The sequence below is a fragment of the Bacillus sp. 95MFCvi2.1 genome (assembly GCF_000374965.1).
In the GTDB taxonomy this organism is placed as follows: domain Bacteria; phylum Bacillota; class Bacilli; order Bacillales; family Bacillaceae_G; genus Bacillus_A; species Bacillus_A pseudomycoides.
In genome coordinates, this window is the sequence record NZ_KB895722.1 from 1 (window position 1) to 41,651 (window position 41,651).

General features: G+C 34.2%; 29 protein-coding genes and 14 pseudogenes. 13 read left to right on the top strand and 30 right to left on the bottom strand.

What is annotated here, in order from left to right; translation table 11 throughout:
• Positions 1-6: 6 nt before the first annotated feature.
• Entirely contained in the window at positions 7-216 is a 210-nt protein-coding gene (locus C568_RS36575) for an IS3 family transposase (RefSeq protein WP_081623636.1), read from the top strand.
• A 982-nt stretch (positions 217-1,198) separates the two neighbouring features.
• Positions 1,199-1,357 (top strand): annotated as a pseudogene (locus C568_RS34425) (IS6 family transposase); the annotation flags it as partial.
• Here the strand turns inward: C568_RS34425 and C568_RS32145 are convergent.
• A pseudogene (locus C568_RS32145) lies at positions 1,355-1,675 on the bottom strand (IS6 family transposase); the annotation flags it as partial. The pseudogenes C568_RS34425 and C568_RS32145 overlap by 3 nt on opposite strands.
• A 572-nt stretch (positions 1,676-2,247) precedes the next feature.
• On the opposite strand from C568_RS32145, the pseudogene C568_RS32150 reads away from it, so the two are divergent.
• Both C568_RS32150 and C568_RS31290 read left to right on the top strand, forming a co-directional pair.
• A pseudogene (locus C568_RS32150) lies at positions 2,248-2,821 on the top strand (IS6 family transposase); the annotation flags it as partial.
• 63 nt (positions 2,822-2,884) lie between these two features.
• Positions 2,885-3,124, top strand: a pseudogene (locus tag C568_RS31290) (DDE-type integrase/transposase/recombinase); the annotation flags it as partial.
• A 74-nt stretch (positions 3,125-3,198) separates the two neighbouring features.
• On the opposite strand, the gene C568_RS0126265 reads toward C568_RS31290, so the two are convergent.
• From C568_RS0126265 to C568_RS33735, 4 genes and pseudogenes are all read right to left on the bottom strand, one after another.
• The gene (locus C568_RS0126265; protein ID WP_018783181.1) at positions 3,199-3,984 is read right to left on the bottom strand and encodes an enoyl-CoA hydratase/isomerase family protein; all 786 of its coding nucleotides are present in this window, start codon (positions 3,982-3,984) and stop codon (positions 3,199-3,201) included.
• Between the two features lie 1,289 nt (positions 3,985-5,273).
• Positions 5,274-5,441 (bottom strand): hypothetical protein, encoded by a 168-nt coding sequence (locus tag C568_RS34915; RefSeq protein WP_018783182.1) that lies wholly within the window; start codon positions 5,439-5,441, stop codon positions 5,274-5,276.
• A 71-nt stretch (positions 5,442-5,512) separates the two neighbouring features.
• Positions 5,513-5,737, bottom strand: coding sequence for a hypothetical protein (locus tag C568_RS0126275; protein ID WP_018783183.1), 225 nt, complete (start codon positions 5,735-5,737; stop codon positions 5,513-5,515).
• A 324-nt stretch (positions 5,738-6,061) separates the two neighbouring features.
• A pseudogene (locus C568_RS33735) lies at positions 6,062-6,235 on the bottom strand (IS6 family transposase); the annotation flags it as partial.
• Between the two features lie 70 nt (positions 6,236-6,305).
• Here C568_RS33735 and C568_RS0126280 point away from each other — a divergent pair.
• A complete protein-coding gene (locus C568_RS0126280; RefSeq protein WP_018783184.1) occupies positions 6,306-7,013 on the top strand; it encodes an IS6 family transposase in 708 nt (235 codons plus the stop codon).
• A gap of 127 nt (positions 7,014-7,140) precedes the next feature.
• On the opposite strand, the gene C568_RS0126285 is transcribed toward C568_RS0126280, so the two are convergent.
• From C568_RS0126285 to C568_RS36585, 8 genes and pseudogenes are all read right to left on the bottom strand, one after another.
• A complete protein-coding gene (locus C568_RS0126285) occupies positions 7,141-8,085 on the bottom strand; it encodes a response regulator (RefSeq protein ID WP_018783185.1) in 945 nt (314 codons plus the stop codon).
• Between the two features lie 4 nt (positions 8,086-8,089).
• A complete protein-coding gene (locus tag C568_RS0126290) occupies positions 8,090-9,406 on the bottom strand; it encodes a sensor histidine kinase (RefSeq protein ID WP_018783186.1) in 1,317 nt (438 codons plus the stop codon).
• A 238-nt stretch (positions 9,407-9,644) separates the two neighbouring features.
• Positions 9,645-10,632, bottom strand: a pseudogene (locus tag C568_RS0126295) (glutaminase).
• A 535-nt stretch (positions 10,633-11,167) separates the two neighbouring features.
• Positions 11,168-12,598, bottom strand: coding sequence for an alanine/glycine:cation symporter family protein (locus tag C568_RS0126300; RefSeq protein WP_018783188.1), 1,431 nt, complete (start codon positions 12,596-12,598; stop codon positions 11,168-11,170).
• A gap of 626 nt (positions 12,599-13,224) precedes the next feature.
• Positions 13,225-13,407 carry a YolD-like family protein gene (locus C568_RS0126305; RefSeq protein WP_018783189.1) on the bottom strand — a complete coding sequence of 61 codons (183 nt, stop codon included), beginning with the start codon at positions 13,405-13,407 and terminating at the stop codon, positions 13,225-13,227.
• 294 nt (positions 13,408-13,701) lie between these two features.
• Positions 13,702-14,387, bottom strand: a protein-coding gene (locus tag C568_RS34430) for an IS6 family transposase (protein ID WP_231399031.1) whose coding sequence is annotated in 2 segments (ribosomal slippage) — positions 13,702-13,802 and positions 13,802-14,387 — 687 coding nt in all. Because the reading frame shifts where the segments join, the coding sequence is not laid out codon by codon here.
• Positions 14,388-14,555: 168 nt separating this feature from the next.
• Positions 14,556-14,936 (bottom strand): annotated as a pseudogene (locus tag C568_RS36580) (IS4 family transposase); the annotation flags it as partial.
• A gap of 15 nt (positions 14,937-14,951) precedes the next feature.
• Positions 14,952-15,296 carry an IS4 family transposase gene (locus C568_RS36585; protein ID WP_018783190.1) on the bottom strand — a complete coding sequence of 115 codons (345 nt, stop codon included), beginning with the start codon at positions 15,294-15,296 and terminating at the stop codon, positions 14,952-14,954.
• A 221-nt stretch (positions 15,297-15,517) separates the two neighbouring features.
• Between C568_RS36585 and C568_RS0126320 the strand changes: the two genes are divergently transcribed.
• The gene (locus C568_RS0126320; protein WP_018783191.1) at positions 15,518-16,747 is read left to right on the top strand and encodes a serine hydrolase domain-containing protein; all 1,230 of its coding nucleotides are present in this window, start codon (positions 15,518-15,520) and stop codon (positions 16,745-16,747) included.
• Between the two features lie 407 nt (positions 16,748-17,154).
• On the opposite strand, the gene C568_RS0126325 is transcribed toward C568_RS0126320, so the two are convergent.
• Positions 17,155-17,460 (bottom strand): monooxygenase, encoded by a 306-nt coding sequence (locus C568_RS0126325; protein ID WP_018783192.1) that lies wholly within the window; start codon positions 17,458-17,460, stop codon positions 17,155-17,157.
• 171 nt (positions 17,461-17,631) lie between these two features.
• On the opposite strand from C568_RS0126325, the pseudogene C568_RS33740 reads away from it, so the two are divergent.
• The 4 genes and pseudogenes from C568_RS33740 (at position 17,632) to sdaAB (ending at position 22,084) form a co-directional block, all read left to right on the top strand.
• Positions 17,632-18,318, top strand: a pseudogene (locus C568_RS33740) (IS6 family transposase).
• A 594-nt stretch (positions 18,319-18,912) separates the two neighbouring features.
• On the top strand, positions 18,913-20,145 hold the full coding sequence (hemA, locus tag C568_RS0126335; protein WP_018783195.1) for a 5-aminolevulinate synthase: 1,233 nt from the start codon (positions 18,913-18,915) through the stop codon (positions 20,143-20,145).
• Positions 20,142-21,053: a DMT family transporter gene (locus C568_RS0126340; protein ID WP_018783196.1), complete on the top strand. Its 912-nt coding sequence runs from the start codon at positions 20,142-20,144 to the stop codon at positions 21,051-21,053. Before hemA ends, C568_RS0126340 begins: the two co-directional genes overlap by 4 nt.
• Before the next feature lie 371 nt (positions 21,054-21,424).
• A complete protein-coding gene (gene sdaAB / locus C568_RS0126345; protein WP_018783197.1) occupies positions 21,425-22,084 on the top strand; it encodes an L-serine ammonia-lyase, iron-sulfur-dependent subunit beta in 660 nt (219 codons plus the stop codon).
• Positions 22,085-22,566: 482 nt separating this feature from the next.
• On the opposite strand, the pseudogene C568_RS35790 reads toward sdaAB, so the two are convergent.
• The 9 genes and pseudogenes from C568_RS35790 to C568_RS0126380 form a co-directional block, all read right to left on the bottom strand.
• Positions 22,567-22,785 (bottom strand): annotated as a pseudogene (locus tag C568_RS35790) (Fic family protein); the annotation flags it as partial.
• A gap of 64 nt (positions 22,786-22,849) precedes the next feature.
• On the bottom strand, positions 22,850-24,007 hold the full coding sequence (locus C568_RS0126350) for an acyltransferase family protein (protein WP_080739956.1): 1,158 nt from the start codon (positions 24,005-24,007) through the stop codon (positions 22,850-22,852).
• Positions 24,008-24,097: 90 nt separating this feature from the next.
• Positions 24,098-24,346: pseudogene (locus C568_RS33745) on the bottom strand (ATP-binding protein); the annotation flags it as partial.
• Between the two features lie 121 nt (positions 24,347-24,467).
• A pseudogene (locus C568_RS32170) lies at positions 24,468-24,989 on the bottom strand (IS6 family transposase); the annotation flags it as partial.
• Between the two features lie 77 nt (positions 24,990-25,066).
• Positions 25,067-26,005: a class A beta-lactamase gene (bla, locus tag C568_RS0126365; protein ID WP_029427806.1), complete on the bottom strand. Its 939-nt coding sequence runs from the start codon at positions 26,003-26,005 to the stop codon at positions 25,067-25,069.
• Positions 26,006-26,209: 204 nt separating this feature from the next.
• Positions 26,210-26,500, bottom strand: a pseudogene (locus C568_RS33750) (DDE-type integrase/transposase/recombinase); the annotation flags it as partial.
• Positions 26,501-26,717: 217 nt separating this feature from the next.
• Positions 26,718-27,764 carry a zinc-dependent alcohol dehydrogenase gene (locus C568_RS0126370; protein ID WP_018783202.1) on the bottom strand — a complete coding sequence of 349 codons (1,047 nt, stop codon included), beginning with the start codon at positions 27,762-27,764 and terminating at the stop codon, positions 26,718-26,720.
• Positions 27,742-28,689, bottom strand: coding sequence for an inositol monophosphatase family protein (locus C568_RS0126375; RefSeq protein WP_018783203.1), 948 nt, complete (start codon positions 28,687-28,689; stop codon positions 27,742-27,744). The genes C568_RS0126370 and C568_RS0126375 overlap by 23 nt, the downstream gene beginning before the upstream one ends.
• Positions 28,686-29,960: an aspartate aminotransferase family protein gene (locus C568_RS0126380; protein WP_018783204.1), complete on the bottom strand. Its 1,275-nt coding sequence runs from the start codon at positions 29,958-29,960 to the stop codon at positions 28,686-28,688. Before C568_RS0126380 ends, C568_RS0126375 begins: the two co-directional genes overlap by 4 nt.
• A gap of 381 nt (positions 29,961-30,341) precedes the next feature.
• Between C568_RS0126380 and C568_RS0126385 the strand changes: the two genes are divergently transcribed.
• Positions 30,342-31,550 carry an MFS transporter gene (locus C568_RS0126385; RefSeq protein WP_018783205.1) on the top strand — a complete coding sequence of 403 codons (1,209 nt, stop codon included), beginning with the start codon at positions 30,342-30,344 and terminating at the stop codon, positions 31,548-31,550.
• Between the two features lie 69 nt (positions 31,551-31,619).
• Here C568_RS0126385 and C568_RS35795 read toward each other — a convergent pair.
• Positions 31,620-31,703, bottom strand: a pseudogene (locus C568_RS35795) (IS6 family transposase); the annotation flags it as partial.
• Between the two features lie 697 nt (positions 31,704-32,400).
• Between C568_RS35795 and C568_RS0126390 the strand changes: the two are divergent.
• Positions 32,401-33,786, top strand: a complete 1,386-nt coding sequence (locus tag C568_RS0126390; RefSeq protein ID WP_018783206.1) for a glycosyl hydrolase family 8 — start codon at positions 32,401-32,403, stop codon at positions 33,784-33,786.
• Positions 33,787-33,984: 198 nt separating this feature from the next.
• Here C568_RS0126390 and C568_RS0126400 read toward each other — a convergent pair whose 3' ends face one another.
• Complete coding sequence (locus tag C568_RS0126400; protein WP_018783208.1) at positions 33,985-34,968, bottom strand: ribbon-helix-helix protein, CopG family; 984 nt, start codon at positions 34,966-34,968, stop codon at positions 33,985-33,987.
• 353 nt (positions 34,969-35,321) lie between these two features.
• Here C568_RS0126400 and C568_RS0126405 point away from each other — a divergent pair, with 353 nt between their 5' ends.
• On the top strand, positions 35,322-36,482 hold the full coding sequence (locus tag C568_RS0126405) for a tyrosine-type recombinase/integrase (RefSeq protein ID WP_029427808.1): 1,161 nt from the start codon (positions 35,322-35,324) through the stop codon (positions 36,480-36,482).
• Between the two features lie 446 nt (positions 36,483-36,928).
• On the opposite strand, the gene C568_RS0126415 is transcribed toward C568_RS0126405, so the two are convergent.
• From C568_RS0126415 to C568_RS0126440, 5 genes and pseudogenes are all read right to left on the bottom strand, one after another.
• Entirely contained in the window at positions 36,929-37,807 is an 879-nt protein-coding gene (locus C568_RS0126415; protein WP_018783211.1) for an Rpn family recombination-promoting nuclease/putative transposase, read from the bottom strand.
• Positions 37,808-37,936: 129 nt separating this feature from the next.
• Positions 37,937-38,601: pseudogene (locus C568_RS32175) on the bottom strand (IS6 family transposase).
• 79 nt (positions 38,602-38,680) lie between these two features.
• A complete protein-coding gene (locus C568_RS0126425; protein ID WP_018783213.1) occupies positions 38,681-39,907 on the bottom strand; it encodes an MFS transporter in 1,227 nt (408 codons plus the stop codon).
• Positions 39,908-39,910: 3 nt separating this feature from the next.
• Positions 39,911-41,032 carry a SagB/ThcOx family dehydrogenase gene (locus tag C568_RS0126430; RefSeq protein WP_018783214.1) on the bottom strand — a complete coding sequence of 374 codons (1,122 nt, stop codon included), beginning with the start codon at positions 41,030-41,032 and terminating at the stop codon, positions 39,911-39,913.
• Between the two features lie 355 nt (positions 41,033-41,387).
• Positions 41,388-41,651 (bottom strand): DDE-type integrase/transposase/recombinase (locus C568_RS0126440; protein ID WP_018783215.1); only part of this gene is annotated, 264 nt, incomplete at its 5' end.

Sequence of the window (41,651 nt, forward strand, 5' to 3'; positions counted from 1 at the left end):
GCTAGTATGTCTCGGAAGGGAAACTGTTGGGACAATGCTTGTATAGAAAACTTCTTCAGCCACTTTAAGTCAGAGTGTTTTCATTTATACTCTTTCCGTAAAGCTGATGAGGTTAAATTTGCCGTGCGCAAATATATACACTTTTATAATCACCAAAGATTTCAAAAGAAATTAAATAACCTGAGTCCATATAAATATAGAACTCAGGTTACTTAGTTGTGCTTTTTGAATACAGTCTACTTGACAGGGGTCACTTAAAGGTGCCTTTTCTTTGTTTTTTCTCGCGTATTGAGATGACTATTCAAACCTTGTATTAGGGGACATGGTTCAAACAGATATATATTACACTTATAGTTTAACATTGACAGAATATACAGTAAATTGATAATGTTTATACGAAATATTCCCAAAGTTTAGTATAGATATTTTTCACTATTATTATATTAAAAATAGAATTAATGCACAATTGCATAACAATAGAGTATGCGATTAGCAGTATAATTTAAATGTGTACAATAAAGCTGAAGAGGCAGAGACCATCTACGGAAATAGATGGTCTTTTGCTAGTAAAGAATAAATGCATTATTTTGATGGTATTCATCCAACTGAAAGGCTTACACTTTTCCCTGCACATTGTGTGGGGGTCTTTCATAAAGAAAAAACACTCTTATGAGTGTCTTTTCTGATTGTTTTTTTAGCAGAAGCAAGCAGGTCCTTTAGAAAATAAAGAAAAGACACCCTAAGGTGGCTTCCTCCGACTTGAACCATTTTCATTTAATACGAATCTATCCGTATTACCCCTTTGTTATAGATGTAAACACAGCCTATAAAACAGAGTCGTCTATATACACCAGATTGTTAGTTCACAAAATACAAGAGATTTGAGATCAGTATCGGAGTAACGCCACATCCCCTATAATGATTGATATGTTACGCCTTTCAAAAGAATCTGATTTATAGAACGTGTCCACAATTTATATTTTACTATATTTAATATTCATTTAGTGTATTTTTCGTTAATATGTATAATTACATAAAGTTTAAGGGGAAAGAGAGTATACTTTGGTATTGTGTAATAAAGATAAAGCCCACCTACGGAATGAACGGTTCTGGTGCAAAAACTCTAAAACTTTTACAAGTAATCTCCTAAACTTGGACATACTGATAGTATTACTCTAGAAAAAGGTGTGTGATCGATATGGAAAAAGAAAATTTGTTCAAATGGAAGCATTATCAGCCGGAACTCATCTTATTAACAGTAAGGTGGTACCTACGGTACAATTTGAGCTTCCGTAACCTAGTGGAAATGATGGAGGAACGAGGCTTATCCATAGTTTACATAACGATTATGCGATTTTTTACGAAGTTGAATATCCAATGTGTGTCCATCTTTATCAATTGCACGATAGAGGTAACGTCACTCTCCCTTAACTTTGATATAAGTCTCATCCAAATGCCAAGATAATCGTGCAGATTTATTTTTCATTTTCCAAATTTGATAGATGAGATTGCCATATTCATGAACCCATCGCATGATGGTTGTTGGGTGAACTGAAATACCACGTTCTTTCAGGATATCAGAGACATCGCGATAACTTAAAGAAAAACGGAAGTAGTAGCCGACAGCTACTAAAATAATATCTTTCTTGAATTTTTTTCCTTTAAAATATCTCATGCCTGATTCTCCTAGATCCTGTTTTCTAGAGTGTAGCTTCATGTAGAAAACTTTGCAACAGAACCAGTTTTCTCTTTCCTGACTTTTATAAAACTCATCAATTATTTATTTGTATATGGATATACTTCGGATTAATGTTCTGAATATTCGGTACAAAAAGTATCGATTTACTTTATATAACAATTATGTAAAACTATAACCAAGCTGAATTCTTCTTTAAAACTTTCCCCTAATAAAGATTTAAAGACAATTCTGTTTTTATTCGAACTTAAGAAAGAAGCCAATTTCTATACAAATTGGCTTCTTTCTTATGAATTCACGCTACAACGTGAATTCATACTCTTTTTCATCTATAATCTTACCACATCATCAACATTTTTACGATATTTTTTCTGAAATTTCAGAAAAAATATCTCATTTTGATGAAAGGTATTTTTGTAAAAGTCTATCCTCTGTAATTTTTTAAATGCGTAAATTAAAGAAGGAGGGTTCTGGTGCAAAAAATACTGTCGTTGTGTACACTGAAAATATTCATAAATAAAGGGCGTGTATGATGATGATAAAAGCAGTGGATTTTAAATGGAAACATTATGAGCCAGGTTCATCGATATGGATCGGAACTAGATAAACGTATTCGTCGTCATTTGAAGAAAATAAATGATTCCTGGCGTGTCGATGAAACCTATATCAAAGTGAAAGGAAAATGGATGTATTTGTATCGTGCTGTGGATTCCGAAGGAAACACTGTTGATTTTTATTTAAGTAAAAATAGAAAAGCAAAATCAGCTAAACACTTTTTCAAAAAGGCCTTAGCTTCTTGTCATACTTCAAAACCTCGTGTGCTCACAGTTGATAAAAATCCTGCCTATCCAAAAGCCGTGAAACAATCACAAAAAGCAGGGGACCTACCATTAGGACTCCAATTACGGCAAATAAAATATCTAAACAATATGGGCGAACAAGACCATCGATTTATCAAAAAAAGAGTTCGGTATATGCTTGGATTTCAGTCTTTTCAAACAGCCGGCAAAACACTTGCTGGCATCGAAGTCATGCATATGATTAGAAAAGGACAAACTCTCCAAGGACAAGTCTGTCCAAAATCAGATACAACTTATCAATAATCTCTTCGGCCTCATCGTATAACAGGGGATTCCTAACGGGATCTGCCGTTCTCTTTTTAAATTTGATTATCTTTGCACCAGAACCCCATTAGGCATCCAACTAAGGCAAGTGAAATATCTCAATAACATAGTGGAACAAGATCATCGGTTTATTAAAAAGCCAGTTCGTTCGATGTTAGGATTGAAATCCTTTCGCACAGCTACATCCATTATTTCTGGAATAGAAGCTATGCATATGATTAAAAAAGAACAGATTGATTTACGGGATCAGTCTGTCCAAAACCAGAAAGAATTCATCCATCGATTGTTTGGGCTTACAGCATAAAATAGAATTCCGATAGAAATATATGAGCTATATTCTCTTTTATTTTATCTTTGCACCAGAACCGGTTCGCTTAGCTATCTTTCTTTAAATAATGGTTGGATCTTTTCTAAAAATGATTTAGTTCCTTCTCTGAAGTCCTCTGTGGACGCTATCAAACCGAAATAATCTGCTCCAAGAAGTGCGGACTCTTCTAAAGTTAAATTACCTCCCCGATGAATTGCCTCCCAAGTCATTTTTACTGCGATAGGAGCCTGAGACAAAATTTCTAGGATAAGCGCTTCTGCCTCTAATACTAATTTATCAGGCTCAACAATCCTATTAACCAGTCCTATTCTATAAGCTTCGTCTGCGCTTATCGCACTTCCGGTGAGCAACAGTTCTGTAGCACGCCCCTTACCTATAAGTCTGGGCAATCTTGTAGTTCCTCCAAATCCGGCAACAGCTCCAAGACGGACTTCAGGATGTCCTAATCTAGCATGATTAGCGCAAATACGGAGCGTACAGGATTCGGCTAACTCAAGTCCACCTCCTAGTGCAAACCCGTTGATGGCGGCAACAACCACTTTTCCTAATGACTCGATTTTATGAGTAACCGTAACAGCCAACTGAGCTAAATCCCGTACTTCTAGTGGAGTGGCTTTATTGAGAAACTGAATGTCAGCACCTGCGGAAAACGCCTTTTCTCCGGCACCGATAATTATTAATGCTTTTACACTTGAATTAGTTTTAATCCTATCCAAGACGGACGAAAGTTGCTCAAGAACATCTCGGTTTAACGCATTTAGTACTTCCGGTCTATTTAGTGTAATTCTTGCGATACCATTTTCCTCAGTGTAAAGGACGACACTTTTGTTTAACATTTTAAATTCCTCCAATAGTTTAGTGTACCGACACAAAAGGCTACCCATTTCTATCGCTTCGTTTTATAATATTACGAGAAGATTTCTACAGGGATGTCATCACCGACTGATTGCTCGCTCATAAGCGAGATTATATTTAGAATATACTGCACAACTCAAAAAAATGTTTTTTATTCATCGGTTTAATCTCGTAGAATGCCCTTGTGGCGAAACATCTTGCATTTTTAACCACCTCTAATATTCAGGCACAGAACCTATCCCGCAGCCTTCCTTATCCGCTTTTCAATATAAAATGTTCTTCTTAGGACATAAAAATCCTCTTTAGGAAAAAATACTTATGGGGGTAAAACTTCGCAAATTTCTTTTAAATTCACACCATACGGGTTCCTTTATATATATAGCAAATATAGCTCTATTCCAAAAATGGGAAATTATTATTAGTTTGATAAAGAAGAGGAGGCACATAAATTAGTATTTTTCTCTAATATCTCAAAAACTAAGAATACTAGTTATTTTGAGATGCGACAAAGTTTAGCTCAAAATAAAAACTAACACTTAAGGAGAACTTAATCTTGTAATATTAAGCTTTATTTAGATGTTCATCCAGCAGGCATACCAGAGAAGTCTATATTACAATGATGTTATTTATAAACACGACTTGAAAAGAAACAGTTTCCTCTTTTTTGTATCAATATCATAAGATAACTACTCATTTTGAGATACGAAATTTCACTCACTTTATAACTACCGATAAGATTTCTTATGTAAACTAAATAAAAGGAGTTTAATAGGTCTAATAGTTTTAATGCCCCCTATTTGTCCAGCGACACAAAAGTACCCACTGCTTTATTTTTCTATTAAGTTGTATTAGTGAATATTTTTTATATCGCTAACTTGCTTGAAGAATTTCAATCGTTACACAACCTCCAAGTTATAACATTACTGCTACTATAAGACCTACTAGTTTCTTTGCTTTCATGAGAAAATTCCCCTATCCCGTTTATTAGTTTAATGCGCCTCCATTCTTTATTTTAAAGTTGCATTACTGCATTATCCCCTAAAGTAAATCCTTTACCGTGAATTAGATATACTCTATTTGGGGAACCATAACTTTTACCCATTAGTTTACATTTATTTCGTTGATTTTATTGAATTTATAGCATTTTAGCTGTTTTAATAAAAAACACTAACAAAAGTATACATTCAAAATATTTATTTTAATAGGATTTATAAGTCGCCTTTTATTTTGTTACTATCTCTATTTTTGTTCGCTGTGTTTGTTTGTTTTGTTAAATCTTATCATCTATTATCGCTCTCAACTGCTCCATTTCATTTAAGACTGACTTATCTATATCGTCTAACTCATGGACTTCTTTAGCTTCAATGAGACTTTTCATAATCAATACAGTGAGCATCATACCAACGCTATACCCAATAAAGAAGCTCAACCAAGTCATCCCATCACTTCCTTAACAACAAATAAGACGCTAAACCGATCACAGTAGCGCCTAACGAAGTAACTATAGAATTAATCATTAATAAGTATATCTGGACCCTTCCTCAACATATATGCAAAACTAGAAATAAACACTATGCAAAATATAATAACAGAAGGCCACATATTAAAATAAAATCCTTTACCTGCAATTAATCCGTATATATTTTGGAACAAGAAATTAGCACCTAAGATGATTCCCCCTAATATCGAACTGACCACAATACTGATTAAATAAAATTTAAATTTCTGAAACATTTTCCCTCTACCCCTTTTCTAAAATCAACTTTATTTAGTCCGTTTTAGAAAATTATACCATTCTCATTTTTTATATCCTTAAATCCAGATACATTTAAGGATATTTTAAGAAAAGAAAGCGGAAGTACTATCTCTTCAAATGTCCATTTTGTTCAATTAAAAAGAGCATCCACGTTAATAGATGCTCACCTGTGTGATAAAGGGTTTCCATTGAGTACTGAATAGGACCTAAGAGAGCTTGCCCTATACTTCAATATATGCTTGCCCTGGTTCTGTTGCAAAGTTTCTTAACAAGAAAAGAGTTATGTTGCGTACAATTGAATGTTATGCAATTGTGAGTAATTGCTGTAATTCATTGTATGTCGAAAAAACGCAGTTTGGTTGCAAACTGCGTTTTCGCTTATATAAAGCATGTATTGTTTCGATTCCTTTCAATGTACGCGAAGCATGGCGAAGACTTTGAAATCCTGCGGATTTAGAAAAACGTCGCTTGATATGGTTCTGGTGCAAAAAATCTATAAAACTTGGACATACTGATACTATTACTCTAAAAAGGTGTGTGATCGATATGGAAAAGGAAAATTTGTTCAAATGGAAGCACTATCAGCCTGATATTATCTTATTAACGGTAAGATGGTACCTACGGTACAATCTAAGTTTTCGTGATTTAGTGGAAATAATGGAGGAACGGGGTTTATCCATTTCTCATACAACGATTATGCGTTGGGTTCATCAATATGGTCCTGAATTGGATAAACGGATCCAACGTTACCTCAAACAAACAAATGACTCTTGGAGAGTCGATGAAACATATATCAAAATAAAAGGTCAATGGATGTACCTGTATCGTGCTGTTGATTCGAAAGGAAGCACAATCGATTTTTGCTTAAGCAAAACAAGAGATCAGAAAGCTGCAAAGCGCTTTTTCAAGAAAGCTTTGCGGTCTTTTCATGTTTCAAAGCCTCGTGTTATAACAGTCGACAAGAATCCAGCTTATCCTATAGCAATTAAACGGTTGAAAAAAGAAAAAAGCATACCTAACGGTATGCGACTTAAACAACAAAAGTACTTGAATAACATAGTAGAACAAGATCATCGCTTTATAAAGAAACGAATCCGTTCTATGCTAGGGTTCAAATGCTTTGACACAGCTACATCTATTCTTTCTGGAGTAGAAGCTATACATATGATTAAAAAAGAACAGATTGATTTACGGGATCAGTCTCTCCAAAATCAGAAAGAGTTTATCCATCAATTGTTTGAACTTGTGGCATAAAATACAATTCTGTTAGGAATATATGCGTTTTACTGGTTTTCATTTTATCTTTGCACCAGAACCAATTGAATTGTATGGAACACAATTACAAATTCATCATTTGAGATTAAGAATTAGCAAGAGTTCGTCATTGCAATTCCAAGTGTATCCGTTTTGCTTCAAAATACAGAACCTGAATAAACTTTTTCGTATCGATACGAGTAGGTAATGTTGGCTCATTATTCAACTCTGTCATCTTTCTCCTTACAGTTGTAAAGTCAAAAAACCTAGAAGCGTAATTTTCGAACCTCGGGTTTAAAAAATCAGCAAGTCCCAGGGATGCTAAATGGTTTAATGATTGGTAAATTGCCCTCCGAATCCGTTGTTTGGAGGCTTCAATCGATCTTTTTAATTCTGCCTCTTCAGCAGATTCTCCAAGTCTATTTTGAGCTAATTTCATAAAAATCTCTTTTAGAGAGGGAAACCCTTGTTCTAACGTTTTATCTTGTTCATATTTATATAAATAATCCAGCATGTCCATTAAATCTTTACTTCCGCTTTCACTAGCTATCCCTAATTCGGATAGAAGAAAATGAATGGAATTTCGAAAATGATTGGAAGTACTTATATGCTTTCCATTACGGTATTTTTCCTGCGTACTTTGATCACTATCCAATGTAAGTACCATATTGAGCGATTCTTGAATGTTTTTTATCGATTTTTCCAATCGGATACGTTCGATGACTTTCTGAACGACTGTTAATACTTCAATCCGGTTAATCGGCTTAATAATATAGTATTCAACACCGAGCGAATACGCTTCAGCAATCAATTCTTTTGATTCTACTTGAGAAACCATGATGATTTTCCCTTTAAACGACGGTTTTATTTGACGGATTGTTTTTATTCCATCTTGAATCGGCATTAACAAATCGATAAATAAAATGTCTATATTTTTCAAAATTAGCATTCGTTGATCTAACAATGAGCCATCCTCAGCTTCTCCTACAACCTCCCCAAGATCCGCATCCTCGATAATTTGAGCCAACATTGAGCGAACCGCTTTCTCATCATCTACTATATAAAAATACATAGAATCACCCTTTCGCAATGATATGATCAATCCCTAATCTAATTATAAAAATCGATCCTTTTCCTTCGGTTCTGTCCTCAAACGTAACATCACCTTCAAGTTGTTCGACCATTTCTTTTACATACGATAGTCCGATACCTGTTGATGGGTTACCTGCATCATCATATTTAGAAGTAAACCCAGGTTCAAAAATTGACTCTTTATACTTTGAAGAAATACCGGGACCGTTATCTCCTATTCGAAATTCAACGAAATGTTGGTCTTTATTAATGTCAATTGTGATGGTTCCCATATCTTGGATAGCTTCTACAGCGTTTGCAACGACATTGTTTATAATTGATAAAATTGTGTAAATATGATAATGAGGATGCACGCCATCAATCTTATACACAAATTGGATGTCTTTCTCTAGTAACCGGGCGTATTTCTCATTTGCTCGAATAATGATGTTTACTAGTTCATGTATGGACATATAATCTGTAAAACTTTCATCAGAAATCAGCTTCGAAAGTCCGGCAAAAATACGTTGGTTATCCTTTTTAACGTCATGGACTTCACCAGCAATTTTTAATGCCTGCTGCCGTAAATCCTCAACCCGAAAGCCCATCCGTTTATTCTCTAAAGAGTCTAAATTTTTATATAGATCATAAGATTTTTTTGTTATATTTTCAGCATCTTGCAACGTTTTTTTTAAATGAACAGCGTCTTCATATAAATTGGAGATGAGCATAAGCATGTGTTCATTTTGTTTTTTTATTTGTCTCTCCCTTGACTGTGCTTCATACAATTTCATCATATTGAAAAAGCTTAGAACTATAAAACTATGGGGAAATGCGGTAATGATTATTTCATTTAATGCCTCTGGCGTGATAGTTGTTTTTAATACGAAATATTGAATCATTAATTCCACACAGTCTGATAATATTTCAATGACGCAGCCAATAAACCCAATCATCAATGGTTGATGATGAAAGCGTTCGACTTTCGCTAAGTAAAAGAGACAAGAATAAGTAAAATAAAAGAAAAAACTAGGATATTGGATATGGAAAGAAGCTATCCAATCCATATTCTCCTTTGTGATGACGTCTAATAAGATACGAAATGCTACAACCACTATTGCTGTTAAAAAACCCGGAAAAAATGCTGGCATTCGCCGAAATAATAACAAAAAAAAGAAAAATGTAGGTGCACCAAAGCTCATTCGAAATGTCTCATTTAAGGGAAAAGACTTTATTTCACCTACTAAGGGTACTGTAAATACCATCAAAACCAGAATATAGATGTCTTTTTTTACTAAATTACTAAGATTCAAAATAATCACTTCTCACTTTCGCCTAACAGTCAGTATACAAATCTATTAACGTTAATACAACACTTACTCTATTATTTACAAAAAACTATAAATACGACATAAGCGAAAATATTGAACATTGTGAGTATTCTTATCATTCTTCTACTTTAAAACAGGAAGATGCTTTGTAACACAAAAATGTTCAGACACATTATATGGTCTGAACATTTTTGTATTCGCTCTGACACCAAAACATCCATGATACTTTTTAGAATATACTTAAATCCCATTCTTGTGCAATATGTTCCAATAACATAACCCCTGGTAAACTATTCCCATATTCATCAATGGCTGGTCCATAAATACCTATACCACATCCATCTTGAAACGGTAGTTCTCTCCTGGACCTTGAGGGGACAAGTGCCATAATCCCTCCGGACACCCCACTTTTAGCTGGCAACCCGATGAAAGCAGCAAATTTTCCAGAAGCATTGTACATACCACAAGTGAGCATTAAGGCTTTGGTTAATCTAGCAACCTCCTTAGGGAGGACTTGTTCTTTACGTATAGGATGATATCCATCATGTGCAAGTATGAGTCCTATTAAGGCTATGTCCTCTGTATTTATTTCTATAGAACATTGTTTCAAGTAAACCTCTAGTGCTTCCTCCACATCCGATTCTAAAAAACCATTCTCCTTTAAATAGTATGCTAAAGCTCTATTTCGATGGGCTGTTTGCCATTCAGATTGAAACACGTTTTCATTAATGGTGGGACGCTTCCCGATCATTTTTTCAATTAATGCGTAAAGAGATTCTAATTTTTCTTGTGCCGATGTTCCTGGTAGAAGCGAAGCTACCGTAATTGCTCCAGCATTAATCATAGGATTAAAAGGCTTTCCCGGTTTATGCAACTCTAAACGAATGATTGAATTGAAGGCATCTCCAGTCGGTTCAACATCAACCCGATCTAATACATAAGATATACCTCGGTTTAAACAAGCGGCTATAAAGCCGATTACTTTTGATATACTTTGCAGAGTGAAAGGTACCTCCCAATCCCCTGACTTTATCATTGTTCCATTTGGCTCTACTATACAAATGCCTAATTGCGATAAATTTATCTTTTCCAAAGCGGGAATATAACTGGCACTTTGTCCTTTAGCAGCATAGGATCGATAATGCGTTACCCATTGATCTAGATCTAAGTAAGCTTTTTTTTTGACTTTCAATCTGAACGTTATACCCCTTTATCATTTAACTATGTTCCTCCGTCCTATTAATTTGGTACAGTATGAATTTTTCTTAATAGAGAATAGACAATATAGTGCGAAAAAACACTGTCAAGGTTATTCCCTTTTCTAACTGAATGATAGGTAATGTTCTAAAGATATTGCATATTCAAGATTTATGATTTTTATCCCGTAAACTTACTATTTATAAACTATATGAATCTCAAGAATAATTGAACATGGTCAACTCAAAAAAAGTCATCTTTTTCTTACTCTACCCATCTATGTGGCAAAACATATATTCACTTGTTAAACCTATGATGTTTGGGAAATCGTTTTAAAGAGAAATACTATTACTTTTGCTGTTGTTCAGGCCCCTCTTTTCAGCATCTTAATATATTTGTAATATATTAACTCCTTTTACTATCCTGCATCCGTTAGTTATGAATGACTTTATTTCAAAACTCTTAATTTACGACAATTGTTTTATTGTAATCAATTTTATTTGCCTAGAACCAAGAAAGATATTCAGACATATTACAGTCCGAATATCTTTTTTGTTACATACTTTTCTTTTTTGAAGTTGAAGTATCCTGATAATGCTCCCAACATTCAATATTTTCAAGCCCTTTGATACTTCCTTTATAAAAAGTAGGATCTTTACCAGCCTTTTTCTGTTTCATGTAATCCTGTAACGCAGCAAAGGCTATTTTTGATAGTAAGGTAATAGCAATTAAATTTATAATAACCATAAAGCCCATGAATAAATCCGCTAAATCCCATACAAGCTGGATTTTTGCAACTGAACCGAATACAATCATAGCTAACACACTTATTCGGTATACCATCAACCATAATTTACTTGTGTGTAAGAATCGAATATTTGTTTCTCCGTAATAATAGTTCCCAATTAACGCACCGAATCCAAATAGGAAAACAAAGATAGCAAGACAGCCCGATGCCCAAGGGCCAATATGTTCACTTAATGCTGCTTGTGTAAGTGCAATTCCATTTAGCTCTGGTTGTTTGTATGCATCAGAAAGTAAAATAATAAATGCTGTGCTTGTACAAATAATTAGTGTATCCGTTAATACACCAAATGCTTGAATAAGTCCTTGTTTCACCGGATGGCTTGTTGTTGCCGTTGCAGCAACGTTTGGCGCACTTCCCATACCAGCTTCATTTGAGAATAAACCACGTTTAACTCCATGCATGAGTGCTGCACCGATTGAACCGCCTGCTATTTGTTTAAAGCCAAATGCGTTTTGAACAATAAGAGAAAGAACTTCCGGCATTTTTGTTATGTTGGTAACTACAACAAATAATGCAACTCCAATGTATAAGACTGCTAGAAACATCACCTTGTATTCAGCCATTTTTGCAATACGCTGTACACCACCAAAGATAATCGCAGCGAAAGCAAGTGCCATGATAATCCCTACAGTTAAACGATCTGTACCAAATGAGTTCTCAAAAGCAATTGTAACGGTATTTGATTGTACAGAATTGAATACAAGACCGAAAGTAATCGTAATTAAAATAGAGAATATTACTCCCATCCAACGTTTGTTTAGCCCTTTTTCCATATAATAGGATGGACCGCCGCGGAAACCATCTTTATCTTTTACTTTATATATTTGCGCTAATGTACTTTCAACAAAGCTGGATGCTGAGCTAATAATCGAGATAATCCACATCCAAAATACCGCTCCAGGACCGCCTAGTGCAATCGCAATCGCAATTCCTGTGATATTTCCTGTTCCAACGCGAGCGGCCATACCAATACAAAACGCTTGAAAAGGAGAAATTTGGTCTTTAGAACTATCCTTCCCTTCCATTAACACACGGACCATTTCTTTTAGCATCCGAAACTGTACAAATTTCGATTTAAATGTGAAATAAAATCCGCAAACAACAAGCATAATAATTAACAATTTAGACCATAAAAAATCATTCGTTGACCCGACTAGATCCACCAAAAATTGTTCCATACCATCACCTCATATCAAAATTTTATATCCCCTAATCTATATAAAATCACCTTTATTTTCTGACATAACTAACCTCATTTCATATACACATGCAACAAAGACAAAAATTTTCTATGAAAATGGTATTTCCTTGTTTATACGAATATCCATAACATGTAACTGTACAGCTGACATCTTGAAGGACCTGACTCTTCTACATATAGATGCTCTAGCTCCTCCCGCAAAATATAGTTTTTATCCAGAAATGTGGCTGCACCATCATGCTTGTTTCGTATGCCGGAGTTTTAAATTGGAATTATATTAATCCTTTTTGTCTCTTTTTATTAGTTGCACAGGGATATAAATTGAATTATCAAAAAATAAAAATGATTATATAAACTCTCACATTTGTTCTAGAATATAGTTTCTTTAGTTTATAATTAACGCTCCTTAGAAAAGCACTGGACTGCTCTCGTATTCCCTTCTAAATCAACACATAATATCAGTAGATCTCTTTCTCTTCACTTGTCAACAAATTTTTACTATAGAACCTTCATTTAAATACTTTGTTTACATAAAATATTTTGCAAACTTTACTACATCTCAGGAATCTTTAATTCTATTTTCCTCTATAAATAAAAAAATCATTAATAGATTTTCTTAATATTAGATAAACATATAGAGAAGATCTTTTGCTGTTCATTTATTAAAAGAAGTGTTTGTTGGTGTAAATCAAGGTTGCAAACTCGCCCCTTACATGTTTGTAAATATCCAGTTTTATAGTACTCAATAGTGATTAAGTGATTTTTTGCTAATTTTCTTAAGAACATGGATATATCCCCTTTCTCACTACTAATCTATATAAATAGCCTGTAAGTAAAAGAATATAGGCTAGATAAAAAATTCAAAAATCATCATTTGAAGCGCTTTCAAACCTAAACTAATAGAAACGTATCTTTAATTTATAATCAAAAGTACAGAATCTGACCAAAAAGTACAGGTTTTTATAAAATAATTTTTAAAATATTTTAAAATTAATTTTGGTGCAAAAACCTCAAGGTAATCGCGGTTCTGTTGCAAAGTTTGAAAAAAGCATAAACAGGTTGGTAAATGAGGAACAATGTTTAGGAAGTAGCTAGTAATTGTTGAAGTTCATTGTACGTTGAAAAGGCGGAGTCTCTTTGAAGACTTCGCCTTTGTTTATATAGGGTATGAATGGTCTGGTACCTTTTATCGTACGTGAAGCATGACGAAGATTTTGAAATCCTGCGGATTTGGCAAAACGTCTCTTTACATGCCTATGATCCTGTTCAATAAGAGTGTTTAAATGTTTGATTGTACAATGGATTGTAGTTTGATAAAATCCTTGTTTTCTTAATTTGTTAAATGCACAAAGTAATGCCGGCGCTTTGTCTGTAGTGAGAACCGTTGGTTCTCCAAAATGTTTTACTAATCTTTTCATGAAAGCATCGGCAGCCTGATGATCCCGTTTTTTACGAAGTTGAATATCCAATGTGTGTCCATCTTTATCAATTGCACGATAGAGGTAACGCCACTCTCCCTTAACTTTGATATAAGTCTTATCCAAATGCCAAGATAATCGTGCAGATTTATTTTTCACTTTCCAAATTTGATAGATGAGATTGCCATATTTATGAACCCATCGCATGATGGTTGTTGGGTGAACTGAAATACCACGTTCTTTCAGGATTTCAGAGACATCGCGATAACTTAAAGAAAAACGGCAGTAGTAGCCGACAGCTACTAAAATAATATCTTTCTTGAATTGTTTTCCTTTAAAATATCTCATGCCTGATTCTCCTAGATCCTGTTTTCTAGAGTGTATCTTCATGTAGAAAACTTTGCAACAGAACCCTCGTGAGGGTAATTTTTGTTGTCCAACATAGGCATTCCGAATTTCATAAGTATCTCCTGGTTTTATCTGATGCATGATATCTTCAAGGTCAAGTAAAACATATAAAGATTGCTTTTTAACTGTCCCATCCCGAAAGAATTCTGGCGATTCATTTTTTACATATACTCTATTATTTAATTTCAACCGTGAAACGTAGAATGCCCCTCGTTGATCCATCTGGTCTAAATCTTTTAGAGAAAAGTATCCTAAATCTCGAATACATAAATCTCCTGGGCATAAGGTATCTAAACACTCTGTACCAAAGGTTATATCATTATTTTTACCTGGTTCCATTTGAAAATTGAGGAATTTCCCACTATGTAAATCATACTCTAGTTGAATCTTAATACTGGCTGTTTGTGCACATCCTCCTGAACCAGGATAAATAGGAGCAAAATGATTGGGTACTTGAAAAATAGTAGCATCTAAAATACGTATACGTTGAAAATAGGAAGTGTATTAGTTTGGAATTTGAGATGAATCGTTTAGTTGGCTTTTAACTAAACGAGAAAATACACACTGTAGGAATAAAACAGCGCATCGGTTAAAGCGTTGATTAAGTCCTTCTGGACTCATGAGTGTAGTTGTATTCGCATAAAGTTGACTACATAACCGAGTGAGAGAATCGCTTGCTACATGTTGACTGATCCAAATACATAAAGCAGCCAAATCTCGTGTCCCATATTTACTTTTACGTTTTACAAAACCTATTTCCTGTGCAAGTTGTTGAAGGGTATCGGGAGATAAATGTCGCTGTAGTTCTTCAGCAAACAAATGAAATTCATCCTGAATCGAAAGATTCATAAAAAAACGCCATCCTTTCTGTATATTTCTACAAAAAGAATAACGTTTTCTGTGAATTATGGATATAAATTTATCTTAGGTTGATAGTGATGTATGGTGACCCCATATACATAAATACATTTTGTCGAAATTATTAAAAAGGGGAATTTTTCTATTTGAAGAACTAATAATTGTTAGCCAATATGTATTAGAAATCTCAATCTAAACTAAAGGAGAACAAAATGAGACAAAACAATAAAGGCTTTTCTGAAACAGGGTTGCGCAAAATGCGCAATGTACTGGCGCAGCATGTCGATTCTGGAAAGATTCCTGGGCTCGTCGCCTTAGTCAGCCGAAACGGCGAGACGCACGTCGAAGCGCTTGGAACAATGAGGCATGATGGTGGCGCACCAATGCGTCGGGACACGATCTTTCGATTGGCGTCCACTAGCAAGCCGATCGCAGTTTCACCGGTAATGGTTCTGCTCGACGAGTGCAAACTGCATTTGGACGACCCAGTAGACAAATGGCTGCCCGAACTCGCCGACCGGCAGGTGTTGAAACGGCCCGATGGTCCGCTGGAAGAGACCGTCCCAGCACGGCGTCCTATCACTGTACGAGACCTGTTGACCTCCACATTCGGGCTCGGAGTGGATCTCACTTTGATGGGTTCTCCGATCATGAACGCGTTCTTCGAGAGTGGGATATTCGACACGCCAGGGCAGGATATGCCCGATCCAGATGAGTTTATGTGTCGCCTAGGTGCACTTCCGCTAAGCTACCAGCCCGGAGAGCGGTGGCAGTATCATATCAGTATTGAAGTGCTCGGCGTGCTTGTTGCCAGGGTCACGGGTCAGACATTCGAGTCGTTCCTGCGCGAACGCATCTTCGATCCACTGGGAATGAAGGACACTGGCTTCTACGTGCCTGAGCGCAAGATTGACCGGCTTCCACCTGCCTTCAACCCTGATCCGCAGACAGGTGAGTTCATCGTGTGGGATGAGGGTGCAGGCGGACGTTACAGCAAACCTCCAACATTCCAAGCAGGCGGTGGTGGGCTGCTCGCAACCGTCGACGATTATCACGCGTATTTGCAGATGCTGTTGAACAAAGGGATGCACGGAACCAAACGGATCCTGTCCCGACCTGCAGTCCAGCTGATGACCACCAACCGTCTTACTCCTGAACAACAAGTATACCGAGACGATTTGGCCAAAAACAACGTCCATTTGTCGTTTGGACAAGGGATACAAGGCGGATGGGGCTTTGGGATGGCGGTGCGTACCTATCTTGGAGACTACGCGTCTATCGGTCAGTTCGGCTGGGATGGCGGAACCGGCACTGCAGCTTACGTTGATCCAGACAAACAGTTTACTGGAATCCTGTTCACCCAGGTTGGGATGTCCACTCCGGACTCATCGCATCTTATCCAAGACTTCTGGACCACGGTCTACCAAGCAATCGAAGACTGAAACCGAACTTAGGTATTGTTTAAAGGAAAACGCCAAGACGGATGCATAATCATAGGATTGGCGTATATTTTTTAATGTTATATTATAATATTATTATTTGAATATATATCCATCTATTTTGAGGATGATGCCCTCAACTATCCGAGAAAAACTGCTTTTATTAATAGATATTAGGGGTCCTGCCACATGCCCATCAAGCTAAGAATTTAGGACTACCCCCAAACGATAATTCTGTACAAATTGCTCAATTGGGGGTAGTTTATTTGTGTTAAGTTGATGGCGATGTATGGTGACCCCAATTATCCGGTCTTTAAATGAAAACCGGATTCCATTAGAAAAGAAACGGTCTCATCATCCCTTATTGCAGGTAGTGACAGCTTTGCTAATCCTACATTCAAGACTCAAAATTATTTAATAAATCCACGATTCAATTCTGTTAATGGTTCATTGATATCGAAAAATTTAACTCGAATTCCAGTTACGCCAAACGACTCAAGTCGTTTTTTATGCATTTTAGCGTACTTTTCAGCATCTTTTTTTGTTTCAAATATATAGATGCCTCCGGCTTCTTTTGTCTCTTTATTTTCAGTCCAAATCTTCCAGTGGAAGCCTTCCTCTTTATTAATGCTTTGTGCTACTTCTAGAAATCCTTTTGACATTTCATCTCCAAATGCACCATCAAAAGGAAAATCAACTTGTAATAAACATGTCATCTGAAACTCCCTCCAATCTTATTAATCATTTTTCACTCAATATACCATATGGGGTATGTTGTTTTTGATTCTAACATGGAATAAGACTGATAGTCTAATCATATGCTGTTTCTGTTGCAAAGTTTTCTAAATGAGACTACACTCTAGAAAAAAGAGTAAGGAGAAACACAAATGCGATATTTTAAAGGAAAACAGTTCAAGAAAGATATTATTTTGGTAGCCATCGGCTATTATTGCCGTTTTTCCTTAAGTTATCGTAATGTATCTGAAATACTGGAAGAACGTGGAGTTTCCGTTCATCTAACAACAATCATGCGTTGTGTTCATGAATATGGAAATTTGATTTATCAAATTTGGAAGAAGAAAAATAAATCAGCACATTTCGTATGGCATTTAGATGAAACCTACATCAAAGTCAAAGGAAAGTGATGTTACCTCTATCGTGCGATTGATCAAGAAGGGTACACCTTGGATATCCAACTTCGTAAAACAAGGGATCATCAAGCCGCCTATATGTTTATGAAAAGGTTAGTGAAAGCTTTTGGAGAACCAACGGTTCTCACAACAGACAAGGCTCCTGCCCTACTTTGTGCGTTCAAAAAACTGAAAAATAACGGTTTTTATGTGCAAACGAAACATTGCACCGTTAAGCATTTCAATAATCTCATCGAACAGGATCATAGACATATCAAACGACGTTTTTCCAAATCCGCAGGATTTCAAAATCTTCGTCATGCTTCATGTACCTTGAAAGGAATCGAAACCATTCATGCTATATATAAACGAAACTGCAGTTTACAGCCAAACTGCGGTTTTTCAACGTACAAGGAATTACACAAATTATTAGTCACTGCTTAAATGGTTCCTCTCATTTATCAACACCTGTTTATGCTTTTTGAAACTTTGCAACAGAACCCCTGTTTTTCAGTGTGCAATGAATTAAGAGATTTATTTATAGTTGCATAATAAGTACTCCCCAATCGCTTATCTAGTTTGATGTTAATTAACTTTGCAACAGAATTCTAAAAAGTTATATTGATAAAAAATAAGAAAATTATATTTATATTTTGTTCTAAAGGTATTGTTTTATATGGATTTTGCAAATTATTACAATGATTCTTTTAGAGGAAACTAGTCTTTGCTTATAATATTTAGCTTAATATGACCATTTTTTAATGATAATTATCTGTTTTTTATTGATAAAATTCTAAAATATAGTTTTATTTTCAAAAAATTGTTATTATTTATTTGAAATAAATTAAATCGACTTAAAGAAATTTGAAGTTTTAAAAAACAAAATTATGAAAATATGTATAATTTTGTTTTTTGTTTGGTTTCATTATACTTTCCTGATATAACAAAAAACAATTATTTAACAGTTTTCCTTAATTTTCATGAAAAAATATCAAACTGGATGAACTGTAAACTATAACTATACTTGGAGGAAAAGTCATGTATGCAAAAATTATTGAAAATAAGCTCGAATCTTTGAAAGAAAGCGGACAATATCGAGAATTTGTTACAATTAATCGGATGCGTGGCCAATATCCTTTAGCACAATTGAATGGCCAGAAAGATGGGCAACCAGTTGTCGTTTGGTGCAGCAATGACTATCTAGGAATGTCTCAGCACCCAGTAGTTACCGAAGCAATGCATGATGCAATTCGAGCATTTGGTGCTGGTTCAGGCGGATCTCGAAATATAGGTGGTACACATTATCATTACGCTGCACTTGAATCTTCACTTGCGGAATGGCATGGTAAAGAAGCCGCATTAGTTTTTCCTACAGGATATGGCTCGAATGATGCAACATTACAATGTTTACTTCGTCTATTTCCAAATTGCATAGTATTTTCTGACGAACGAAATCACGCTTCAATTATTAATGGTATACGTAGCACTCAAGTCGAACGAGCGATATTTAGACATAATGATGTTGACCATTTGGAAGAGTTACTTGCAGCTCAACCACATGATCGAGCAAAAATTATTGTGTTTGAATCAGTATACTCAATGGATGGCGATATCTCACCGATTCAGAAAATTGCGGATCTTGCAGATAAATATAACGCTTTAACATTTCTTGATGAAGTACATGCAATCGGTATGTACGGTCCTCGCGGAGCAGGAATAGCTGCTGAACTAGGTCTTGTGGATCGATTGGACTTTATTCAAGGAACAATGGCAAAAGGTATTGGAGTAATCGGGGGATACATTGCAGCTTCATCATTACTAATTGACGCTGTTCGTTCTTTTGCATCTGGTTTTATTTTTACAACATCCTTACCACCAGCTGTTGTCGCGGCCTGTCATGCTAGTGTGGAACACTTAAAATCTTCAGATAACGAGCGGAACGCTCTACACCAAAAAACTAGCATGTTAAGAGAAGCACTTGCTCAAGCAAATATTCCGATAATGGACTCAAGTGAAACGCATATTCTCCCTGTACTGATTGGTGATGCAAAAAAATGTAAAGCTGCTGCCCAACGTCTACTTGAACAACATCACGTCTATCTGCAACCTATAAATTCACCAACGGTTCCTGTCGGCACAGAACGCTTCCGAGTTAATGTTACACCAAATCACACTGAGGAACAGATAGCACAACTGGCCGTTGCATTAACAGAAGTTTTTAATTATTTCGATATTCCTTTTGCACAGCAGAACGAAGTGTTACACGTATGACAATTTTTATGTACATCTTCTGCTTAATAGTTTGGGGATTGAACTTTATTGCAGTAAAAATACAAGGTACTCCTGTAAGCCTTGAATTGTCATTAACCTATCGCTTGGTAGGGGCTGCACTAATGTTTATTGTCCTCATGTGCGTGGTGCGTCCAAATGGTAGGCCTTCTCGTAAAGATGTTTTTCCCCTTGTTACTTTTGGGTTGTGTAACTTAGCTCTAAGTTACTTGTGTTTATACTACGCGACAATTTGGATTTCTGCTGCACTAGTAACGCTGCTGTTTTCACTGAAGACAGTTCTTACACCAATTGCACTTCGTATATTTCTAGGCGAGCGTCTTCATCCTCGAATTCTAATCGGGGGAATAGTTGGTATTACAGGTGTTTCTATATTAGTTTATCCATTACTAACACAGGGCTCTAGTACAAGTGATCTAAAAGGAATAGGCCTCGCATTGTTTGGAACTATACTTACAGCTATTGGTGACGCAGCTTCCGCTCGAAATGCACGACGTGGTATTAATGCTGTTTATTCGAATAGTGTTGGCTTTGTTGTGGCTTCGATACTTTTACTTGCTGTTTGTACCTTTCAGGAACAGAACTTTACACTACCAATGTCCGTTTCTTATCTTGGAGCTTTGGCATTTTTAACTGTATTTGCTTCCTTTGGGGCATGGATGTTCTACCTCAAGCTAGTAGAACGAATCGGTGCATCAGTTAGTAGTTATATGGTGGCACTCTTTCCGGCAATAGGTGGAGTTGCCTCTGTTGCGATTGGAGATTCTACACCTACTCTCTATTTACTGTTCGGATGTTTATTTAGTTGCATTGGAGCAGCAATTGCACTAGGATTCCGCTTACCATACAGGAGTCGGAATGTTATGAGAAATGAAAGCCCAGGGAATTAAAAAATTCCCATGGGCTTTATTTATAAAATATAATACTGTTTCCTTATAGTATGAACAGATCTACAGGGTTTCTAGTGTAATTGTAAATAAGGCATAACTACCTAACAAATTGCATTCTCTATTTACTGATTTTTTAAATAAACATGATTGCTCACCTTCAATAATGATAAATAAATCAATACATTTTTTTATTAAAAATTATTGTTAAAAATATCAAAAAACTCTTTATATTGAATAGATATCTTAATAAAAGGATGGATCGCTTATTATAATCCGTATTTTCATTACCTTTCAGTTATGAAATATTTTCTTAATACAAAAACATTTTATTAATGCATCCCTACTACTAATATTAAGGAGAAAGGATAATCATGAAATATAAATCAGTATTTGATATTATTGGTCCTATTACTATTGGAACACCTAGTGCTAATGGAGTAGAAGCAACAAAGATAGGACATATTGTTCGTCAACTATTTTTAAAGACTCCAGAAAAAATCGAAATTTCTTTATATGGGGCATTCAAAAAAACTGATTGCACTTTTGGGTCAGACGTAGCACTTGTTGGTGGTATTTTGGGCCTTGAAATGGATGACTCACTATTCTCTAAAGCACTTACAATTGCAACAGAAAGAGGAATTACAGTTAATTGTATAGAAGAGATTGCAAAACCGTCTTATCCCAATACAGTAAAGATTACTTTATACAAAGGTGAAGATAAAATTGAGATGATTGCTTGTTCGGTTGGTTGGGGAAAAATCAAAGTTATTGAGATTAATGGTTTTGATTTGAATTTAAATGAAACAAGATCAGCTCTTCTTATTATGAACAATGATCATTTTGGTACCATTTCGTCTGTAACTTCTATATTAGCAACACGTAAAATTAATATTAATATGATACGTGTATCGCAAAAGGAAAAAGGAAAAATATCTCTATTGGTAATTGAAACTGAGGAACTATTAAATCATGAAGTAATTGAGGAAATTAAAGGATTACCAAAGATTTATCAAACACTAGTCTTAAGTTAGACAGTTCTATCAGCATGTCCAGGTTTTAGAGATTAATTTGAAATCGACAATATTCCTAATTTTACAGTGGATATTTATGATGGAATTAGAATGAATAATTAAATGCATCAAGTAAAATAGCCCTTTGTTATGTTATCTGGAGTAGTTATAAAAAAGGTCCCCTTGGAAGGAGACCTTTTTTGTTGCGTAAACATCTCTTCAATAAAAGTGAATTGTTAACAAAATCCCCCTTTTACTAACGGCAAAATAACGATTTGAAAAATGCGATTTATCAGTAAAAGTTACACGATTGTTTAATCCTGGTTCTTATTTGTCACGAAAGCGAACGTCTATGTGACAAGCGAAAATGAAAACTTAGATAAATGAAGGAGTTTTATAAAAAACAAAAAATCCAATTCAATATAGAATTAGGAATAAAAGTAAGTCTGTGGCCTATTTTTACAGGTATCTCGGCTGAACCCCTAATAATTATTAATACAGAATTAAACCTGTATCCATTGAGCATTTCTTCCTCTTGAAACTAACTTTATATGACCAAGCGACTGCAAGGAAGCTAACGTCTTACTAATTGTACTTTCGGCTATGTCTGGATAAGCGTTACGAAGGTCCTCTTTAGTAAAAGGATTTTTGGGGTTAAGTATAAAATTTTAAATTTGCTCAATTTTAGTATGTTTACATACAGAATCCAGAATTGACCGATTCCTAATGTACTCAGGAACCGGTAATATTCGTATATTTACTAAAGAAATAAGATTCCTCCAAGTATTACACTTTTTTTTGAAACTTTGTTGTTCTTTGTTTCGCCCAATTGATACACTTCTTTTCAATTAAATGATACGATAATACAGAACAAAGTATTGTCATTGTAATACATAAGATAAGAAGGAACAGGATAGGTATCTTTGTATACAAAAGTTTAAATAGTACCATCATGATTGGAAAATGACATAAATAGATACTATATGAAATTTCTCCTAAGTATACAAATACACTCTTATTTAAAATAGCTTTTACTTTTAGGTTACTCATAGCCATTATAATCAGTATACTAACACCAATTACGACACCCCAATCTTTTAATAAGAAAGTAGTATCATTACGAGAAAACCCAAAAATCAAAATGGAATATAAATATAGAATAAGCCCTAAAGTAGTAAGAAGTTTTCTTTTTAAGTTTTTCATATTCCTATATAAGTAGATAAGTCTTTCCAGATGCTTAAAAAGTAACATTCCAACCATAAACATAGATGTGAAATGTAGTGTATCGGCATAACCATTATAAAATCCCTCAGCTTTCCCAATATGCAACATATTAAGGAAAATACTAATTAAAGAAAAGCTCATAGCAAATAGTATCGTTTTCTTCCAACTCTGTTTATAAAAAAGAAGGAATAACAAAGGAAACGCAATAGATATACGCATTTCTTGAGCCAATGACCAGATAACCGGATTGTAATTTTCTGTAAAAAAGTTATTAAGAAGCACAAAGTGATTGATAATATCTAATTTTGTTATAGACCCTTGCCACCTATCATAGAACCAATCCCGTAGTCCTGTCACTTCATACGGCGAAAACAAAATAAATAAAGCAAAGGTGATGAATATCCAGAAATAATAAGGGATATAGATTCGTACAAATCGCTTAATTAAATATCCCCAATAATTTGTTTTCGAATGATAAAGTGCCATAGATAACACAAAACCACTGAGTACATAAAAAATGATTACAGCTTCCCCGCCAGCCCATAAAAACCTAAGCGGGGAGAATTTAATAGAATTAGGCAACGATGGTAGCATTAAACAAAAATGTCCAATTACCACTGTAATAGCCGCTAATCCTCGTATTGAATCTAATTCTTTTATTCTCTTACTCATAAAATGTTCTCCTTGTATATTGCAGATTTTGCTGTTAATAAAGGCCACTGTACTAGTGTAGTGGGAGAATTGTACATATATACGTATAGGATAGAAGGAACTATTAAAATAAAAAGTGGGGTAAACTTTAAATTTTTATTAAATTTTTGAACTCTCTTCTTTTGGTAATCTTACTTCAAATATTGTTCTTATCACATTACTTTCAGCAGAAATCGTCCCATTATGCTGCTCGACAATATTTTTAGTAATAAATAATCCAAGACCTGTACTGGCTTGTTTCGCTGTTCTTGCTTTATCACCTGTATAAAACATATCAAAAAGATAGGATAAATCTTCTTCTGGAATGCTATCTCCGTAATGAATAGTTTGTACGACAACCTCACGGTTCTATTGCAAAGTTTTAAAAAAATTAAATGACTCCAACAATAAGTTATACATATTATGCGATTGTAAATGACTTGTGTAATTCATCATACGTCGAAAAATCGAAATCTGGGTTCAGATTTCAGTTTCGTTTATATAAAGCGTGAACGGTTTCAATTCCTTTCAAGGTACGTGAAGTATGACGAGGATTTTGAAATCCTGCGGATTTGGCAAAGCGTCGCTTCACGTGTCGATGGTCCTGTTCTATGAGATTATTTAAATGTTTGATTGTACAATGATTTGTATGTTTATAAAAGCCGTTTTCTCTTAATTTTTTAAACGAGCAAAATAACGCTGGTGCCTTGTCTGTTGTTAGAACCGCTGGTTCTCCAAAAGTTTTCAACAATCTTTTCATAAAGGCATATGCAGTCTGATGATTTCGTTGTTTACGAAGTTGAATATCCAGTGTGTGTCCATCTTTATCAATTGCACGGTAGAGATAACCATATTCATGAACCCATCGCACGATAGTTGTGGGATGAACCGACACACCACGTTCCTTAAGGATCTCAGATACATCTCGATAACTTAAAGAAAAACGACAGTAATAGTCAACGGCTACCAAAATAATGTCTTGTTTGAATTGTTTTCCTTTAAAGTGGCCCATGTATCATTCTCCCCTATCATATTTTTTCTAAAGTTTATCGGAGTGTCAAAATCTTTGCAAGAGAACAATCAATGCCCTCACTTGAGAGCATTGATTGTAACCTTGGCAGCCTGCGCGATTAGTTCATTATCATAAGTAGCATCTTCCTTATCTCGGCTGGACAGAATTGCGATGATAATGGGTGCTCTATTCGGTGGCCAAACGATGGCAATGTCATTTCGTGTTCCGTAGCTTCCGGCTCCAGATTTATCATCGACTTCCCAATCTTTTGGTACGCCAGAGCGGATGAGTTTGTCTCCTGTAGCGTTTCCACGCATCCAATCCGTAAGGATTTTACGTTTGTCAGTTGGGAGCGCATTTCCGACCGTGAAAGCCTTAAGATCGGTAGCAAGTGTTTTTGCTGTACTTGTATCACGAATGTCTCCCGGAATAGCTTCGTTTAAATCTGTCTCAAAGCGATCAGCCATGGTAACCTTATCACCAATCTGTCTAAGCGCTTTTTCAAATCCTTTAGGTCCGTCTAGTTTCTTGAATAAAAGGTTCCCCGCAGTGTTATCACTGTAACGAATAGCAGCCTCCGCAATTTCCCCAAGAGTCATACCGGTATCCATGTGTTTCTCTGTAATTGGTGAATACTCGACTAGGTCATCTTTTGTATAGGTGATAACTTCATCGAGTTTGTCAATTGAATTTTGCTGTAGCACTGCTCCTGCAGCCAGAGCTTTGTAGGTAGATGCGTAAGCAAACCGTTCATTAGGTCGATAGGTTACTGTCTGATTTGTCCCAGTGTCGATAGCATAGACACCCAGTCGAGCGTCAAACTTTTTCTCGAGTTGCGCGAACTCTCGATGAGTCGCATGATTTGCATGTTTAGTTTTCTCTGCTTTTTCTTTTGCTTTCACCTGCAATGGTTCCCCTGTAAAAATTTTTACACTTGCAAGACTTAAACTTAGTATTCCAACACACATTCCTATTTTTATCATCCTCGTACTTTTCAAAATAATCAATCCTTTCATCTTTTGTAATATAGAAAATGGATGTCAAATTGGATACAATGTATCTAATTTAAGTACCAGTTTTTAAAAGTACACTTAATAGACAATTCGAGTAATGATTTTGTTCCATAATTTATAAAAAATAATTAGCTTTAAGATAAAACAGAGGGTTCTGTTGTAAAGTTTGAAAAAAGCACAAACAGGTTGGTAAATGAGGAGAAATGTTTAAGAAGTAGCTAGTAATTGTTGAAGTTCATTGTACGTTGAAAAGGCGGAGTCTCTTTGAAGACTTCGCCTTTGTTTATATAGAGCATGAATGGTTTCAATACCTTTTATCGTACGTGAGGCATGACGAAGATTTTGAAATCCTGCGGATTTAGCAAAACGTCTCTTTACATGCCTATGATCCTGTTCAATAAGATTGTTTAAATGCTTGATAGTACAATGGATTATAGTTTGATAAAATCCTTGTTTTCTTAATTTGTTAAATACGCAAAGTAATGCCGGCGCTTTGAAATGGACTATATGAAAATCCAAATTGAAGTATTGATAAATTCTCATCTAAAATTTGTACAGTAGTCAAAACAATGATTTTAATCTATTGATCTACTCTTTAAAAGGTCGATATATAAAACTCGCTGGGTATCCAGATGCTCCTGATGATGAGATAAAAGCGGGAAGGCAAATTATTATTTTCATTGAATTTATAAAACAAATAGCCGGTTAATATTTCTTAGATACGATTGGGTTCAGAGACTAAAATTGTTTTAATGGAATTAATATCTTTTCTTTCATTAGTAGTTGGATCAAACCCCATTAAGTTACCAATAGCTGTATCAAAATTTTCAAGTGCTACTTTTTCCGTAATTAAATTCGATAATTCTGGAAGGTCTATAGCGCAGGATAAAGCCTTTTCCATCATATGATGTGCTTCTCCGGTTCCAATAATTGTAATTCCTTTTGATAGTAATTCAAACGGTTTAACTTTGAACTCATAGGTATCATCAAACCCCATTGGAATAAGCCTTCCACCTTTTTCAATAAGCGGATATGCCCAGTCTAGTTGATTACCTATGGCATCAAAAATTACATCGAACTTTCTTCCTTGATTAATCCGGTAGATTTCTTCTAAGGTGAGTTTTTGCGGATGATATACATATTTGGTTATTTTTCGTGCAGCTTCTGTTCTAAAGGGACCAATTTCTGTGGCAACTGTAATTCTAGAAAGTTTTCGAGCAATCATCTGAACTAATAGTCCAATCGGTCCAGACCCTAAAACTAGAACGGAGTCATCTGGTTTTATATTAGCTTTTTCTATAACGCTAAGGACACATGAAAGAGGTTCAATTAATGTAGCTCTCTCCCATTCCATTGATTCAGGTAATTTGTAAATAAATCTATCTTCTCCAACATAATATTCTCCAAAAGTCCCATGAGAACCGATTCCTAACTGCCATTCATCGAACTCTTCGCAATAGCATGTTAAACCTTTTCTACAGTAATAACATTTCCCACAAAACTGAGTAGGATCAATTACGACACGATCTCCTACGGTTACATTTCTAACCTCTTCCCCTATTTCCACTACGACTCCAACCGATTCATGTCCCATAACCATATTTGGAGCAGCATACATCTTCCCTTTTAGTACATTCAAATCGGTCCCGCAAATCCCAGTACCATAAATCCTGACTTTTACGTCATTATTTTTTTGTATTTGAGGTTCTTCCACCTCTTTATATTCTAATGTTTTATTTTCAGTCCATACCAATGCCTTCATACTTTTCCTCGCTCCCTTTCCAATTAATTTGTTCCAATAAATTTTGGTGTAATTCTTTGGTAGAAGCTGCTATACATGATTGCTGGTTAATATAACTGAGATCTGTTAAAAGAGTTTCATCTAAAGAATTACCATATGCGTCAGTAATAATAACTCCTGCTTTTTTCGCTAGAAACACACTGGCAGCTATATCATATGGAAAGAGGTGTAAGACTTGACCATTTCCTACTCTTTGAAAATCTGGTAACAAATCTGGATAATCTTTTAGAAGTCTATTCCCGATATCTACATATGCATCCATTTGACCTGTAATAATTCGTGAAATAGAATAAGATGCACTATTAAATATAAATACGCCACCATTATTTGCTGACTCATCGATTAGATGTCCATAAGATTCAATCATTAAGTTAGTAGGATGACCATTAAACTCAAAACTCCAAAACATATTCTTAATGTCTTTGCCCTGGCTTAAGTTTGGTAATTGGCTATTATAGCCTTCAAATTCTATAGAATCTGAAAAAATATCACTATACATATAATTACCTGTTTTAAGTTCCATTAGAAACGCATATTCAATATCTTTAATTTTAGAATTGTCTTTGTATTTTGCTAGAGCAATAGAAATACAAGACATTTCAAGTCCTGCAGCTGCAGGACGAGTACCATCAATTGGATCTACAATTAAAATATATTGTGGATTTTCTCCAAAAATCTTAAGACCACCATCTTCAGTATAGAATGCAACAGATTCTTTCTTATCTGATATATAATCAAGGACCGCATTTTCTGCTGCAGTATCAATATTAAACTGTGCATCTCCACCTGGAGAGTACCCATTAACTATACGGTTTTTCAAAGTTCCCTTTTGATTTTTCACCTTATTATATACGTATTTTCCTAACTCAATAATATAGGTTTTCACTTGATCTCCTCCAATAGATGAGTTAATTTATAACACAGTTCTTCTGCCTCACTTAGAGTAATAGTAAGGGGTGGACGAATTTTAAACACATTTCCGTATCCATATCTAGATGTTCTGATAATTATGCCATGATCCATAGCACGTTTTGCAATATGATTTGTAAGCTCAACATCAGGTTCATTATTATCTTTTACTATTTCAACCCCAATCATTAAACCTACACCTCTTACATCTCCAATAAACTTAAATCTTTCTTTCATTTTTTCTAAACGTTCCATAATATAATTTCCAACCACAGTCACATTTTCCAAAAATCCAGGTCTTTGTAATATATCAATTGTGGTACATGCTGCTGCAGATGCCATTACATTCGATCCATAAGTAAAAGAATGATGGTGACCAGGCATACCCACATACTTCTCTTCAGTAAGGATAGCTGCAACTTGGAATCCAGTTCCACCTAAACCTTTAGCTACTGTCATCATATTAGGTTGTACATCAAAGTAATCAGCAGCAAACATTTTACCTGTTCTACCAAATCCCGTTTGTATCTCATCAAAAATTAATGCAATATCGTGTTCTTCACATAATTTTTTCAACGATTTGAAATATCCCTTAGGTGGAACAATATTTCCTCCATTTCCTGATATCGGCTCAACCATAATAGCTGCAACATTCCCTGTACTTGCATATTCAATAAAATCATTAATTCTCTCGACACACAACATTCCACAAGAATCAGATTTTTGATTGTAAAAACAACGCAGGCAATAAGGATCTGGGACTTGCAATCCAAAGGAAAATTGAGGTGGGAATGGTTCTCTTCGAAAAGCATTTCCTGAAAGGGCTGACATCATATATGTTTGTCCCAAATGGCTGCGGAATAAAGAAATAACATCACGTTTCCCGGTATTGTATTGTGCCATTTTAATAGCGCCTTCATTCGCCGCTGAGCCACTGCTAACTTTTGGGTGTGCCCTTGTGAGATTGCTAGGAGCAATTTCAACAAGTTTCTCGGCTAATTTATTTACAGGGTCTGTTTGATAAGATGAAGTAACATGAATAAGATTATCCATTTGATTTTTTACTACATCAATCACTTCTTTATTGCTGTATCCTAAATTCAAATTAAATGTAGCTGATGCGCAGTCAAAATATTTATTTCCATCCTGATCGTAAAGGTAGATACCTTCCCCTCTCTCCATAACGACATTGTCTACTTTGTAATACAGACTGTCAGGGTTTGTTAAACTTTTAACTTTACCATTCATTTTTACAACACTCCTATTATTTTAGTAATGTTAAAATTTATGTGTTAGGGGGCCCAACCTAACTAATAATGGATTATGACTGTATTTACTATGCACCACAATTTGAAAATTGTTATTAAATAACAGTCTCATAATATAATGTGAAATATCCGTACTACAAGTTAAATTAAGGTAAATTATGTTGAGAAAATAAAAAATACAAAATTTTTAAAAAAATCATAAAAAAAGGTAGTATAATTAAAAATTGTTAACATTAAAAATTTAAATTTTGAAATTTTAATTTTTTCTATATAATAATATTGGTAATATCTAGATATTAGAGGTTTATTATATGCAATTGATTTAAACAATAAATATATTATTAATAAGGAGGAGAAATAGTTGCTAAAACGTTTACTTTGGATAAGCTTCTTTTCGTACATGTTAATCGCTTTTACCTTAGTTATCATTGGTGCAATGCTACCTGAAATTCTAATTCACTATAAGCAAAATTATAGTAATGGTGGTTTACTCATCTTTGGTCAATTTGTTGGTTTTTTACTTGGTGTACTTAGCATGCCTATTCTAGTTAGAAAACTAGGACGTAAAAATGTAGTTCTCCTGGGTTTAATTATGATTAGTCTTGAGCTTTTTACATTTTTTCTACCAAATTGGTATTTTCTTTTTCCATTAGTCGGATTAGCAGGATATGGAGCTGGATTAGCGGAATCTTGTATTGGCACAATCATTTTAGTTACATTTCAAGAAAAACAAGCCACAGCAATGAGTAAACTAGAAGTTGCGTTTGGATTAGGTGCACTATTCATGCCACTTTTCTCCAGCGTACTTATAGGTAAGGGTATTTGGGAATATGCATTTTTGATATTAGGATTGAGCTCATTTTTAGTTATGCTCGGATGGAAGGTATTGTCTTTTGGTGAAGTCGATGAATTTCTTATAAAGAATACCAATACTAATACATCTGTTAATAAAACAACTGGTTCTTATACTAAAAAGACGTTTTTAATCATTACATTTTCTGCGATATATTTCTTCTGTTATGGTGGAAGCGAAGTATCTATTGTTCATTTTTTGCCTTCAATTTTCATGGAAGAGTGGGAAGTCCCTAATTCTCTTGCAACACTGACTGTAACTGTTTACTGGATGGCAATGGTAATAGGGCGTGCGTTAACAGGTGTTATCTCTGAAAAGCTTACCTATAACACGTTTTTACTTTTAATTAATATTGGAGGCCTAATTGTACTTATATTGCTAGCCATTAGTGGAAATGTTTGGTTGGGTTTCTTTCTATGCTTCTTTCTGGGGTTATTTATGGCAGCAATGTTTGCGATTGCCTTAATTATCACAAACCTATATTTTCCTGGACAAACAGAAAAGACAACCAGTATATTATTAGCTACCAACGGTCTTGGTGGCTCATTAATTCCAATTATTATAGGACAGAGTATGGATAAGTACCCTGCTCAAATTACTTTTTGGCTATTTGCCTGTATAATGTTAATAATGTTAATATTGATAATTGGAATTCAAATTTTGGGAAATACTCGTTTATCAGTTATACGAGAACATGATAATAATCATAAAATTTAGATTTAGGGTTCTGATGCAAATTTATGAAGAAGAACATGGATAATAGTAGATTTCTAGTGGAATCGTATTTTATACTATAAGTCCAAATACTTGGTGGATGAACTTTTTCTGGTTTTGGACAGACTGATTCTGTAAATCAACCTGCCCCATTTTTTTCTATATAACAAGATGTAAGTAGTCCAATATAAAAAACCATTATGCAAAAGGAAACACCTACGCAGAACCGTAGCTTAGGTGTTTCCTTTTTGTTTATAGAGCATGCTCGGTCAGTCATATTCCTATAAAGATAGTAAAAAACATAAAATCAGACATCTTTTGAAAAATATTAAAGACTATTTCAATAATCACCAAAAAACGGTACATTTTCTATATAAATACATTTTAGGAGGTGATTATATTGAAAAGTTCCTTTAGCTTATTATTGGCTGTTGTGGTGGCATGAACAATGGCATTGGGTGTAAGTGACTCAAATTTACATGTGGATTCTCCTCCCAAAGAAAAATTTCCGTAACAAATAGTATCAAAAAATCTTGGAAAGCAAACAACAGTAAATTTTGAGAGCTATATAAAATCACATCCCATTTTATCTAAAATTTCAACTCAATTGTATTTGCTAAGACACATAAATATGGTGATTTTACTTTCTTATATAAACTACTAAATCAGGAGTAATTGTATCCGCTCTGTACGAAAACTACCTAGAAATACAACCTATATATATCATTTGTAAAATGGAATTGAGCAAAGATGAAAAGTACATCAAAGTTGATGTATTAGTAAAGTAAATTTCATAGAATTATAGGATTGTTTCTGTACTTTACGAAAATTAATTTTTTAAAGGAGCCGAAAAATGAGCCGAAAAAGAAAGATATTCACTTTTATATCCGCATTTGGTATAGGTTTAGCAAGTTATACTAATTGTACTGCTGCAGAGGTTTTAGACAACACTTCATTAAGAAATACTGGAGACATAATAAATCCTTCTACTACATCAAACACTCTTCAAGTAGCAGCTGTTGCTAAAGAGATGAAACCCTTTCCACAGCAAGTAAACTACTCTGGTATTATTAAACCGAATCATGTTTCGCAAGAAAGTTTGAATACTTCAGTTAAAAATTATTATAATAATTGGAAAAATAAGTATCTAAAGAATGATCTTTCTTCACTTCCAGGTGGTTACTACGTCAAAGGAGAGATTACAGGAAATGCAGACGGCTTTAAACCGTTAGGAACTTCAGAAGGACAGGGTTATGGTATGATAATCACGGTTTTAATGGCAGGTTATGATTCAAACGCCCAAACTATTTATAATGGCTTATTTAAAACAGCGAGAGCTTTTAAAAGTTCCGAAAATCCCAATTTAATGGGTTGGGTTGTAGCCGATAGTAAAAAAGCTCAAGGGCATTTTGATTCTGCGACAGATGGGGATTTAGACATTGCTTACTCACTTCTTATTGCTCATAAGCAATGGGGGTCAAATGGCACAATCAACTATTTGAAAGAAGCTCAAAATATGATTACAAAAGGTATTAAGGCTAGTAATGTGACCCAAAATAATAGTTTGAATTTAGGTGATTGGGGTTCAAAGAGTACATTTGATACTAGACCTTCCGATTGGATGATGTCTCATTTAAGAGCTTTCTACGAATTTACAGGAGATAAAACTTGGCTTAATGTTATTGATAATCTCTACAATACTTATTCACAGTTTACAAATAAATACTCGCCAACTACAGGATTGATTTCTGATTTTGTTGTAAAAAATCCACCACAGCCTGCGCCTAAAGACTTTTTAGATGAATCAAAACATACCGATGCATACTACTATAATGCGAGTCGTGTACCACTCCGAATTGTTATGGATTATGCAATGTATGGAGAAAAGAGAAGTAAGGTGATTTCTGATAAGGTCGCTACGTGGATTAAAAATAAAACAAAAGGTAACCCATCTAAAATTGTGGACGGTTATGAACTAAATGGAACAAACATTGGTGATTATCCAACAGCTGTGTTCGTTTCACCATTTATTGCTGCTGGTACAACTAACAGTAATAATCAAGCGTGGGTTAATAACGGATGGGATTGGATGAAGAATAAAAAAGAAAGCTATTTTAGTGACAGTTATAATTTATTGACCATGTTATTCATAACTGGTAATTGGTGGAAACCGACACCCGATGAAAAAAACATACAAAATCCAACAAAGTCAGAAATTCAGTCTGAATATAAGGAATAGAATCCATATGCAGTATTTGAACTACTCCCACTTCTATAATTGGGAGTAGTTCTATGAATACTGAAAACCTGCTTTGGTACAAAAACTCTAAAACTTTTGCAAGTAAATCTCCTAAACTTGGACATACTGATAGTAGGACTCTAGAAAAAGATGTGTGATCAGCATAGAAAAAGGAAAAATTGTTCAAATGGAACCTTTTTATTTTTGATTAAGTAAGTGCAGATTAATTCTATCTCGAATTGCTTCTTTAATAAATTCTTCGATGGAACTGTTTGTTTCTTCTACAATTTTTGTTATAGATTTATACTCGTTACGTGTGAGAGTTACCGGCCTTGTTACGGTATTACTATCTAAATATACACTATGATTAACACGTTGTATCAGTTTTCCTTCTATTATATAGGGTGCTAAACTATCCATCCATTCGGTCTGCATTCCAGATGGTAATGATACTAGAGATTGACGAATATCAAAATACCAAAATTCATCTTCTACTGATATTTTTAAGTTTCTCGGAGACACATACTGTAATATAAGATCGATAAATCGAAAAATATCACTTCGTAATTGATCAGATTTAGGAAATCGGAATTTCACAAATCTTTGATGATGACTTCGCGGTTGATCAGATAAAACATAGACAGGCTCATATCCTACTTTTATTGCATCCCCTAACGTCATGTCATTCCCAAATTCATCACGAAGTATGATATCTCCACGTTTTGGAATCGAGATAATACGTGCTAACGTATTCCCTTTCATAAACCTTTGTAATAATACTACATTATGCTTTTGCGAGTATGTATAGATCGTATTTTTCCGCTCTATTTGTTGTACTAATTCACGGATGTCATCTTCTTTTACAAATTTTGTTTTACGATTACGATGCTCCTGTATAGTACAAGCTAACTCTCCTTCTTCTATCCATTTTTCAAGTTGATACATACTGATATGATACGCTTTGCTTGCTTGATATAGAGTAATTCCTTCTACCTCAAGTTCTTCTTTTAATTTCTCTACCTCTTCTCTTTTAAATAAAAAACTTCCATCTAAACGCCATGTATCCTTATTAATTGGATTTAGTTGTCCCTGTTTCATCAAATTATTAAATGTGAAGTGACTAATATCTAAGTACTCTTTTACTTCATTCGTGGTCATATTTATTTCATATATACTAAGCATTTACGTTCCCCCTAAGATTCCATTTATATATAAAAGAAATAATATTATTATGTAAATTATAATTCATAAAATAGATAATTTAAATTTATTATAACATAAATAAAAGTAAACTATTTAAATAGACATCTAATAACTAGATATAATTTATAATTAAATTCATTTTTACTATAGTATAAAACGAACGGATAAGAATGAATAAAAGAAAAGTAATAACAACCATAGAAAATGTGCAATTTTCTATAGTTATTATTTGTTTACTAATAAATTAATTTTAATTTATTTACACAACTAGTTTCACATGTATATAGGTTATAATGGTAATAGAATGTAATTCAGTTAGGAGTTGATGTATGATGAAATTTGAAATAAATCCATTACATAATGATAATTCTTTAAAAATTGTTGGAAAACAAAAACATGACTTCGCAAATATAATTGCAATTTGGAATGAAGATATTCTCAAAAAAGCGGAGCACAGAAAAGAAAACAATGAACGAGAAGATAAACAAACGTATGATGGTTTTTCTGATGAGGAGATACTGTACTACTATTTAAACCGACAAACTCATTTTGATAAGGAAAAACGGATAAAGGATAATTCACGTGTTTTATATGCACGTGATCTAAGTCAATTCTATTTTTTTATTAAACAAAGCAAAGAGTTTCTGCAGCAAGATGTAAAAGATTACGAAGATGGTCGTGTATGGAGGAATCTACGAAAACGTCATATCCGTAACTATCAGAGGTGGTTGTCAGAAGAGGCAGTTTCCTATCAATCCAAGGAGAAATACAAACCATCCACAATAAGTAGAAAGCTAGGTGTAATTCGTTCCTATTTAAAATGGCTATATGGAATCGGATATATTCAGGAGCCACTTCATGTAGAAGTATTAAGTACCACAGTAGGCAAGCATCATAAACCAAAGAGGGATTTATCCTATGACGAAGTAAAGCAGTTACTTCGCTATTATCAGGATAACGAGATTAATTATGCTTTATTATCTATTCTTGCGACAACGGGGTTACGTGTCGCGGAAGTTGCTCATGCGAAGTGGGAAAACCTTGAATTTGATTCAATACGTGATCGGTATTACTTGGCTGTAGATACAAAGGGTAATGGTGAAAGAATTGTTTCTATTAATAAGGAGATTTTTCATCGTATTGTTGCTTTTCGTATGCGCCGACGACTTCCTATTAATATAGGTAATAAAAATGGTGGTACCATCTTTCAAACTAAAAATCATACAGCATATCGAGAAAATTATTTATCTCAGTACATTACAAAGATTATTAAGGATACGGAGCTATCGTTTACGAAAGATATTAGAATAACGCCTCACTTCTTTAGACACTTTTATGTACAGTACTTGTACGATTACAAAGAGTTACCACCACATCTTATCGCAGCCGCAGTAGGTCATAAAGATGATAGAACGACAAAAGAAAATTATTTAAAGCAACGTTTAATTAAGGATAAGGATGCGGGGAATTTAATTGGTGAAGATGAATTTTAATATGTAATTAATACATATTAAATTCAAAAAAAGGAAAGGTGAAACTGATATTGGTTTCACCTTTCCTTTTTAATTGTTTTAAATATTTATACTGCATAGACTTCAATTTTTGTAGGATTAGAAAAGCGACGTTCTAATTCCTTTTTGATTTTTTCAATAGCAAAGAACGCAGAAGATGCATATACAGTGATTCCTTTTTTTATAAAAGTATTACCCGTTATTAAAATGTATCTTATTGAATATGATGAAATCACACTCTCACCCTTTCACATATCTATTGTATTTAATATATATGCTGACAGATGTGGATATATTCTCAAAAGATATAAGGGAAGTAGACAAGTGGTATGAAAGGTTTTTTTTGCACCAAAACTAAAGAGCCGCTTCTGAATAGATATAGGAGCGGCTCTTTGAATGTAGTTGCTGGATTCATTGAATTTCATGCATTATAATAATATCTTTCGGATTTCTTCTGTACTTAGACCTGTGAATTTCGCAATGTCTGCTAACGGCATACCATTCTTATGCATACCACGAATTAATTGTGCACGCTCAGCTAATTTACCTTCTTCTTTACCTTCCTCATGAGCATGAGCTATTTTAGCTTGTTCATCTAGAAGTACTTTCTCACGAGCTTCATAAGCTGTTCGGAAAGAAGAATCATGGCTCATATTTTCCCATTTATTTATTGCCTTTTGTAAAATTGGATCTTGATTCATCGCAATCTCCTCCAATGTCTGAGTTAAGTGTTCATCTTCATGGGCTGGTAACAATAACATCCAACGGACAAATGTATTTTCCCATGGATTTACTTTTTCTTCACGCCATTGTTTCACTAATTTTGGAATCTCTACAAAATGGATTTCAATATCGTCACTTAAAACCTGTTGTGTTTTCGAATTCCATAATTGTCCGATGGTGTGAAATGAGTCTTCATAAGAAAATAATATGAAATCTAATAAGTTAATGGTAATTGTTTTCCGAAGTGAACGATATGGCATACCTTCTTGCATTTGGGATGTATAGAGCTTACTCCAATAGTATAAAGAGCGTTTTACCATATCATGTGTATTTCGGAGTTGAATCTCAATATTCACTTGCGTTCCATTGTCGAGTGTTGCTAATAAGTCTAGTATGGATAACTTATCATCTTCATAAGACTTATGGAGATGTGGGTCTTCCAATTGTAGTGATGAAATAGGTGTATCTAAAGATTCTTCTAAGATAGCGTTTAAAAATCCAATTAAGATTTCTTCATTCCCCTTTGTTCCAAATAACTGTTTAAAAGCAAAATCAATTCGTAAATTTACTAATTTTGTGGACATGGGTTTCCTCTCCCTGTCGTTTCTTTTTCTTAGTATTATTGTACAAGATAAATCGATTTGTATGCAAATCCCGTTTCTGTTGCAAAGTTACCCAAAACATAGTGAATCTAGGGTTGCATTGTTAAATGGTTATGCAACCATTAATAATTCCTGTAATTCGTTATACACCGAAAAGGCGGAGCCTATTTGAAGACTTCGCCTTTGTTTGTATAGGGCATGAATGGTTTCAATGCCTTTTATTGTATGAGAAGCATGCCGAAGGGTTTGAAATCCCGATGACCTAGCAAAACGACGTTTCACATGTCGGTGGTCTTGTTCTATACGATTATTCATATGTTTAACGGTACAATGAACAGTGCTTTTGTAAAATCCTTTCTCCTTTAACTTTTTAAATGCACAAAGTAACGCTGGCGCCTTATCTGTTATCAGAACCGTTGGTTCCCCAAAAGTTTTAACCAATCTTTTCATAAAGGCATATACCGCCTGATTATCTCGCTTTTTACGAAGTTGAATATCAAGCGTATGGCCTTCTTTATCAATCGCACGATATAAATAACACCATTTTCCTTTGACTTTTATATAGGTTTCATCCAGTTTCTAAGATAAGTGTACGTTCTTCTTTTTCTTCTTCCATATTTGATAGATCAGGTTACCATATTCATGAACCTAGCGCATGATGGTTGTTGGGTGAACAGACACCCCACGTTCCTTCAGTATTTCAGTTACATCACGATAGCTTAAAGAAAAACGACAATAGTAGCTTGTTTGAATTGTTTTCCTTTAAAATATCCCATTTGTTACGCTCCCGTTCATCTTTTTCCAAAGTGTACTTGAGTTTCGAAAACTTTGCAACAGAATCCCCTTAGTGATACTTTATATTTTTTCATTTATTCCTTGATTTGGTATTATTAATTTCTTTATTTGAAATCGATAAATTATAAATGAGCATATCACTATAACGATTGTTAGCGTTCCTAATGCCATTACTAACAATTGATATCCAATGTAATCTAGTAAAAAGCCAATAAGCACTAAAAATAATTGCAATACTGTTCGATCTAACATAGTTTTCAACGAAAAAAATCTTCCATGGAGCTCAGAGGGTATCGTTTGTTGAGAAAAAGTATATAAAAGAGGATTGAAAATTCCATAAGCTAATCCAAATAAACCAAATGCAAAAATAGATAAACTAATAATCGAAAATGACAGTAACCATTGAGAAATCCCCATAAAAAAACAAATTAACAAAAGAATTTTTACTGGTTGTAAGCTATGTCTTACAAGTTTCTTAACAAAAAAACCAGCTATTAAAATACTAGTCCCTTCTACAAAATAAAGAATACCCATAATAGAGGAATTACTTTGATGACTAATTTCTATTACAAATAAATTAAAACCAGAAATGAAAATTAATGGGATAATTGATAAGATAAGAACCATTTTTAGTAAATAATTTTTATGAAATAACGGAATAATTTCTCTAAAATGAAAAGTCGATTTTGCTGTTCCTCTCTGAAAATCGTCTTCTTTTACAACTAATAATTGATTTAATATATATAGAAGAACATAAGCTATTAAAGCGATTAAAAACAATGTATATAATGGAGCAATAGTTAATAACACACCAGCTAAAACCGCACCAAATATTCGAGATAAAGTTACAATATTTACATTAATAGCATTAACCATTATAAGTTGGTCTGTATGTATAATCTTTGGTATAATCGACTGAATCGTTGGATTAAAAAAAGAAGCTGAACAGCCAATACCAATACTATACACAAGCATCCACCAAAGAGAATCTGTATAGATAGCCAAGAGCATACATATAACCGAAATAATTCTCATAATACCAACTAATTGTAATACCTTTGTTTTAGACGTCGAATCAATATAGCGCCCGGCATAAGGTCCTATTAATACTCCTATAACCCCACCAATTACAAGAAAAAAAGCTTGAAAAAAAGAAGATGTCAAATGAAGTTGTAGAAACCGTAAATTACCGATAGTACCAAACCATATACCTAATTGAAATACCAGTTGACTAAATAATACAATGCTTAAATTTTTATTCCTGAATAAAATTTTATAATCATTCACACTCTAAATCTCTCCCTTAAATCGAAAGTCTCTTCCTTTATTAACAGCTTCTCGACTAATATTTCCAAGCCCAGAAATTCCACAGACGATCTCAGACTCTTTGTTAAGTTCTAATATCTCTTCCACAAGTTCATCATTTGCATGTGCTATAAAAAAAGCCCCTAATTGTAACCAAGAAGCTACTAAATAAAAAGTTTGACTCAAATGTCCTACATCCATCATCACAATACGATATACTCGTGGACTTTTATACTTCCACATAGGTCGTTCTAAACAAGCTGTATAGAAAAATAAAACAGCTGCTCCTTTTACATACTCTTGTCCAGCTGCCATATCAATAACTGTACTTGAGATATCTTCTTGTCTTACTATATCCAGGGAATGATTTTTAACATTGTAATGATATAAACCTTTCTTTATTCCTTTTACGTTAAAAATATAAGGATATACTTCAATAGGATGCCTTGCACCACCCGAAGGACTAGTTTTAAACAAGTTTTTCCCTATTCCAATATCTCTTTTACAAGAGTTTGCTCCCCAAACAAGATAAAGTATTGTAGATAACTCTTGTACTGTTATGGGATCATCCGAAAAAGAACGAACAGTTTGTCTTTTTAAAAGTGTATTTAGAAAGTCACCACTTAAATTAAAATTCGGTAATGGTAAAGGTATTTCTTCAGAATCTACATATATCTTATACAAAGAAGGTGCTAAAGCATTTTCTTTTTTTGCTAATAATCGTTCATAATCTTGATTAACATTTAAATATTGGTCCTTATGAAGTAATCGTGTATTAAAATGGAAATATTTAGCTGAAGTACCCCATTCTTTCCAGCTAGATAACAAAAACTCTTCTTGTTCCTCTGGAGATCCTTTTTTAATTAATATATGAGCTTTTAATAAAGTTTCTATTATTTCTTCTAGTTGCTCTTGTGTGTATACTATACTATTATCATTTAATAACCCGTTTATTGCCTCACTTACACTTACCCACTCTTTAAATATATTTAAAACAGGAAAGATCGAAGGTTCTAAGCTATATTGCTCATGTCTTATGTAATCATCTATCATAAAATGACCATCTTTCCAAAAATAAAGTATATTTTCTGCTGTTTTTAATTGCATATAAATATCTCCTAACTGAATATAACTATATTATATAAATTAAAATCAGTATAAAAAAATAAACGACTGACGTTTCTTCGTCAGTCATTTATTTTTTAAGCTACTTATTTTGTTGGTGAAGTCTCTCCGTGTTCTGAATTTACACGAGTTTGATACTCACTAACACAAGGTTTTAAAATACTCATATGTACACCTCCAAGATTTTCTACTATTTGTACTATCATTATAATTATTACATAAATGGAAAAATTAATCAATTAATTATCAGAATTTTAAAAATCATTAAAATCCGGTTCTGGTGCAAATACTTAGGAAAGATATAAAGAGGCAAAAAGTTTCCTAGTGGAATCTAGTCTTAAGCAGCAATTCCAAATAGTTGATGGATGAACTTCACTTGATTTTGGACAGACTTGTCCAGTAAAACAAGTTGCCCTTTTTTTACCATATGCATAGCTTCTATTCCAGAAATAATGGATGTAGCTGTGCGAAAGGATTTCAATCCTAACATCGAACGAACTGGCTTTTTAATAAACCGATGATCTTGTTCCACTATGTTATTGAGATATTTCACTTGCCTTAGTTGGATGCCTAATGGCATCTTTTTTTCTTTTCTCAATTC

Coding starts and splice junctions, on each gene's coding strand:
- C568_RS36575 (WP_081623636.1), top strand. CDS start 7: ATGTCTCGGAAGGGAAACTGTTGGGACAATGCTTGTATAGAAAACTTC.
- C568_RS0126265 (WP_018783181.1), bottom strand. CDS start 3,984: ATGTTAAACAAAAGTGTCGTCCTTTACACTGAGGAAAATGGTATCGCA.
- C568_RS34915 (WP_018783182.1), bottom strand. CDS start 5,441: ATGACTTGGTTGAGCTTCTTTATTGGGTATAGCGTTGGTATGATGCTC.
- C568_RS0126275 (WP_018783183.1), bottom strand. CDS start 5,737: ATGTTTCAGAAATTTAAATTTTATTTAATCAGTATTGTGGTCAGTTCG.
- C568_RS0126280 (WP_018783184.1), top strand. CDS start 6,306: ATGGAAAAGGAAAATTTGTTCAAATGGAAGCACTATCAGCCTGATATT.
- C568_RS0126285 (WP_018783185.1), bottom strand. CDS start 8,085: ATGTATTTTTATATAGTAGATGATGAGAAAGCGGTTCGCTCAATGTTG.
- C568_RS0126300 (WP_018783188.1), bottom strand. CDS start 12,598: ATGGAACAATTTTTGGTGGATCTAGTCGGGTCAACGAATGATTTTTTA.
- C568_RS0126305 (WP_018783189.1), bottom strand. CDS start 13,407: ATGTTCTTAAGAAAATTAGCAAAAAATCACTTAATCACTATTGAGTAC.
- C568_RS36585 (WP_018783190.1), bottom strand. CDS start 15,296: ATGAATCTTTCGATTCAGGATGAATTTCATTTGTTTGCTGAAGAACTA.
- C568_RS0126320 (WP_018783191.1), top strand. CDS start 15,518: ATGAGACAAAACAATAAAGGCTTTTCTGAAACAGGGTTGCGCAAAATG.
- C568_RS0126325 (WP_018783192.1), bottom strand. CDS start 17,460: ATGACATGTTTATTACAAGTTGATTTTCCTTTTGATGGTGCATTTGGA.
- hemA (WP_018783195.1), top strand. CDS start 18,913: ATGTATGCAAAAATTATTGAAAATAAGCTCGAATCTTTGAAAGAAAGC.
- C568_RS0126340 (WP_018783196.1), top strand. CDS start 20,142: ATGACAATTTTTATGTACATCTTCTGCTTAATAGTTTGGGGATTGAAC.
- sdaAB (WP_018783197.1), top strand. CDS start 21,425: ATGAAATATAAATCAGTATTTGATATTATTGGTCCTATTACTATTGGA.
- bla (WP_029427806.1), bottom strand. CDS start 26,005: ATGAAAGGATTGATTATTTTGAAAAGTACGAGGATGATAAAAATAGGA.
- C568_RS0126370 (WP_018783202.1), bottom strand. CDS start 27,764: ATGAAGGCATTGGTATGGACTGAAAATAAAACATTAGAATATAAAGAG.
- C568_RS0126380 (WP_018783204.1), bottom strand. CDS start 29,960: ATGAATGGTAAAGTTAAAAGTTTAACAAACCCTGACAGTCTGTATTAC.
- C568_RS0126390 (WP_018783206.1), top strand. CDS start 32,401: ATGAGCCGAAAAAGAAAGATATTCACTTTTATATCCGCATTTGGTATA.
- C568_RS0126400 (WP_018783208.1), bottom strand. CDS start 34,968: ATGCTTAGTATATATGAAATAAATATGACCACGAATGAAGTAAAAGAG.
- C568_RS0126405 (WP_029427808.1), top strand. CDS start 35,322: ATGAAATTTGAAATAAATCCATTACATAATGATAATTCTTTAAAAATT.
- C568_RS0126415 (WP_018783211.1), bottom strand. CDS start 37,807: ATGTCCACAAAATTAGTAAATTTACGAATTGATTTTGCTTTTAAACAG.
- C568_RS0126430 (WP_018783214.1), bottom strand. CDS start 41,032: ATGCAATTAAAAACAGCAGAAAATATACTTTATTTTTGGAAAGATGGT.